We start from the raw sequence: 57,671 nt of genomic DNA on the forward strand, positions 1-57,671 counted from the left end.
CCGAAACCCCTATCTGCGTATGCAGGTAGGGGTTTTGTTTTGCCTGCGAGAAAGTGCTCTCGGCTGCACCTACGTCCGACCGTCGTTTTGGCCGTCAAGGACAACCACTTGGGAAATTACCCTTAAAGTGGCTGCGCCGTTTTTGGTATGGTGCAGCTCGTTTTTTAATGGACTGATGTCACGCGCAGGGAATGGCGTTTAATCCGGTCAAAGAGTTGCTGCAGAAATGCCCGAACCGATCCCGATCAAGGACCATGAAACAGAAACACGCCTGGTAAACAAAAGGCTGTTGGCCTGCGCGCTGTTCGTGGTTGCCATCACCTGCGCGCTGGTTGTACGCCTATACGTCCTGCAAGTAGTCGAGTTTGACTATCACTCGACGATCTCTGAAAACAACCGGGTGCATGTCCTGCCCATTACCCCGACTCGCGGTCTGATCTACGACCGCAACGGCGTACTGCTGGCCGATAATCGGCCAAGCTACAACCTGATCATTACCCGTGAACGCGCAACCGATGTGAAAGGCGAGCTGGACTCGGTGGTCAGTCTGTTGCACTTGCCTGCTGAAGATCGCACGCTGTTTGACAAGGCGATGAAGCAGGGGCGCCATCCCTTTGTTCCGGTCACCTTGTTTTACGAACTGACCGAAGAACAGATTGCGATACTGGCGGTGAACGAGTTCCGCCTGCCGGGAATCGACGTTGAGCCGCAGTTCGTGCGCAACTACCCGCTGGGCGCGCATTTCGCCCACTCGATCGGTTATGTCGGGCGCATCAACGAGAAAGAATCCAAGGCACTGGACACAGTCGAGTACCGCGGTACCCAGTCGATCGGCAAGACCGGCATCGAAAAATTCTACGAGTCCGAGCTGCACGGTCATGTCGGCTATGAAGAGGTTGAAACCAACGCTCAGGGTCGGGTGCTGCGAGTGCTCAAGCACACTGATCCGATTCCTGGAAAAAACATCGTGCTCAGCCTCGATGTAAAGCTTCAGGAAGCGGCAGAAGAGGCGCTGGGCGACCGTCGCGGTTCAGTGGTTGCTCTCGATCCGGCCACCGGTGAAGTGCTGGCAATGGTCAGCAAACCGAGTTTTGACCCGAACCTGTTCGTCACCGGCATCAGCTTCAAGGAATACGCGGCGCTGCACGATTCCATTGACCGCCCACTGTTCAACCGGGTCTTGCGCGGGTTGTATGCGCCGGGCTCGACGATCAAGCCGGAAGTGGCGATTGCCGGGCTCGACACTGGTGTGGTCACGGCGTCTACCAGGGTCTTCGATCCGGGTTACTACCAACTGCCGGACTTCGATCATAAATACCGTAACTGGAATCACAGCGGCGACGGTTGGGTCGACATGGACGCAGCGATCATGCGCTCCAATGACACCTATTTTTACGACCTGGCGCACAAACTCGGCATTGATCGTCTGCACGATTACATGGCGATGTTCGGCCTTGGCGAAAAAGTCTCGCTGGACATGTTCGAAGAGTCCGCCGGGCTGATGCCGTCCCAGGCATGGAAGCGCGCTACTCGCCGTCAGCCGTGGTTCCCCGGTGAAACGGTGATCCTCGGGATTGGCCAGGGTTATATGCAAGTGACACCGCTACAACTGGCTCAGGCGACGGCACTGATCGCCAACAAAGGCGTGTGGAACCGTCCGCATCTGGCCAAGACGATCGATGGCCTGCCACCGGTGGATGAGCATCCGATGCCGAACATCCTGCTGAAGAATCCACACGACTGGGAGCAGGTCAACCATGGTATGCAGATGGTTATGCACGATCCGCGCGGGATTGCCCGTGCGGCGGCCGTGGGGGCGCAATACCGGATTGCAGGCAAGAGCGGCACCGCACAAGTGGTGGCAATCAAACAGGGCGAGCGCTACGACCGCTTGAAGACCCGCGAGCGTAACCGCGACAACGCCTTGTTTGTCGGTTTCGCCCCAGCCGAGCATCCGAAAATCGTGATCTCGGTGATGATCGAGAACGGTGAGGCCGGCGGTCGTGTTGCCGGCCCTGTGGTGCGACAGATCATGGATGCATGGCTGCTGGACAAGGACGGTCACCTGAAGCCGCAATACGCGAGCCCGAGCAAACCACCCAGCGATCCTCACGTTTGACGCGCTGAAAGCTACAGCACCTGCTCATGCCTGCTGAGCAGGTGCTGGAAGCTTTCCAGGAACACAGTCTCGGCCTGAGTCATTTTCTGCTCACGATTCCTGAGCGGCCGAATATCCAGATCCACCACACCCTCCTCAGGCGGCAAACGCCACAGCAACCCCTGCTCGACATCTCGCCGCACCAGGTGAACGGGTAAACAGCCGATCCCAAACCCTGCGCAGATCAATCGGTGAATCTCTTCGAAGCTGGTCGATGATGCGACGATCTTGCCGGTAAAACCTTGCTGGTCGCGAAACAGTGTCAGCGGTGAAAGATTGCCGCCCAACTGGTCGCTGGTGAAACTGACGACGTGCTCGCTGGCGAGTTGTTCCAGCCTCAGATTCGTCTGCCCGAACAATCGGTGGCGTTGGCCGCAGAAGTACCCATAACGTTCGCTAAACAGCACCCGTTGCTCCAGCCGTGGCTGCGGCAGCCGGGATAAACCAACACCGACCGTCGCAGTCTTTTGCAGCAGAGCACTGATGATGTTCGAACTGCCCATCACCTCGACTTCCAGTTCGACATTCGGATGGCTCTCATGGACGTCCGCCAGGGACTTATCGTAATGCGGGGACTGGATTCTGCTGATGGTCAGGATCCGCACCTTGCCCACCACGTCATCGTGAGGACTCTCGATCACCAGCCCCATTTGATCGCATGCGCGCCTCGGATTTGGTGCGTATCGACCAGCAGGGCCGAATTGTCGATCCGGCGTATGCGGATCATCGAGTCAACACTGCGGGCTTCGTGATTCATTCCGCGATCCACATGGCGCGCCCCGATCTGAACTGCGTGATCCACACCCACACGGCGGCGGGCATGGCGGTGGCTGCGCAGAAGCGAGGACTGCTACCGATCACTCAACATGCGCTGAAGTTCTACGGCAAGCTGGCTTATCACACCTATGAAGGCATCGCTTTGTCGCTGGACGAGCGCGAGCGGTTGATTGCCGACCTGGGACTGCACAAGGCGATGATCCTGCGCAATCACGGACTGTTGGTGGGCGGTGCCAGTGTGGCTCACGCGTTCCAGGAAATTTACTTCCTGGAGCGTGCCTGCCAGGCGCAGGTACAGGCATTGGCGGGTGGGTGTGAGCTGAACTTTCCGTCGCCGGAGGTCTGTGTTCACACGGCTGAACAGTTCGAGCAGGACGATGCCGAGAACATCATCGAGCTGGCCTGGTCGGCGGCATTGACCCTGATCGAATCACAACGCGAATCCTATTGCTCATGAACACCGAGTCAGGCGCTCTACGGCACTCTGAGCCGGGAAGATATTTCCCCATGACGTGCGTGCTTCGTCGCATGTCTGGAAGTGACCCGGCCAGAGACTGGGCAGACGGATCAGGAGCGCTTGATGACTCTTGTAAAAGCAATAACACCACAACTGCAACATGAAGCCCGGTTGGCCTGGGAGAAGCTTCACCTTGAAGGCAAAGTCCCGAACGGGGTTTGCGCGCTGAAATCGACGCCGCGATGCCGGCCATCGATTACCTGGCCGGGACCTTCAACGACGTATCGATCTTTGATGCCGAGAGCCTGAAACAGATCGGCAGCATCAAAATGCCGGGCGGCGACATGGCGATCACCACGGCGCAGGTGTTTGTCCGCTAAAGCTCCTACGGGGGGTGGTGTTGACTGCGATTTTTTCGTTCAAGGCACCGGGCAACTCAGGTCGCCTTCCTGGCACTCGAGGTAAGTCTTGAAGGCCTCGACACGTTTTAGCGTCAACCCGGCCATGCAGTTGCTATAGATCATCGGGTAGGCGCTGCCGCCCGCCACCCCGGACGCCGAGAACTCGCACTCGGCATCGCGGAACGTCACCCAGGCACGCTGTGCACCGACCAGCCGTTTTTTGCTCTCGACGTTGTCCTTCAGGCGGTCATTGATCTGCTTGTAGAGGGCGTTGAGCTGGGTGTCGGCCTTCTTGTAATCCTTGGCAGCACACTCGTTCATCGTGCGTTGGTCGGCGGCATTCGTGCAGTCGTCGGCATGGGCGAAGGGCGCCAGCAGCAGCGGCGCAAGTGCCAGTAAAAAACGTGGAGGCATGGAAAGCTCGTGTGGGTCTTCGAGGAGTTGAGCGGCTGATTGAAGTGCAATCGCTACGCGTGTGCAACCCGTGGCGGTGGCTACTCGGCAGACTTGGTCATTCCTTCATAAGCTAGCCATGGCACATCGTGAGATGTCCAAATGTGCGCCTGCGGCGTCATTTGCGGATCATCATCGAGCGTCGCCACCCGCACAATCACATGCGGCTGAGCCAAGCGCTCGGCTACCAGGTGCGAGCCGCACTGCGAGCAGAAGTGCCGCAGCTTGCCAGGCGAGGACTCGAAGGATGACAACTTGTCCAAACCTTTGATCCAGCGAAAATGCTCCCGCATGACCCCGGCCGTTGAGGCGAACGCCGCCGCATGCGCCTTGCGACAGGTATGGCAATGGCAGTGGCTGATCGGCATGTCGAGGCTGTCGAGTTCATAGGTGATGGTCTTGCACAGGCAACTGCCGTGGAGTGTTTTCATGCTGATTCATCCTTTGAAAAGTGGTGCTTTGCGTAGAGTATTTCTTTTAGGGCGATCGGATAAGTCCGAGACGTGCCGACTAAAAAGTTCCAGTGACAGGAACAGATGCCGGGTTTGGTCTACGCTGCGAAACTGGAAATCATCATCCAGCACTGCGACAAGGAGGTCTGCATGCGCCCTATGGCATGTGCGCCAATTATTCTGGCGTTCACTTCTACCTTTGCGTTATCGGCGATAGCCGCACAACCCGTCCTCGATCCGATCGAGACCCTGAATCGAATCAACCGCAACTACAACACGCTGAATAACGACTGCAAGGAAATCGATTCCGGGGCTGCGCGCGGTCATTATTATTGCAGCGGCGTGACGCTGCGCATGGTCAATGACGGGCCCTTCAATCCCTGGGATTACAGCCCTTATGCGATCAAGATCGGTGGGACCTCTTACTCCTGGATTCGCAAGGACCTGAGCACCAGCATTCTGATTCATCCCGCCGGTTTCATCATGCGCACCCCAACGGATGCGGCGGCGTTGAACCGGCCGGTCAAGGAGCAGGGTTGGACCTGCATCTATGCTTTCGATGGCGGCACCGGACCGGAACGCAAGTGGTATGGCTGCGGCTTCTTTGACAGTAAGGAGCCACCCAGAAACGCCCAGGGCACGCTGAACAACAAGAATGCCCAGTGGGCTTACGGCACCTGTGCCGAAGCCGGGGTCACCACCGCAGAAAAGTGGAGCCAGCGATACACCGGGCTGTTCAAGGGCCCCATCCAGTCCAGCCAGTGTTCCTGGAATGCCGAAAAACCCAGTGATTGGAATGCCATGATCCGGGTGCATGAGTCCCGTGCAACCACCACCATGAAGGACCCGTTTTCGATCAAGACCCAAGTCAACGAGTTCATGCTCAAAAACGCTTCCGCCACCAACGATGGCAGCGAGAACATGAAGTACATCGACGCCTTCATCTACAACGTCAACAGCACGCAAAACTTCGCCACCCGAGGCGACCAGGCGCCGCCCAAGCCGGAAGACGGTCTGAAGAGTGCGCGCAACTTCCAGAAAAAGTTGAATGATCAAGGCTACCCAGTACCGATTCTGCGCCTGGACTTCACCAAGCCCCCAGAGCAGCGCTTCAGCTACGTGGCCGCCGATCAGGTGATCGCACTGAACGCCAACGCCCCCGTTGACCCGGTCGCCAGCACACCGCCCCGTCAGTACATCGCGTCGGCCAACTGGGTCAAACGCTACGACCCCGGCACTCGCAAGGATGAATGGACCTTGAGCGTCGTGCCCACCGCCGAGGGGCGGGCGCTGCCGAGTAATCAATTGAGCGCGTTGTACGACGAACTGTTCGCCATGAAGGGCAGCGACCAGAACTGGCGTGAAGAAGAAAAGTCTGCCGGCAGCATGCGTCAGCAACTGAACTGTGTGCTGGTCAATTACCGCAGCAAGACGCCGTGGAACCTGGAGCCTTTCAGGCCCACTGTTTCAGACAGTGAAGCGAAAGCGGCCGGTTGCAACCCGGTCCCGCGCTGAACGAGAAGGACATGACGGCCAGCACTGGCCGTCCCGTTTCAACCACCACGAGGGATCTCTATGAAAGGAATCAAAGCACCCGTTGCCAGCGCAGTCGCCATCGCTGGCCTGTCATTTTTTTCCACGGCCCATGCCGATTTGGGCAGCGACACGGTCACCCGTCTCAACCAACTCTATAACGACACCCGGCAAGATTGCGGCGGGCCATCCAAACCGGCGTTTCTGTGTTCGGGTGTGCTGTTTCGGGCGACCTGGCCTTCGACCGATTACCAGTTCTACAGCATCAGCCCGAAAAGCCAGGCGAGTGGCGGGGTATCCGCCTCGTATCTGCGCAAGGATTCGAAGTTCCGCAAGCTGGCCTATGGGCTCAAGAGCGGCTTCATTTTCGACACCATCTTCGGTAACCCCAAGGACCATCAGGATTACGCCGTGGTGTGTTCGTTCCCGATCGATGCAGCCACCGATGATCGCGGGCAACAAGGTTGCACCGACTCGCGGCGAACCCCCGGCAACGTGGAAAAATTCTGTCACGAACAAGGCGTGGCCACTGCCGAGCAATGGGCTGCCAATTACCAGCAGAACAGGGGGGATCATTCACGCCAATGCTCATTCGACGTACGTGATGAACGCAACAGTGCCTCGGGCCCGGCCTTCTACCAAAGCATCCGCGCGATGAGCAAGATTGCTGCCGAATCGTTCGGCACCCAGAACGAACTGCGCTTGGCCAAGTGGGAAGAGAGTCCGCCGAAATCTCCATCGATCCTTGCACTGTTCTATACCGAAGACAGCGGCCTGGAGGGCGCCCGGCTTAATCAGATCCAATGGTACAAGGCGGTGCAGCAGCACTTGCCGGTCATCAACATGAAATTGCCGCAAACCCCTCAACAAGACGCAGCCTTTGTCTACGACAGTAAAAAGCAGGTGATCTACCCCACGACTGAAAAGAACGGCTGTGATCGCTACGTACAAAGCGCAAGCTGGGTTGAGCGTGACGACCCGGGCTTTGGCAAGAAGGTCATGACCCTAGAAGTGACGCCGACCGATTGCGGCAGAAAGGTACAGGACGGCCAGACCAACAACTTCTTCAACGAACTGGCTGCCGATCACTACCTGGACGCGAACTGGAAAGACAACCCGGACAACCGTGACAGCAACATCGGCAGCATGCGCCGTCAGTTGGTCTGCCATTTCAACATTGCCCGCAACAAGCCTGAGTGGAACCTGGAACCTTCCAGACCTTACACCTCCAATGAAGACTCCATCGCCAAGGGTTGCAACAACACCTGATACGCAGACAGGCGGTGAAGATCGACCACAATGGCGATTGCGCAACCTGAAGGCTGCGCAATCGCCATTGGGGCCTGGTGTTGATCACAGGAGGTGACGCATGAACCCGGCGGCAAAACCTAGCGGCCGGATCAGTCGTGCGTGTGGTGGGTGTTTGATGCCTGTAACAATGCGTCGGCTGTCGCTTCAATCTCATCGTGCATGTGCAGCTTCGCAAGCCAACTCCTGGGGATTCCTTTTACACCGTAAAAAGCTCCGGCCAACTGCCCGACAATGGCAGCGGTTGTGTCAGCATCATCACCCAGGTTGGCGGCTTGCAGAATGGCGTCTTCGAAGCTGTCGGTGTGATGAAAACACCACAGCGCCGCCTCTAACGAGGCAACGCAGTAGCCTGTACCCACGATCTCGGATTTTGGTTTGGCGAGATAGTTGCCACCGGAAATCGCGGCGACTTTTGGTTCTGAAAAGTGTGTGTGGCTCAGGCGCTGCAAATCCGACTTTGTCGCGCCCTGCAATGCTTCGCAAATCAATTCAGCGAACAACTGGCAGCATTCGATGGCTTCAGGCGCAGCGTGAGTGGTTCGAGAGCTATCGCTGGAAAACGTCCTGACATGGCCTATAGCAGGGAAGTAAAACAGCACCACCGGTGCCAATCGCATCAGCGAACCGTTACCTGCGCTGAACGGATCGGTCGATCCGGCAAATGGATTGCCGGTTTCCTGATAATGAGTCAGGGCTTCGCGCACGGTCATGCCGATATCAAAGCAGTCGCCAGTCGAGCTCAGGTAACCCCATTGCCACCAATTGAGATAACGCCCCATCTGGTCGAAGGCGTCAAATCCATTTTTTGTGAGCAGGCTTTCGGCCAGGCACAGGGCCATCGACGTGTCATCGGTCCACTGGCCCGGCTTCAGATTGAACGGGCCGCCACCCACCATGTCGGTGAGCGCCGGGAACGCCCCGCGCGGTTTGAACTCTACGCTTGTACCGACTGCGTCGCCGCAAGCCAGCCCCAGCAGGCAGCCGCGATAACGCTCCGAAAGGGTAGGCAACATGAAGCATCCTTGTTTTGGGCCAGTTCCCTGGCGACGTTAGCATTTCCAGGCGTCATGACAGAAAGGTAAAGCCTGTCCGAATGTTTCATGCAACCAGAAAGTTGCGCATTCCGCCATCCGGGCCTAGTGTTCATCAAAGGAGGTGACCTATGCACTCATCAGATCGCATCGAAAGAAAGATCCTGCTCAAGGCTCCACGCTCCACCGTCTGGCGCGCCCTGGCCAATGCCGAATCCTTCGGCAAGTGGTTTGGTGTCGCGCTCGAAGGCAAACGCTTTGTTGCCGGTGAGCGAACCCGGGGGCAAATCACTTATCCGGGCTATGAACATCTGGTCTGGGACGTGCAGGTGGCGCGGGTCGAGCCCGAGCGGGTGTTTGCGTTCCGTTGGCATCCGTATCCGGTGGACCCGACCGTGGACTATGCGTCGGAGCCCACCACCCTGGTGCTGTTCGAGCTCGAGGACATGAAGGACTGCACGTTGCTGAAGGTTGTCGAGTCCGGTTTCGATAACATTCCGGCAGAACGCCGTCTGAAAGCCTTCCGCATGAACAGTCGCGGTTGGGATGATCAAATGACCAACATCGAGACGTACCTTGCCACCCCCTGACGCCTTAACGCTGGATATGCCGTCGGCCACTACTGCGCTGGGCCGCTCGGCACTGACCTTCGCCGCACTCGGCGACGAAACCCGGCTGCGGTTGCTCGACGTGTTGTGCGGCGGCGGGGCGATGTCGATCGCGCAGCTGACAGCCGGCACCGACATCAGCCGCCAGGCCGTGACCAAACACTTGCAGGTGCTGGCTGACGCCGGCCTGGTGCGTGACACCAAGCGGGGGCGTGAACGCCGGTGGGTATTCGAGCCGACGCAACTGGACGAGGCCCGCCGCTCGCTGGAAGTGATCAGCCAGCAGTGGGACCACGCGTTGGTGAATCTGAAATCCTTTGTCGAACAATGAATTGCGAGCCGTATCTGACGCACTGCTCGCGACTCGGAGGCTTGAGGCTTGAGGCTTGAGGTGCCTAAGGGTTTTCGGAAGTGCTGCAATGGCGAATGTCTTACACGAAGTAGTAGCTATGTCTCCTGTTTCAGATTGGATCCGAAGCGTAATCTACACCCATCAACTGAAGCGCAGGACGCGCTCAGGGTCATGGATGATCGACCATTTGCAAGGATCGCAGCGACAGGATGTCGTCATGGTCTTGAAAACCCGCTTCGGCGGGTTTTTTTTGCCTGCGGGAAATGGCCGTTTGTAGCTTGACCTGACGCATAGCCAATGGCTTACGCACGGCAGATGGTATGTCGTCTTTTGCGCCTGTGGTTTTCGGCCTATTCTGACTCCATCAACTGCAGCGCAGGACGCGCTCAGGGTCATGGATGACCGACCATTTGCAAGGAATGCAGCGACAGGATGTCGTCATGGTCTTGGAAAACCCGCTTCGGCGGGTTTTTTTATGAGCGCTGTAAAAGTCCGTATCAGAACATCGCCGGGCTCGGCACTTTGCGGCAGCGCTTCAAATTCGGTCGATGAGCCCGGACCAGAATGTCACACGCGGTCTGAGTCGTTGAACTAGCGGCGTAAATCCAGAAAAAACCGGTAATAGGAACATGAATCTCCAGTTGCGAATACAGGTATGTGCCTACCAAATCAGGTAGGTTTACACCGCTTCTGTTCCGGGTAGAGTCTGTCATCACAAGACGGGGACAACTCCGACTCTAACACCACTCCTTATTTATTCCGTGCCTGCAAAGGGGCGGAAGGATTTGCGTTTTCGAGTGGGCGTGTACCGGCTTATTAAAGTCAACTAATAAAGTGTGCAGTCAGCGCGTTATTTCTCGTGTGGGTATTTCAGTTTTACGGTCATGACAGGCTCAATCCGGCAGCAATGGAGTGCGGTGTGCCTGTCTTCAGTTTTTTAGTTGGCTGTTTATAAAAAACATAACTGTCACATTACTTGAAAAAGGTGGCGGTACTTTCGATGTGCTCAGGGTTTGGATCAAGAAGGTCAGTGGGCTTATGAAAAGAGTGTTGGTGGTGCGCTATTCCCAAAGCGGGCAGTTGACTTCAGTGATTGAAAGTCTCATTGCGCCGCTGCGCGATGATCAAGAAGTCAGTCTTCAAGAAGTTATATTAAAACCGGCTACGGCTTATCCTTTTCCCTGGCCGGTCACGCGCTTCTTCGATGTGTTTCCCGAAACCGTTCAACTTGCACCTCCTGTCATAGAACCCTTGGGCCTTGAATATGAAGAGCCTTTCGATCTGGTCATTCTGGCTTATCAGGTGTGGTACCTGTCGCCGTCGCCGCTGATAACGGCGTTTTTGAAAAGTGTCGAGGGCAAGCGGCTGCTGGCGGGTCGCCCGGTGGTCACGGTCATTGCCTGCCGGAACATGTGGTTGATGGCCCAGGAAGCGGTCAAGGGCCTGCTGCTGGAAGCGGGCGCACACCTGCGCGACAACGTGGTGTTTACGGACCGCGCCAATACTTTTGCGACGTTGATCACCACCCCGCGCTGGATGTTTACCGGGCGGCGTGAGTCCTTTCTCGGGTTGCCCAGGGCGGGGGTCAGTGACGTCGATATTCAAGGAGCTTCGCGATTTGGCGTGGCACTACGCAATGCACTTTATAACGATCAGGAAACACAGGATGCACCCATGCTCAACGGTTTGGGGGCTGCTGTTGTCAATCCTGGACTGATTCTCAGCGAGCGCGCGGCTTATCGGGGGTTTAGGTTCTGGTCTGGACTTATCTGCCGATACGGTCAATACGGACGTTGGCTAAGAACGTTGTTGTTGGGCGTGTTTATCGTCTACTTGATGCTCGTCATCATGACTGTTTTACCGATATCGCTGGTGTTACGTCGTTTGCTTAGTCCCTTGATCCGGGCGCGCCTGGATCAATTGAAACACTATTATGAACAGCCGTCCGGCTCGCAACTAAACCTTAAAACTGAAAGAGTGAAGCGCTATGAATGATTCGTTTGCCTATATCACTAAGACGTCCACGTTCATGCCGGGTGAGGCGGTGGATAACGATACTATGGAAAGCATCCTCGGTTATGTGGGCGGGCGTCCTTCGAGGTCGCGGCAAGTGGTGCTGCGCAATAATGGTATTAAACAGCGTTACTACGTACTTGACCGGGAAACCGGTATTGCAAAGTTTACCAACGCCGACATCACCGCCTTGGCGGTCAAAGGCCTGGTGGGTGATGACTTTGCGCTGGATAACATCGAGTGCTTGTCGACCGGCACCAGCTTGCCTGACCAACTCATGCCTAACCATGGCGTCATGGTGCATGGCGTATTGGGCAATAAACCCTGTGAAGTGGTATCCACGGCGGGTATCTGCCTGGCGGGTCTGACGGCCCTGAAATACGCGTATCTGTCGGTACTCTCGGGGTCCACAAAAAATGCGGTTGCAACCGCTTCCGAGGTTCCTTCACCGGTGCTGCATGCGCGCAATTTCGACAGTGAAAATGAAGCGTTGGTCGCCCAGTTGGCGGCGCGGCCAGAGATCGCGTTCGAGAAAGACTTCCTGCGCTGGATGCTGTCAGACGGTGCCGGTGCGTTCCTCATCGAAAACAAACCACGGGCCAGCGGCACTTCGCTGCGAATCGATTGGATCGACATCTTCTCCTACGCCGATCAGCTCCCGACCTGCATGTACGCCGGCGCGGAAAAAACCGACGGCGATGAACTGACGGGCTGGAAACAGCTGAGCCCGGCGCAATGGGGCGAGCGCTCGACGTTCGCGATCAAGCAGGACGTGCGTCTGTTGAATGAAAACGTGGTGAATTACACCCTTGGCAAACCGCTGCGCCAAGTCATGGTCAAGCGCAACCTCTCCTCGGAGGCCATTGACTGGTTCTTGCCGCACATGTCTTCGGAATACTTCCGTAAACCGATAGCGCAATGCCTGGAAGACAACGAGCTGGCGATTCCTCAGGAGCGTTGGTTCACCAATCTGGCGGAGCGGGGCAACACCGGGGCGGCCTCGATCTACATCATGGTCCATGAGCTGATCGAGTCCGGGCGCCTGAGCAAAGGTCAGAAAATTCTGTGCTTCGTCCCGGAAAGCGGGCGGTTCTCAGGTGGTTTCATGCACCTCACAGTGATGTAAAAGAATCCAACGGATCACTTGATTCAACACGCCAGGGAATGGATATGGATACGATCGAACAACGTGTAAAAAAAGTGGTGGCTCGGGAATTGGGCGTTGACGAAGCGCGCGTTCAGAACACGAGCACTTTTGGCGAAGACCTGGAAGCGGACTCGCTGGCGAGGGTCGAACTGGTACTGGCGCTTGAAGCCGAGTTCGATATCACAATCCCGGATGACCAGGCCGATGGGCTGCAAAGCGTTCAGCTGAGCATCGATTACATCCGCCAGGCGTGTGAAAGCGCCGCCATGGCCTAAACGTTAAGAAGAGGAGGTGACCAACGTCTGGTTGGCTGGCCAGATAAGCGACGTCGGTTCACCTCTTCCTTCAATGCAGGCCGTAATTCAAACCCGATCCAGACGCGCTGCCGCACGCTGGGTTATCTCGGTACGAAGCTTCAGCGATGGCGCGGAGCGGCGATTGGCTTCTTCCAGAACCTCACGCGGCGCGGTATCGGGGCTGCCCGAATTGAAGGGCGGTGCGGGCGCGTATTCGAGTTGCAACTGCACCAGTTGCGCAGTGTCATTGCCATACAACTCAGCGGCCAGGGTCAGGGCAAAATCTATACCGGCAGTTATTCCGCCACCGGTCAGCAGATTGCCGTCGCGTACCACCCGATCCCGAACCGGGATGGCGCCCAATAGACTCAGCAATTCATGATAGGCCCAGTGGGTCGTCGCCCGTTTTCCCTTGAGCAATCCCGCCGCACCGAGTACCAATGCGCCGGTACACACCGAGGTCACGTAGCGTGCCTGGGCGGCGTATTTGCGAATGAACGCCAGGGTTTGCGGATCTTCCATCAACGGCCCGACGCCGCTGCCTCCGGGGATGCAAATCACATCCAGGTCGGGGCAGTCATCGAACGTAGTGGTCGGCGTCAGGACCAGGCCGGTGCTTGCCGTCACGGGGACCAGGTCCTTCCAGATCAAATGCACCTTTACGTCCGGCAGCGAGGCCAACACATCGTAAGGTCCGGTCAGGTCCAGTTGCTGCACCTGTGGAAACAACAGAAAACCGATCTGCAACGTCATGACGCTATCTCCTTGGTCTGCGTGTTCACACCTTTATTGGGTGGACGGTTTGACTGTAGGCTCGTAGGATTTGGCGCATACGCCAATCAGCCCTCGAATTACGCCAATCATGCCGAACTCACCGAAAACCGTTCATGTGCTGGCCTTCGCCAATGTGCAATTGCTCGACGTCACCGGGCCATTGCAGGTGTTTGCCTCGGCCAATGACATGGCCGCGCAGCGAGGATTACCGCCGCCCTATGCGCCGACGGTGATTGCTGGTGGCGGCGGGGCGGTGATGTCCTCGGCCGGCTTGGCGCTGTTGGCCGAACCGTTGCCGAGCGAGTCTTCCGATACGCTGATCATCGCGGGCGGCTGGGGTGTTTACACGGCGGCCGAAGACGCTGTGCTGGTGGATTGGGTGCGTCAACAGGCTGCGGTTTCCCGGCGTGTGGCGTCGGTGTGTACTGGGGCGTTTTTACTGGCCGCCAGCGGCTGGCTCGACGGTCGTCGCGTGGTCACCCACTGGACCCGCTGCGATCAGCTGGCGCAAAAGCACCCGCAACTGCGGGTCGAGCCCAACCCGATCTTTATCAACGACGGCCCGGTCTGGACCTCGGCCGGGGTTACGGCCGGCATCGACCTGGCGTTGGCGCTGGTGGAAGCAGATCTTGGGCGCGGAATTGCCCTGGAAGTCGCCCGGCAACTGGTGGTGTTCCTCAAGCGCCCGGGTGGCCAGTCGCAGTTCAGCGTGACCCTGGACCTGCAACAGCACGGCAACCGCTTTGATGAGTTGCACGCCTGGATCGCCGAAAACCTCAGCGTGGACCTCGGCATCCCGGCGCTGGCGCTGCAAGCGGGTATGAGCGAGCGCAGCTTCATCCGGCACTATCGCGTCGACACTGGCCAGACCCCTGCGCGGGCGATCGAACTGATCCGCGTCGAAACCGCACGACGATTGCTGAGTGACACCGGAGTGCCGATCAAACGGATTGCCGTGCAATGCGGGTTCGGCAGCGAAGAAACCCTGCGCCGCAGTTTCCTGCGGGCCATGGGCGTGACCCCGCAGGCGTATCGCGAACGGTTTTCGCGCGAAGACTCCTGTGCTACAGAGGTCTTCGAGATTTAAGGCTTGCGCTTACTTCACCAACGTCAACTCACCATCGCAATACCGCACTTCACGGCCTAACCACGCCAGATCGACCTGGGGCAGCACTGCTGAGGGTTTACGCAGTTCACGCAGCAAGGTCGAGCCGTGGGACAAGCGTCCACCCATGCGTGCGATCACTGCCCGCGCGGTCTGGTAGTGCGCGTGTCGTCCGGGGTCCAGGGTGTCTTCAAGCAGAATGTCGTCACCCAGAATGCCCTGGACCTGCCCCGGATAGATCATGAATCCCGTGGCCTGCTCGGTGCCTTCACGACCGTCCTGCCAGAAGCTGCCGTCACGCGTGCGAATGTCCGGATGGGGTCCGAACCAGTGCGCCCGATCCGCCATCGGCATGGCATGGTGCAGGCGAAAGAACAGCCGCATCAGGTTGTCGCGATACCACTCGCGCACTTGCAGGTAGTAACCGCGCAATCCTGGCGCACCCGCTGAATGAGCCAGGTGGATGGCCCGGGACCATCGCGGGAATGCCTGCAACGGCAGCTTGGTCGGTGCCGGGCGTGGCGTCGCCGGATCGGTTTCCCATGGCAGTCGATGTGGGCAGTGCTCAAGGTCGTCATACGCTGTCGGTGGGCGCCCCAGCAGATCGCCACCACTGCTGGCCAACGCCGTGGCGATACACAGGTTTCCCTGCACCACAAACACATAGAACCGGGTGAACCAGTCGGCAAGTTGCTGGCCGTCGGCGCTTTGCGCTATCAGGTCTGTCAGCTCCTGGTCGAAGCGCTGCAATCGTCTTTCCAGCGTCAGCAAATGCCCGCGAGCGATGCGTTGCATACGCAGCAATAACGGCAGCGAACGCAATAGACGCAGAGGCCGCCAAGGCAGATCCGGCGTTGCGCCACCGACTTCACCGGCGTAGCTGCTGGCGGAGATCCCCCAGTCCGCGAGGCGGGCGAGAAACAGGTCGTTGTTGATATAGGAGGCGCCGCCGAACACCGCAGTGAACGGCTCGTTATCCTGCAAAACGCGTGAATCCCAGCGCGCCATGATCGCCGGAATACTGGCCGCTGCACGCCGTTGGGCGTACTCCACCAGACGGCTGGGTTGTGGCGGCAGGATCTCGGCGATGTTGGCGGCGGTCAAGTGTCGACGCCAGCCGTAATCGCTGATCGGCCGGTATTGCAGCAACCACAGTTGCGTACCGTCCCAGGCCCATTCGACGTCGCCGGGCACATAGTGGAAGACCCGCAACACGTTCTGTAAAAAGCGCCACAGCAAGTCTGCGGTCAAGCCGTGGGATGGCTTGAATGTGTCGCTGCTCCAGGAGGCGCCGAGCCGCGAAACAATCGCCCGCTGCGGACTCACCTGGCCGTCGGCCAGTGACTCGAGGTGACCCTCGACCCATTCCAGTTCGACCGATAGATGACGTACAAAGGCAATCCCGGACAGCAGGGGAGTGATGAAACGTTGCACCACCACTTCCTCGACCCCGGACGAACTCAACTCGGCAATCCGCGCAGGCACGCTGTGCGTCGGTTCACGCAGGAACGTGGTGCTCAAACCGGCGTTCGCCGCATCGGCCTGATCCTCTCCATAGCTGGAAGAGCGCACCGCCCAAGTGGCGTTCGGTTGGCTGGCGAGAAACGCCGGCAAGCGTGAATCGTTGCAGTCATTGAGTGACAGCGCAGGGGGAACTGCTTGCCCGGCCAGTGTTGCCAGGCGTAAACGCCCGCCCTTGGTGTGCGCGACGAATCCGCGCTCACCCGACTCCAGCCACGCCGCGAACTCGGCCGGTGAGTCGATCCATGGGTAATGGCCCCATCCGGGTTTCAGGCTGATGGTCAAATCGGCGCGGGCCAGAATCGCCGACCATGCGGCGGCTTGCTCGATGCCCAGTACTTTGTCCTGATCGCCCCAGACCAGCTCGACCGGATCGTTGATCCACTCCAGCAAAGGCAACGCGGTGTCTGCCCGCACCAGATCCCAGTGCGGTACAAAAGCGCGGCAGCGTGCATAACCGGCACCCATGCGGCGGTACTGCGCGGGCGTCCAGGTCAGGCTGGAAAACTTGTGTGCAAACAGCGTTGGCTTGTTCGCCAGCAACCAGTGGATGGTCTTGCGAATGGGCAGTGGTGACATCAATGCCGGCAGGCGGCGTTGCCACAAAAATGCCCCCACCGGCGCCAGCAATACACTCCTGCAAAAATGCCCCGGTTGCCGTTGCAGCGCATGCAATACCAGCAACGCATTCACGCCGACTGCCATGATCGCGCTGCCTTTGATGGTCGCCGTCAGCAACGCCTGAGCATAGGCGGCGAGGTCTTCGCAGGGGGCTTGAGGGTTGCTCCCGAAACCCGGCAGTTCCAGCGGCACCACCTGATAGCGCTGAAAGTACGGCAGCGCATCATCCCACCAATCGGCGGCGCTGCCGTTGCCGGCCAGCAGGTACAGAAGGGGCTTGCTCATGGACACTCCTCAGGCCAGGTCGCGCAGGGCAGCGTCGAGGGTCGGGTAACGGAACGTATAGCCAGCCTCCGTCAGGCGACCTGGCATCACACGTTGACCGTCGAAAAACAACTGCGCCATTTCGCCAGCCAGGGCGCGTACCGGGGCCGCCGGGATGTGGAGCCACACCGGGCGCTTCAGGACTTTACCGACGCTGTCGGCGAACACCGCCTGACTCACCGCATCCGGTGCCACCAGGTTGTAGGTGCCGCTCAGGCTGTTGTCGTCGAATGCACGGGCGATCACTTGAATCACATCATCGCGGTGCACCCAGCTCATGATCTGCTGGCCATCGCCCATGCGCCCACCGAAACCCAAACGGAATGGAATCAGCAACGGCAACAACGCGCCGCCCGGGCCGAACACCACACCCAGACGCATGACCACCTGACGCACGCCGAGTTCGCTGGCCGGTTGTGCGGCGACCTCCCAGCGTGCGCATAGCTCAGCCATGAAACCCTCGCCCTTGGTGGCACTTTCATCAAGGCTTTCACTGGCGTCACGCACGCCGTAAAACCCGATGGCTGAGGCCTGAACCCACAGCGCCGGTTTATGTCGGGCATTCTTCAGCCAGGTCATCAACGCTTCAGTGGTGTTGACCCGACTGGCCAGCAATTGCGCCTGACGCTTGGCACTCCAGCGCGGACCGGCAACCGGCGCGCCAGCCAGATTGATCACGACATCGAAGGTTTCGCTGTAGCCAAGTTTGCTCAGCGAACGCAGGCAGCGAGCACGGCCGTCAAACAGGTAAGCGGCTTTCAACGGATCGCGGGCCAGCACACTGACGGTGTGGCCGGCGTCGAGCAGTTGATTGACCAGGGTTTCACCGATAAACCCGGTGCCACCGGTGACCAGTACACGCTTATAGGCAAGCCCCGCGAACGGGTTAGCCGGTTTGCCTTCGCGCTGCATGCGGAGCGCCGCCAATCCATCGCGAATACCTGAAGCGGTGACGCCGATCGCAAACAGCGTCAGCAACCAACCGCGCCAGCCGAAATCGATAGGGCTCAGGGCGGTAGGCAACGTTGCCCATTGCGCCAGTTGCACACCGTATAACGCGAAAAACGCACCGCCATTGACCGCCAGTACCGTGTGCATGATGCGCTCGATGGCCGGCAACTTGCGGCTGCGATCCTCGACCACGAAGTCCCACAGTGTCAGGCCGATCTCCAGCGCGAAGAGCAGCGCAATGACAATTGCCCACGTGCCCTGGAAGGCCAGGTGCGCCATGCCCAGAAACAGGATGCCGTAGAAACATGAACGCAACGCGTGGATCGACAGCTCCAGCCGTGCGCTGTGGCGATAGGGCAGGGCGACGGTCAGTTCGTGGTGATACAGGGTATCCAGTGCACCCAGAACCGCTTGGGCGATCAGCAGCGTGAGCGCCCAGTCCAGCAAGGAAAAATCAGCCATGGTCGGATTCACTCAATACATTGACAGGGGAGAGGGGGCGGCGGTCATGGCGATACAACCAGAACAGGGGCGGCAGCAGGGTGAGCAGCGCAAAGCTGTCGATCCACAGGTGTGACCAGACGTTGGCCTGAATCGAAATCAGCATGTCCTGAGGGGCCCAGAGCACGATCCCGGCAATTAACCAGCCCCACGCCATAGGGCTTTCAAGGCGATTGCCGATGTGCACCAGCGCCAGCATGTACAGCGAATAACTTTGCAGGGTGGCGCCGAACAACGCCAGCCACCAGATCTGTTGTGCGCGGGCGGCAGCAGGCGCGGCGTCAACCCAGAAGGCTTGTTCGAGGGTTTGCAGATAGCCATCGAGCAAACCCGAGTGGCCAGCCCAGGTCAGCATGACGCTGACGAGCAGATGCGCCATGGCGGCGGCATACAGCCAACCCACCAGCGTGCGCCGGAGGGTAGAAGAGGTGGGCAACATTCCTTGTCCTGATCGCGTCCTTTGGGGCGGCAAGTGTAACGATGTTTTGCCCGGCTTACTGCTGATAAGCGAGGCGTGGCAAACGGGGCACTTTAGGGCAAGGTCGTGAATCAGGATGATTGGCCCACTTGTGGGCGGGCCATTAGGTCGGCGCCTAGGCTTCCATTTCCGACGGCTGGTTGAAATATTTCGAGCGATCAGGGGTGAATGTCACGAGCATTTTGGTGCGGGAGCAGGTTATCGATCGTTCCTGAGTCAAGTCGATGTCCAGGTCTTCACCGCGCAGGCCTTGCCATTGGGCGAGATATTTGAGGGAGCCGAATTTGTCGCGCTTCTTCAGGCTGCGGCTGACGCCACCTTTCCAGCCGAGTACCGGGAGTTCACCGGCCAGGCAGCGTTTTGAAAGATCGGGGAATTTAGCGGCACGTTCGCGGCCGATTTCCCAACACTTGATCAGGCCTTTGTCGTCGGCTTCCCAGAGTTGATCCCGGGTCAGGCCCGAGCGGGGAGGTGCTTTGATGCTGCAGTGGATGCGATGGCTCATTCTGGTTCCTTGAATGCGGGTTTTTGTTGAACAGCTCCGCTGTACCCGTTGAGGGGGCGATGTTATGAGGCCGGTGACTGGCTTGCAACCGCATATTTCAGGATGTGGGATCCCCCCAGGCTGCGATCTTTTGGGGCTTTCATCATTAAACGCGTTTCGTCAGGCAGACCGCGTCATTGTTCATCGCGGGCAAGCCACGCTCCTACAGAAGTGGTGTTGGCCGGGGAGTTCTCCGACAGGGTTTTAAGGTTGCGGTTGGGAAGGGCGCGGGGCTAGCCTTTGTTGGTCGCTGCCAATTCAGCGGCCAGGTTTGGTCACCTGTTCAATGTCAGGCGCATGAGCGCCAACCTAAGCATGTCGGCGCTTTTTTTTGCACTTGCCGTTATGCTTCGCGGTGGGCTGTGCGCGGGGCACTTTCGAGTGCGCCGGGTGCCTGACTTCCCGGTTGACCAACCTGCGTACCGCCCACCACCCATCGTTTGGTCACGATATTGGTGAGCTTCATGAATGTCAGGAGTTTTACCCATGGTCAAAATCACCCCCAACCCTCCCGAAAACCCTAGCGTTTCCCCGTACGATTCCCACGACCCCAGCAAGCTGCATGAAGCCGCCGAGCGTGCGCTGGATTACCACTTGCCGCCATTCACCCCGCCACCAAAACTCGATACCCGGCCGGGCAAAATGTTTATGGTCATTCCCGATGTCGATAACGAAACCCTGCTGGCCCATGCCAGCGAAACCCTGGCATCGGTGAACGTCTTGGCCAGCGATCTGGCCTTCGAACTGGAAGGCTCGCGGCGTCATGTGGCGCTGGCGATTCAGCAGATGGTGGTGCTGGGCGAGTTATTGGTGAACCGGGCGCTGGATAATTTCGATCCGTACGACTCGGACGCTTAGCGGTCCGCCTGTAGCGAGGGGGCTTTGCGTTGTGCGCCCTAAAAGATCGCGGCCTGCGGCAGCTCGGATTTGCGAACGGATTCGACTTCTCCGCGGAGCTGCCGCAGGCTGCGATCTTTTCTCGTGACGGTATGGACGAAGCGACAGTGCTCAGCGGTGGCTGTGCGCGAGTTCTTTCCACCTGCGGACCCCGGCCGGCCCAACCTGCTCGAAGATCCGGCGAAACCAGACGCTGAAGGCTTCAGGGGTTGTTGCGATCTGTCCCGGAATCTCGGAGAGCTTCTGCCATTGCCAGCTTTGGGCTTCTTCGGGATTGGCAATCGGTGCCGTTCGGCAGATGCCGGCGAACACGTGGTCGTACTCATGCTCGATGAGCTGGTTCGACACACGTTCGTGGTAGAGCAGGGTGGAGACCGGCGTCAGTTTGCAGGTGAGCCCCATTTCTTCGCGAAGTCGGCGTTTGGCTGCGGCGCGGGTCCGTTCACCCTGGCGCGGATGTCCGCAGCAGGCGTTGGTCCAAAGACCTTGAGAGTGGTATTTGCCCAAGGCGCGTTGTTGCAACAGCACACGGCCGTTGCCATCGAAAATGAAGATCGAGAAGGCTCGGTGTAAAAGCCCCTGTTGATGGACCTGCAACTTCGGTGCAAAGCCGATTTCACGATCATCTGGATCGACAAGTATCAAGATTTCTTCCATGGGCAAATTCCATTTTGTCTTCGCTACTGGGCGTTGTTGTGGGTTTTGCTACTTTTCGGCATTGCTCGTGTTTGTGTGTTGATCAGGGAGCTTATAGGGTGGAGTCTGTTGATTTAGTTGGTCGGTTGGGACTGGAGTGAAAAGTTTATGATGCAGCGTCTATTGATTATCGATTCGACCGATTCCAGGTTGGACAGTACGTTAGAGGCGGTTGCGTGTAGTCATGAAATACTCGTTGTGTTTTCGCTTAGTGCACATCGCAACATGGAAAGACTGTTTGCGCAGTGCTTGAGGTTCGAGCCGAAGTTAGTCATTGTCAGTGAGCCGCATCAAGCACACCAGCACCTTATGGCTGCCAGTAACTCTTCTCCCCACTCAACTTCCGCTCGAGAAAACTCGCTGCGCTGATCAGTGCCAAATGGGTCAGCGCTTGCGGCGTGTTGCCCAGGTGTCTTGCGTGGCTGTCGAACCCTTCGGCGTAGAGCCCGAGCGGGTTGGCGTAGCGCAGCAGTTGTTCGAACTCCAGGTGCGCTTTTTCGACCATACCGGCGCGGGCCAGGCACTCGACGTACCAGAACGAGCAGGCGGCGAAGGCGCCCTCGGTGCCGGCGAGGCCATCGATCTGGCTGTCGTTGTGGTAGCGGTACACCATGCCGTCGCGCACCAGGGTTTTCTGGATCGCTTGCAGGGTCGACAGCCAGCGCGGGTCCTTGGCGCTGACGAAACGCACCAGCGGCATCAGCAGCATCGATCCGTCGAGTGCGGTGCCGCCGATGTGCTGGACGAAATGCCTATGTTCGTCGCTCCAGAAGTTGCTCCAGATATCGGCGTAGATCGCTTGGCGGGTCTGATCCCAGCGGGCGAACGGGGCGGGCAGCGAGCGTTTCGACGCGAGGCGGATGGCCCGGTCCAGCGCCACCCAGCACATCAGCCGTGAATGCAGGAAGTGATGCTGCTCGCCACGCATTTCCCAGATGCCGACATCCTCTTGCTGCCAGCTATCGCAAACCTGATCGACCACCTTGATGGCATGTTGCCAACTCTCATGGGAAATGGCTTCGCCGTACTTGTTGACCAGGTACACCGCGTCCATCAACTCGCCGAAAATATCCAGCTGAGCCTGCTCGTAGGCCTGATTGCCGATACGCACCGGTTTGGCGTTGCCGTGACCGGACAAGTGCGCGAGTTCGATTTCCGGCAGCTCCTGACGACCGTCGATGGCATACAGGACGTTGAGCTTCATCGCTTTGCCCTGGCAGTCGCTCATCCGGCCGTGCAACCAGCGCATGTAGGCGTTGGCTTCATCGACAAAGCCCAGGCGCATGAAGGCATAGACGGTGAAGGAGGCATCGCGGATCCAGGTGTAGCGGTAGTCCCAGTTGCGCGCGCCGCCGGGTATTTCCGGCAGGCCGAAGGTGGCGGCGGCGAGGATCGCGCCGTGTTTGCGTGAGGTCAGCAGTTTCAGCGCCAGTGCCGAGCGGTTGACCATTTCGCGCCAGCGTCCGCGGTAATTGGATTGACCGATCCAGTCGCGCCAGAACTTCAGCGTGCGTTGCAGGCACAGGTCGCTGTTTTCGTCCTTGAAACGTGGGTCGTCGAGGGCGCCGAGGAGGAATTCGGCGCTCTGTCCCTGTATGAGGCTGAACGTGGCAACGGCGGCGTCTTGTACAACCAGCATCGGTTGATTGGCGCGCAGGCGTAAACCTGGCTGGTGAGCGGCGTCGAAGCAGATGTCTGCGCCGTCGGCCCGCGCCGTGGTTTGTGCTCGGGCGTAGTCATGGCGCACCGCGCAATTCAGGTGCAATGTCGCCTGGCCACTGACCACCCGCACGCGACGGATCAACAGGGGTAGGGCGTCGTCGCTGTCGCCGACGGGTAGCAGGTCGGTGATTTCCACCACGGCTTGTTCACTCAGCCAGCGGGTTTGCAGCACGTTGGTGTCGGGCAGGTAGATTTGCTCGCGTCGGGCATCGGGCAGGTCGGGTGCCAGTTGGAAAATCCCCGCGTCCGGGGTGTCCAGCAACGAGCAGAAGATCGACGGGCTGTCGAATTCCGGCCAGCAGAAAAAGTCCACGCTGCCCTTGTCGTTGACCAACGCTGCGCTGCGCATGTCCCCGATGATGCCGTGGGCGTCGATAGCACTTTGTCGCTCGTTGTAATGATCAGCCATTGCTGCGTCACTCCGGATAGAGACATATGCCGCCATCGATGAACAGTGTGCTGCTGACGAGATGTGCCTATCACTCAGCTTTCGACGGGCGGGCTTATCAGGTGACTGGCGCAAGGTGGCTTGAGTTCATGTTTGGCGGGCTTATTTGTGGTTTTTTTACTACCTGGACGCTTTGTGGCAAGTTGCACGCCTCAGCAGAGGATGGAACCGGATGGCAAATCCCTATCAAGCGCTATTCAACGCCCCCGGCAGCCGCGCCTTCGTGCTGGCGGGCATGGTCGCGCGCATGCCGATCTCGATGACCGGCATCGGCCTGATCACCATGCTTTCGCAATTGCAGGGCGGTTACGCGTTGGCCGGATCGGTGGCGGCGACCTTCGCCTTGGCCACGGCATTTTGCGCGCCGCAGGTGTCGCGCATGGTCGACCGTTTTGGTCAGGGCCGGGTGCTGCCGGTTTCGGCCTTGGTCGGCGGTTGCGCGTTGTTGCTGCTGTTGCTCTGTACACGATTGCAAGCGCCGAACTGGACACTGTTTGTGTTCGCCGCGCTGGCCGGTTGCATGCCGAACATGTCGGCGATGGTCCGGGCGCGCTGGACCGAGCTGTATCGTGGTCAACCGCAGTTGCAAACCGCCTATGCGCTGGAGTCGGTGCTGGATGAGGTGTGTTTTATCGTCGGGCCGCCGCTGTCGGTGGGGCTGTGCGTGGTGGTGTTTCCCGAGGCTGGGCCGTTGGTGGCGTTGCTGATGTTGGCGATTGGGGTGAGCGCGTTTGTGTTGCAGCGCAGCACCGAGCCGTCGGTGCATCCTCATGACGCCGATCAACCGGGCTCGGTTATTGGCTCGGGGGATATACGCCTGTTGATGCTGTTGATGGGCGCTATGGGCGCCATCGTCGGGGTGGTGGACGTGGTCAGCGTGGCCTTCGCCCAACAGCAAGGCCAACCGGCAGCGGCAAGCATTGTGCTGTCGGTGTATGCCATCGGTTCGTGCCTCGCCGGGTTGGCCTTTGGCGCGTTGAAACTCAGCACGCCGTTGCCTAGGTTGTTTCTGTATGGCGGGTTGGCGACGGCGCTGACCACGCTGCCATTGCTGTGGGCGGGGAATATTCTCGGGTTGTCGCTGACGGTGTTTGTTGCCGGGCTGTCTTTTGCGCCGACACTGATTGTCGCCATGGGCCTGGTGGAGCGCATCGTGCCGCCGGCCAAACTCACGGAAGGCCTGACCTGGCTGATCACCGGTCTGAGCATCGGCGTGGCGATCGGCGCAGCCGGTTCCGGCTGGCTGGTGGATGCTTTCGGCGCACGCAGCGGTTTCTGGCTGTCGATTGCGGCGGGGGCCGTGGTGCTGGGTTCGGCAGTGCAAGGCTATCGACGATTGACCTGCTAGGCCCCGAAAACACCTAACCTGAACCCTTCCTGAAGAACTTCCGATTTCATCCAGCGAAAATTGTTTCAAGGTTTACGCGCTTAAAAGTGCGGCGTAAGCTGCGCGCGTTTTCATCAATAGCGGAGACCCACGTGGGTACTTGTTCGAGTGACAGTAGTCGGCCGGTTACGGTAACCGGCATATTCTCGGCAAGATAACGCGCAGTTTCCTGTGCTGTTGTCTCGCCGCAAAGCGAGCAGCGGCATCCCGATCGTGGCCAGTCCCGGCCCGAGTCCCGACGTCCTCTCAACGACACTGAACAGCGTGTGATGCCGACCTTTGCGTTGTCATTGCAGCCTATCGACGCGCCTGTCTTTTTGACGGGCGGGCCGGATCCGCTTTGCCCGTTTGATGGCAAGGCGTGAGGTCGGCCGTACCTGCTCGTGGGTTTCCCGGCTGATCCTTGGGGGAACCGCCATGAAACTCACTCTGTTGAAAGAGTTCTTCGCAGGCTTCCTGCGGACCCGACACTTCGCCCGGCACTTCCGCCGACTGGCGCTGCTGGAAAGCTTCACCGACACGCCGGTCAACCGTGAGGTGCCGCCCACTCTGGCGCAAACCCTGGTGGCGGCCGCCAACAGCGACACCGGCAGCCTGCTGGAAAAACTCGGCAGCCACAGTGACGGTCTGAGCGACAGCGAGGCCGAGGCGCTGCGTGAGCAGTTCGGCCTCAACGAAGTCGAGCACGAGCAGCCGCTGCCGTGGTGGACCCACCTGTGGCACTGCTACAAAAACCCCTTCAACCTGCTGTTGACCTTGCTGGCCGTGATCTCGTGGCTGACCGACGACCTGAAGGCTGCCACGGTGATTTTCTCGATGGTGGTGCTCTCGACCCTGTTGCGCTTCTGGCAAGAGGCCAAGTCGAACAAGGCCGCCGATGCGCTCAAGGCGATGGTGAGTAACACCGCGACCGTGATGCGCCGTGACTTCAGCGCTGAACCCGCGACGGTGTTTGGCAAACTCTATGGCGCGGCAGCCCGGGTCAAAGGTGCGCAGCGCATCGAACTGCCGATCAAGCAACTGGTGCCGGGCGACCTGATCGTGCTCTCGGCCGGCGACATGATTCCCGCCGATTGTCGGGTGCTCAGCGCCAAGGACCTGTTCGTCAGCCAGGCGGCGATGACCGGTGAATCGATGCCGGTGGAAAAATTCCCGCGCCAGCAGGACAACGACACCAGCAACCCGCTGGACCTCGATAACATTCTGTTCATGGGCACCAACGTGGTGTCGGGTGCGGCCACGGCGGTGATTCTGACCACCGGCAATAACACCTATTTTGGTGCGCTGGCCCAACGTGTCGGCGCCACGGATCGCGTGCCGACCTCCTTCCAGACCGGCGTCAACAAAGTCAGCTGGCTGTTGATTCGTTTCATGTTCGTGATGGCCCCACTGGTGCTGTTCATCAACGGTTTCACCAAGGGTGACTGGATGCAGGCGCTGCTGTTCGCGCTGTCCATTGCCGTGGGCCTGACCCCGGAAATGCTGCCGATGATCGTTACCTCGACCCTGGCCAAGGGCGCGGTGTTTCTGTCACGCAAAAAAGTCATCGTCAAACGCCTCGACGCAATCCAGAACTTCGGCGCCATGGACGTGCTGTGCACCGACAAGACCGGCACCCTGACCCAGGACAAGATCTTCCTGGCGCGGCATGTCGACGTCTGGGGTGAAGAGTCCGAAGACGTGCTGGAAATGGCGTATCTGAACAGCTACTACCAGACCGGGCTGAAAAATCTGCTGGATGTGGCGGTGCTCGAACACGTTGAGGTCTATCGCGAGTTACAGGTTGGTACTGCGTTCCAAAAGGTCGATGAAATCCCGTTTGACTTCAATCGCCGGCGCATGTCGGTGGTGGTGGCCGAGCAGCATCAGCCCCATCTGCTGATCTGCAAAGGCGCGGTGGAAGAAGTGTTGGCAGTGTGCAAGCGCGTGCGTCACGGCGAGGCCGAGGAAGCGCTGACCGATGAACTGCTGGCACGGATTCGTCAGGTCACGGCCGAGCTCAACGAAGAAGGTTTGCGCGTTGTGGCGGTGGCCGCGCGCTCAATGCCGGCCGGTCGCGACACTTATAGCCTGGGCGATGAACAGGCACTGACGCTGATCGGTTACGTAGCGTTCCTCGATCCACCGAAAGAAAGCACCGCGCCTGCGCTCAAAGCCCTGGCTGCCCACGGTGTCGCGGTCAAAGTGCTGACCGGCGACAACGAACTGGTGACCGCAAAAATCTGCCGCGAAGTGGGCCTGGAGCAGCAAGGCCTGTTGATGGGCAACGACATCGAGCGCATGAGCGACGCCGAGTTGGCGGTGGCGGTAGAGACCACCAATGTCTTCGCCAAACTGACGCCGACGCACAAGGAACGCATCGTTCGTCTGCTCAAGGCCAATGGGCACGTGGTCGGTTTCATGGGTGATGGCATCAATGACGCGCCGGCGTTGCGTACCGCTGACATCGGTATTTCGGTGGACAGTGCGGTGGACATCGCCAAGGAAGCGGCCGACATCATCCTGTTGGAAAAGAGCCTGATGGTGCTGGAGGAGGGCGTGCTGGAAGGCCGTCGGACCTTCGCCAACATGCTCAAGTACATCAAAATGACCGCCAGCTCGAACTTCGGCAACGTGTTCTCGGTGTTGGTGGCCAGTGCGTTTATCCCGTTCCTGCCGATGCTGCCGATGCACCTGCTGGTACAGAACCTGCTGTATGACATTTCGCAGATCGCCATCCCGTTCGATAACGTCGATGACGAGATGCTGAAAAAGCCACAACGCTGGCAGCCGGCCGATGTCGGACGCTTCATGATCTTCTTTGGCCCGATCAGTTCGGTGTTTGACCTGCTGACGTTCGCCTTGATGTGGTATGTGTTCGATGCCAACACCCCGGACCATCAAACCCTGTTCCAGTCGGGCTGGTTCGTGGTCGGGCTGCTGACCCAGACGCTGATCGTGCACATGATCCGCACGCCGAAGATTCCGTTCCTGCAAAGCCGTGCGGCCATGCCGTTGCTGGTGATGACCGGGATCATCATGCTGGTGGGGATCTTTCTGCCAATGGGGCCGCTGGCGCATTACTTCAAACTTCAGGCGTTGCCATCGCTGTACTTTGTGTTCCTGCCGGTGATCCTGCTGGCGTACATGGCACTGACCCAGGCAGTAAAAGGCTTCTATATCCGCCGGTTTGGCTGGCAATAAGCTGCCAGGACCGCAGCCGATAAGCGGCACCCGTGCGCCGTGCTGGCGGCGGGTGTCATCGGTATCACAGCAAAAAAATTAAAAGTAGATGGAACTGTTGCTTTCAGAAAGGTCCTACAGAAACCCCGCGGCATTGCCCTTAGTCTCAGGCGCTCTTGATAAGGGTGGGCGAAAACGGCCGCACCGTCATTGTAGGGTCAATCAACCATGCCGAATAAATCGTTACGTATCCTGATCGCCGATGAGCAGCATTTTCATCGGATGAAAATCGAGCGCAAGCTGAATCAGCTCGGTTACTACCGAATTGCCCCCGTGCACTCCCTTGCAGAGATGCTCAGCGTTGTCGAATACGGCTGTGAGCCGTTTGATCTGGTGATCATCAATGCAACCTTGTGTACCGGGACCGGCCTGGACCTGGTTGCCTTCTGCCAGGACAACCAGCAGATCTGTCATACATTGATCTACGATGCCCAGAAAGCCGGCCTGCCCGCGTTGTTCGCCGTCCAGCAGCACAACGTGCGGATCAGCCAGGCGCGCGTACCGGACCAGGAAACCCTTGAAGGGCTGATGAGTCGCGTCGATATACCAGCTCACGGTTCCCGGCGTGGACACGCCCGGCAGCAGGGTGGTTTGCGCGCCTGAGCCACACGACCGTTGGTCTGAACTGTCAACTTTGACAGGTAGTTCCGCTCCGTTTCTTGTGCAACAGTCGTTGCGCAGCCGTTGTGTCAGCCTTGGCAAATGCCGTGGGCGGCACGCCGGGGTTTTTTGGGCGTTTCTACAGGAGTTGCCATGAGTTCAGCGCTGATCGTGGACGATCACCCGGTTGTTGTGGCCGCCGTCAAAATGCTGCTTGGGGCACTCAGGGATTCCGGCGACAGGGTGATGTTTCAGACCATTCTGGAGTCATCCGATGGTGCGGAGGCGCTGCAAACGATCCTCGCCCAGTCACCTGACCTGGTGGTGCTGGATCTGAATATTCCCAAGCTTGGCGGGCTGGAATTGCTGAGTCGTCTGCAGCGCGATCAATCACCTTCTCGGGTTGTGGTCTTCACGTCCTATGAGCCCAGGTTTTATGTCGACCGCTGCGTGAGAGCTGGAGGTTTGGGCTTCGTCTCGAAAACCAATGACCTGCAAGAGTTGCGTAAAGCCGTTCAGGCGTTGATGTCCGGTTACACCTATTTCCCTCGGCTGGACAGCAGCTCAGTGAGCCAGGACCCGCTGCAACTCAACGAACTGCAGATGATCGAGAAACTCTCCGATCGTGAACTGACCATCTTTCGGTATCTGGCGCTTGGTTTAAGTAACAAGGAGATCGCCGAGGTCATGTTCCTCAGTCATAAGACCGTCAGTACCTACAAAACCCGGTTGATCGCAAAGATCAACGTGCAGTCCCTGGTTTATCTGCGGGAATTCGCCAAACGTAATCAGCTGATCTGAATGCACATGAGCGTGCGAGCCTGGCTGGTGGCGGTGATGTTGTTCAGTTCATTCTGGTCGCTGGACAGCTTCGCCGCAAAACCACAGCTGCTGAAACTGCAAGGGCGTTCGGCCGTCGACGGTTACCAGGTCGAACTGGAAGAGGCCGACTGGCGCTGGCTGCGCGAGCAGGGCAGCTTGCGGCTGGGCGCTTCGGCGCCGGATTACGCGCCGTTCGAGGTCACCATCAGCGACACGTACCTGGAAGGCATCACCGCCGATTTTGCGGTCCTGCTCAGCCAGCTACTGCATATCCCGGTCGAGGTGAAACGCTACCGGTCCCGAGGCGAGGTGATTGCCGCGTTGAAGCAGGGCAATGTCGATCTGCTGGGCACCGCCAACGACTTTGAAGCGGCCGATCCGCAGCTGTTGATGTCGCGTAGCTATGCCGAAGACGCACCGGCCCTGGTCACCCGCACGGGCGATAGCGCCAGGCTGACAGCCGACCTTGCGGGTCAGCGGGTGGCGATGCTCGACCATTACTTGCGACCCGAAGCGGTCGAGGCGGTTTATCCCAAGGCACACTTGCAACTGTACGACTCGACATTGAGTGCCATCGGCACGGTGGCCTTCGGCGGCGCCGATGTCTACCTGGGAGACTCCATCAGTGCCAGCTACCTGATCAATAACAGTTACCTGAACAATGTGCAGCTGGCGGGATTTGCCCGGCTGGATGTCAACGCATTCGGTTTTTCAGTGAGTGCGGATAACCCTCGATTACGACGGATTATCGATACCGCGCTGGCGGTGATTCCCGTGCAGGAACGCATGATCATCCAGCGCCGCTGGAACGTCGGCAGCAGTTTCAGCGGTGCGCAACGCTTGCAATTGAGTGACAGCGAACAGCGCTGGCTGGATAGCCACCCATCGGTCAGGGTCGGGGTCATCGACAATTTTGCGCCGTTGTCCTTTTATGACGACAAAGGAGAGTTCAGAGGCCTCAGTGCCCAGGTCCTGGACCGGATCAGCCTGCATACCGGGCTGAAGGTCGAGTTCGTGCGCGGCCATTCGTTGTATCAGCAAATAGAGCAGGTCAAGCAAGGCGGGATCGACTTGCTGGCAGTCATTACCCCGAGTACCGAGCGCCAGGCAGAACTGCGTTTCACCCGACCGTATCTGATCAATCCCTTTGTCCTGGTCAGTGCAGGCGGCACCGGGGCCCCTGCGACGCTGGGTGACCTGGCCGGTAAGCGATTGGCGATCTATAGCGATCATGCGCTGCGCGAGTTCATTCTGGCGCGCGTTCCCGGCGTGCGCTTCGTTGATGTGCAAACGCCCGCCCAAGGCATGGAACTGGTCGTCAAGGGGCAAGCCGATGCGGCAGTGAGCTCATTGATCATGGCGCGCTATCTGATTGCTCGGGAGTACCGTCACGCGCTGGATATCACCAGTACGGTCGGCACTGAACCTGCGCACATCAGCTTCGCGACCAACCGTGGAGCCCTTGAGCTCTACTCGATTCTGAATAAAGCCCTGTTAAGCATTCCCCCGGAAGAAATGGACGAGTTGGCCAATCGCTGGCGCAATGAACTGCCGGTGGATGACAGCTACTGGTCGCGCCACCGCACGTCCATTCTTCAGGGTTTTTTGGCTGCAGGACTGTTGTTGCTGCTGGCGCTGGGCTGGATTGCCTACCAGCGCAGCCTGATCCGCAAGCGCCAGCAATTGCTGCAACAGGTGCGGCAAGCCAGGGACGCGGCAGACGATGCCAACCGTGCCAAAACTACCTTCCTGGCAACCATGAGCCATGAAATCCGCACGCCAATGAACGCTGTGATCGGCATGCTCGAACTGGCGATGTTGCGTGCTGAAGAGGGCGTCACGGACCGTCTTTCGATTGAGGTGGCGTGGAATGCAGCGCAACAGTTGCTGGAGTTGATCGGCGACATTCTGGACATCGCGCGGATCGAGTCGGGGCATTTGTCCCTGACCCCGGAACGCGCGAATCTGTTGGTGCTGGTCGAGTCAGTGAGCAAGGTGTTCGAAGGTCTGGCGCGGCAAAAGAACCTGCTTTGGCAGGTCGAACTGGACGCCCATAGTGACTGCGATGTGGTGATCGACCCGATGCGTTTCAAGCAAATCGTTTCCAACCTGCTGAGTAACGCGATCAAGTTCACCCACACCGGACAGATCAGCCTGACGCTGCGGTCAGAGCCGGGTGCCGTTCACGGGTACCTGGCGATCAGCCTGCGTATCAAGGACAGCGGGATTGGCATCAGCGAGTTTGACCAGCAGCGATTGTTCAGTCCGTTTGTACAGGCCAGCAATAGCCCGCAGGATGGCCGCAGTGGCTCCGGGCTGGGCTTGCTCATCAGCCGTTCGCTGTGCGAGATGATGGGGGGGCGATTGCAATTGAGCAGCAAGCTGGGCGCTGGCACGCAAATCGACGTCAGCCTCGATGTACTGGCATTGCAGCCGCTGGCCGCGTCGCCGGTCGAGACTGCAGCGCCGGAGCGGGGGCACTCGTTAAACATTCTGGTGGTTGACGACTACCCGGCCAATCGCCTGTTGCTGGTACAACAACTGAGCCGTCTTGGGCACCGTGTGTCTGATGCCCAGGACGGTGAGCAGGGGCTTGAGTGTTGGCGTGAGGATACGTTCGACGTAGTGATCACCGATTGCTATATGCCGAACCGCAGCGGCTACGAGTTGACCATGGCGATTCGTGACGAGGAGCAGGCCAATGGGGACGTGCCTTGCCTGATTCTCGGTTTCACCGCCAATGCCCAGCCCGAAGAAAAGATCCGCTGCATGGAAGCCGGGATGGACGATTGCCTGTTCAAGCCCATCGGCCTGAAAGACCTGAGTGCCCGTCTGGCCGGTGTGACACCGGACACCAACACGCGACAACCGCTCGAAACGTTGCCGGTCAGCGCTGCCGAAATCGATCTTGGCAGCCTTGAACAACTGGCCGGCCCAGACCGTAGCCTGATCAATAAATTACTGACTGAGCTGGCCGCCAGTAACGCCGAGGACCTGGCACGGTTACAGGGCTTTTACCGCCAACGTGACCGCATGGGCTTGCGGGAGTTGGCCCATCGGATCAAGGGCGGCGCGCAAATGGTCAAGGCCCGGCGCCTGGTCCACTGTTGCGAACAGCTGGAAGCTGCCTGCGGCGAGCGCGATAACAACGTGTTGAGCCAGGCGGTGCAGGCCTTGCAAGACGCCATGGAGCGTTTAGCTCTGCACCTGGAGCAACGCTGAGCGGTTCTGCTCAATCCCAGTCGGGAGCGATACCTTTCGGGCTGGTCAGGCGCTGGCCGCGTTCGAGTCCGGCGATCAGCGCCATGTCCGCAGCGCTTAACGTCAGGTCGCGGGCCGCGAGGTTGCTGTCGAGGTTGGCGCGTTGGGTCGAAGACGGAATCACCGCGTAACCCAGCTGCATGGCCCAGGCCAGCGTGACTTGTGCCGGGGTCGCCTGATGTCGCTCGGCGATCTGTTGGATGACCGGGTCCTTCAGGACTTCGCCGTAGGCCAGGGTCATGTAGGAGGTGATCTGAATACCCTGGCTCTGGGCGAACTCGACCACTGTGCGGTTTTGCAGGTAAGGGTGCAGCTCGATCTGATTGGTCGCGATGTTGTCTGCGCCGACCGCGTCGATAGCTTGCTGCATGAGGTCGACGGTGAAGTTCGACACACCGATCTGCCGGGTCAGGCCCAGCGCTTTGGCTTCCAGCAGGGCGCCCATGAATTCGTGCACCGGCACCTGGTTTTCCGGGGACGGCCAGTGGATCAGTGTCAGGTCCAGGTAATCGGTTTTCAGTTTGCGCAGGCTTTCTTTCAAGCTGGCGATCAGTTGGTCCTTGGCGAAATTGGCGATCCAGATCTTGCTGGTGATGAACAACTCTTCGCGGGCAATGCCGCTGGCGGCGATGGCCTGGCCGACGTCGGCTTCGTTGTCGTAGATCTGCGCGGTATCGATCACCCGGTAACCGAGTTCAAGGCCAGTGCTCACCGAATCGATGACCACCTGGCCTTGCAAGCGAAACGTACCGAGGCCGAAGGCTGGAACAGACATGTGTGACTCCAAGGGTTGTGACAGGAATGGCCGCGAGTATCCCGGTCTGCATCCTTGAGAAAAACCGCTGTATCGGCAAAGCACTTTTTACTGAAAGTCACGAATCATGGAAGCAGTTGCATGCTTCCAGGCAACGGTCCGGTCGGATTACCGCAACCAGATGACCCACTACAACACCCTGACCAACAGCATGGCGTACACGGATTCTGTATACGCCACTCACTAACTGTGGGAGCGAGCTCGCTCGCGATAGCGGTCTGACAGTCACTGCATAAGTGCCTGTTCTACCGTCATCGCGAGCAAGCTCGCTCCCACATTGGTTTTGTGGTGGTGTGCGGGTAGCGTTCACCTCGCAATCAAACACTCCTACACTGTGCCAATCTGTGCGATCTTCACGCCATTGGTCTTGCTGGAGTTGCTTGATGTTGTCACTGCTCACCGATCACCCGCTGTTTTGCGCCCTGGCGCTGATTTTGCTCGACATCCTGCTGTGGCGGTTGGTCAGTGTCAGTCACTGGCAGTTGGTCGTGCGGGTGGTGATTTTTGCGTTGTTCAGCGCTGTGCTGTTCAACGAAGGCATGAACCCGATGGACGTGGCGCCCTGGCCGGAGAACGTGCCGTTGCACCTGGCCGCGACCGGATTGCAGATCGGTTGGTGGCTGTTTGGCGCGCGAACCCTGACGGTATTGCTCGGCACGGTGATGATGCAACGGGTCGGGCATACCGGCCGGCTGTTGCAGGATTTGCTCGGCGCGGTGATTTTCCTGATCGCGATCATTGCCGCCCTGGCGTATGTGCTCGATCTGCCGGTCAAAGGCGTGCTGGCGACTTCCGGCGCCCTGGCGATCATCGTCGGCCTGGCATTGCAGAGCACCCTCAGCGACGTATTTTCCGGCATCGTGCTCAACACCACCAAACCCTATCAACTGGATGACTGGATCTCCATCGACGGCACCGAAGGCCGGGTCACCGACATCGACTGGCGGGCCACGCGGCTGCAAACCTCACAGGGCAGCATGGCGGTGATCCCCAACTCGCTGGCGGCCAAGGCCAAGATCATCAACTTCAGCCGGCCGAGTGACATATTTGGTATTGCGATCAGCCTGCAACTCAGCCCCCATGCACGCCCGCATACGGTGATCGAAGCGTTGGAGCGAGCGATGCAGGGTTGCAGGCCACTGCTCAGCAAACCGGCGCCGAGCGTCTCATTGAAAAGCTCCACCGCAAGCGGCGTGGAATACGAAATCATCGGTTTCGTATCGTCTATGGGGCAAAAACGCGAGGTGCGTAATCTGCTGTTCGATCTGGCATTCCGGCATTTGCGCGCATCGGGCGTCAGCCTGTTGTCGACGGAAGAAACGTCGACACCGCTGAACCTTTCGCGACCACGGGCGTTGCTGGAAGCTTCGAGTATTTTCTCGACCTTGCGTCAGGAAGAAAAAGACACCTTCAGCCAGAACATGAAGCTCATCACCTTCCGCGCCGGGGAAATGATTCTGCCCGCCGGCGAGGTCAGTGATCACTTGTTCATCATCGAGTCAGGTGTGGTGTCGGTGGCCTTGAGCCGTGGCGGCAACAAGTTCGAAGCTGGGCGCATGGGGCCGAGCGAGGTGATCGGCGAAGCCGGGATTCTCTCGGATAAATCGGTGCCGGCGGACTTTACGGCCAAGACCTTCTGCACCCTGTACCGGATCGAAAAGGAATACCTCAAACCCTGTCTCGACGCCCGCCACGACATCAATCAGGCGATGCAGGCGCTGCTGGATTTCCGCTTGCACACCGCACAAACCCTGACTCAGGAAGTGCCGAAGGTGGTGGAGAAGAAGGGCTTTCTGCAGTGGTTGCGTAGCCGGGCTTAGCCCGTGACGACGCCTTCACATGATCGTTCCCACGCGGGAGCGTGGGAACGATCAGCGTGTTGGCGTGCTACTGCGGTGAATCAGGTGGATCGAGGTGATCCAGCGCTCGATTCACCGCCAACTCGGCCGGAGAAACGGTCGCGCCAAAAGACGGGCAGGTCAGTCATTGGCTACCTCAACTTCTGAATAATTGGCTATTTGTGCCAATGACCGGTGGCGCTAACGTAGGGCGCATCCCCACTTGCTACGGAGCTGACCATGCAATCTCGCGTCGATTTCTACACCGCCTCACCGGATGCCCTCAAAGCCATGATGGCCCTGGAAAACGCGGTGTCGAAACTGCCCCTGGAAAAATCGCTGATCGAGCTGGTCAAACTGCGTGCTTCGCAAATCAACGGCTGTGCCTTCTGCGTCGACATGCACACCGCCGATGCGCGCAAAGGTGGCGAGACCGAGCGCCGCTTGTACGCGGTGTCGGTGTGGCGCGAAGCGCCGTTCTTCACCCCGCGCGAACGGGCCGCCCTGGCCTGGACCGAATCGATGACCCTGATCAGCCAGACCCACGCCCCGGACGCCGACTACGAGCTGCTGGCCAGCGCGTTCAGCCCCAGCGAAATGGTCGACCTCACCGTGGCAATCTCCACCATCAATAGCTGGAACCGCCTGGCCGTGGGCTTCCGCAAGCTGCCGCAGGCATAAGCAACCGGCCCGGGCAGGGCACCGGCTGCACAGGCCGCCCTGCCGCCCTGCCGCCAAGGGAAATTGTGTTATATCCTGCGCGCCCGAAACGGACCGATAGCGAACAGGACGACGCATGCTCAAATGGATAGGCAAGGTATTGGGTGGGGCCAGCGCAACGCCGGCCGCAGCGGCGAGCAACGTGCCGGGCAATGTCTGGCTGCAGCGCCTGCAGACCTACCTCGAACCCCTTGACCACTTGCCCGATAACGGCGGCCGCGCCGGCCTGGCCGAGGCGATCCTGACCTATGTGCGCCAGGGCGATGGGCCGCAGGTCCTGGCCGAACTGGGCCAGCGCTACGCCGTCGCCAACTACCTCCACATATTGAGCGGGCACGAGTGCCGGGGCGGCAGCCTCGGGCCGCAGCTGTATCACGATCTGACCGATGTCGACCCGGCCCGGCTGTTGCGCTGGGCGCGGGTGCTGCAAGCCTGTCCGGCACGCCGCTTCGGCATCACCATGGCCGACGGCAGCCATTGGCCGGAGCTGCTCCTGACCCACAGCGTCGAGCTGTTGCGCGACCCGCAGACCGACGAAACCCGCATCGTCCAGCGCATCAGCGCACCCTTGATGGAAACCCTGCTGCTGGAGGCGCACTTGCCGCCCTCGGCACTGCTGACCGCGTGTTTCAGCGGCTCGAATGACGCCTACCGTCATGGCTACGGCATCTACCTGGCGCCCTATATGGACGGCTATTCGCAGTGGGTGCTGCGCCATGTCGAGGCGCTGCGGCCGTTGCTGCTGGCGGGGGACATGTACCTCAAGCACCAGGTCCTGAACCTGATGAGCGACCTCGATCCGCCGGTCATGACCGCCATGGCCGGTGAGCTGTGTGAAATGGCCTGTGGCGGCAATCGCGAAGTGCGTGAACAGGCGGCTCCGCTGCTGCTCAAGTGCCAGCGCGGCGCCCTGCAACCCCTGACCCTGATGATCCAGGGCGGCAAGCCCGAGCAGCGCGCCCATGCCCTGCGCCTGCTGTGGGCCCTGGCCAACCAGTTGGTTGACCTGCCCCTGCGCGCCGAGGCCAAGGCCCTGGCCGAAGCCGACCGTGCGGCCTCGGTGCGCGGCCTGCTCGCTGAGTGGGACGCCGAGCCTGCCCACGAGCAGGGGCCGGTCCGCTACAGCGGCCCGGTGATTGACTGGGCGGTGGTGCTGACCCCTGAACGCCTGGAAGTCGTCGACCAACTGTGGGCCGACCTCAATCAGCTGATTGACCGGCATAACGAGAGCAACATCGAGTACTACGCCGCCCACCCGGAGAAAAAAACCGCCGGCAAGCCGGAGCTGTGGCCCAACTACAGCGTCGCAGCCCTGAACCAGCTCAAGGCGTTTTTGGCCTCGACCGAGGTGGTGCCGCCGGCGTCCCGTGATCTGCCGCAAGACCATAGCGAGTACTTTTCCCGCTCGGCGATGCAGGCCTTCGCCGACAGCGATGAGTTGACGGGGGTGATGGCGTTCAAGGTCCTGGATTTCTGCAACGCTCTGGACAGTGGCGAGGGCCGCCTGAGCCACATCAGCTGTCGCGCGTTGGAGCAAGCCTATCAACAGGACGACTCGCTGAGCCTGATGGCCCTGGCGCAGATGCTCGAGGACCGTGGCCGCAACGGCGACAGCCTGCTGCAGGATTGCTTCAATGGCGGGTTCGCCGAGGGTTGGGATGCCGACGCGGTGGTGCCGTATTTTGCCCTGCACCAGGGCTGGCTGGAGCAGGCGCTGGCGGCCCTGGAGGTGTATCACACCGACGCGTTGTATGCCGCGGTGGTCAAGATGGCACCGCCGCCCGCATCGTTGATCAACCGCCTGTTCGAGATCGCCCTAGGCTCCAACCAGGGTGAGCGGGCCCTGGCCCAGCGCGCCCTGGAACAGCTGCCGGGCAAGGAGGCGCACCTGATTGCCGCCCTCGGCTCGGGCAAGTCCGAGGTCCGGCTGCTGGCCACCAAATGGCTCGGCAACCTGGGCCACCAGCCGGCGATCCCGGCCCTGGAACAGGCCCTGAAAAAGGACAAGAACGACGGCGTGCGCACCGCCATGATCGAAGCTCTGGAGCAAATGGGCCAGCCGGTGGAGCAGTACCTGGACCGCGAGCAATGGGTCATCGACACCAGCAGGGCCATGGCCAAGGGCGCGCCCAAGGACCTGGCATGGTTCCCGTGGGACGCCTTGCCCGAATTGCGCTGGGCCGATACTCAGGAGCCGGTTCCGGCCCTGGCGGCCCAGGGGCTGCTGGCCCAGGCGGTCAAGCTCAAGTCGGCGCAGCCGGGGGCGTTGCTGCGGCGCTTCTGCGGGATGTTCGAGGCCCGCGGCCGCGAGCGTTTCGGCCAGTTCGTGCTGGACACCTGGCTGGCCGAAGACACCCGGCCGATCCCGCTGGAGCAGGCCCAGCAGTTGGCCGAGCGGCATGCAACGAGCACCCTGTTTTTCATCCAGCGCTACCCGGACGACTACAAGGACAGCCCGCACCTGGGCAAGAGCCTGGACGAGCTGAGCGCGAGCTTCCTGCCGCGTTTCATGCGCCAGCCCCAAGGCTCGGCGGCGGCCAGCAAAGGCTTGCTGGCGGTGGTGGCGGCCTGCGCCGGGGCTGATGCAGCGGCGCCGGCCGGGCGTTACCTCAAGGAGTTCTATGGCACCCGCGCGTCCCAGGGCAAGGCGCTGATCGCCATGCTGGCCTGGATCGAGCACCCGTCCGCGACCCAGTTGTTGCTGTCCATTGCCAGTCGCTTCCGCACCGCAGGCTTTCAGGAAGAAGCCATCCTGCAAGCCAAGGCCCTGGCCGAACGCAACCACTGGACTCTGGCCCAGCTGGCGGACCGCACCTTGCCTTCGGCCGGCTTCGACGAGCACGGCCTGCTGGAGCTGAGTTACGGCGAACGGTTGTTCAGCGCGCGCTTGCTGGCCGACTTCAAGATCGAGCTGTACAACCCCGACGGCAAGAAAATCGCCGCCTTGCCCGACCCGCGCCAGGACGACGACGCCGACGAAGCCAAGGAGGCGAAGAAGCAGTTCGCCAGTGCCAAGAAGTCCCTGGCCAGCATCGTCAAGCAGCAGACTGAGCGCCTCTACGAAGCCCTGTGCACCGGCCGCGAGTGGCCGTACGCCGACTGGCAGCGTTACCTCAACCAGCACCCGATCATGCGCCGGCTGTTGCCGCGCCTGGTCTGGGTGCAGGTCGAGGGGGACCGGGTACTGGCCAGCTTCCGCCCGCTGGACGATGGCAGCCTGACCGATTGCGAGGACAACCCGCTGACCCTGGCCGACGGCGCCCAGGTGCGCCTGGCTCATGACTCGCTGCTGGGCGCCGAGGAACTGCTCCAGTGGCAGCAGCACCTGGTGGACTACGAAGTGACGCCGCTGTTCCAGCAGTTGGGCAAGGGCGTCTATCAGTTGCCCGAAGGGCAGGGCGACGCCCATTCCATCGAGGACTTCAAGGGCCACCTGCTGGAAGCCTTCGCCCTGCGCGGCCGCGCGCTGAAGCTTGGCTATACCCGGGGCGCGACCGAGGATGCCGGCTGGTTCTACACCTATGAAAAGTCCTTTGTCAGCCTCGGGCTGTCGGCCGATATCCGCTTTACCGGCAACCCGCTGCCGGAGAGCAACCGCACCGTGGCCCTGGTCGACCTGACGTTCTACCGCGGCCGCTACAGCATGCCCCTGGCCGAGGTGCCGACGATTCTGCTCTCGGAGTGCTACCACGACCTGCGCTCGATCGCCGCCCAGGGCACAGGGTTCGACCCGGACTGGGAAAAGAAAAGTGAATACTGAAAGCCTGGCACGCCACCTTAAAGGACCACGCCCATGACCCCTGCGCCTGGCGCAATGCTCAAGGCTCCGGCCGAACAGGCCCACGCCGCTGAACTGGTGCGCCTGCAACAGCACGACAGCGGCCCGCGCCCCATCGGCTGGCGCCTGTCACCGCGCGCGGTGCGCGGGTTTATCCTCGGCGACGGGGCGTTGCAGGTGCGGCGCAAGTTCTATGGCGACGATGCCCTGATCGACCGCTGCATCGTGACCCTGATGAGCAACCGTGGGTTGATGCTGGTGGGCGAGCCGGGGACCGCCAAGTCGATGCTCTCCGAGCTGCTGGCGGCGGCGATCTGCGGCCAGTCGTTGTGCACGGTGCAGGGCACGGCCGGGACCACCGAGGAACAGATCCGTTATTCGTGGAACTACGCCTTGCTGCTGGCCGAAGGCCCGACCCAGCGCGCCCTGGTGCGCGGCCCGATGTATGAGGCGATGCGCAGCGGCAGCCTGTGCCGGATCGAAGAAATCACCCGCATGCAGCCCGAGATCCAGGACAGCCTGATCAGCCTGCTCTCGGACAAAGTGCTGCACGTGCCCGAACTCAAGGGCGAGGAGGCCACGGTGTTTGCCGCGCCGGGGTTCAATATCCTGGCCACCGCCAACCTGCGTGACCGGGGCGTGCATGAGATGTCCAGCGCCCTCAAGCGCCGCTTCAACTTCGAAACCGTGCGCCCCATCGGCGACCGGCGCCTGGAAACCCAGCTGGTGCGCGAGCAGACCGAAGCCTTGTTGCAACAGGCCCAGGTCAAGGTCGACTTCAGCCCTGACGTGCTCGAACTGCTGGTGACCGCGTTCAACGACCTGCGCTATGGTGCCACCGCCGAAGGCACGGTGCTGGAGAAGCCCAGCGCGGTGATGTCGGCCGCCGAAGCGGTGGCAGTGGGGTACGCCGCCAGCCTGGATGCCCACTACTTCGGCAACGGCGTGGTCGGCGGCGAGCATATTGCCCGGCAACTGATCGGCACCGTGCTCAAGGACAACCCCGAGGACGGCGGCAAGCTGCGCCACTATTTCGACGTGGTGGTGCGCCAGCGGGCCCAGCGCCAACCGCAATGGCAGCGGGTGCTCGAGGCGCGGCGTGAGCTTGATCGCTGATGCGTCCCTGGCCGGCACCGGGCTAGACAGCGCCAGCCTGCGCGGCTTGGGCCAGAGCCTGGCCAGCGATGAGTTGATTGTGTTTGCCGTGCGCCACCACAGCCCCGGTTGCGCCTGGCAATTGCAGCAACTGTTCGCCAGCCATCCGCCGAGCGTGGTGCTGGTGGAAGGGCCGCGGTCCTTCGACCCGTTGCTGCCGCTGCTGGTACACCCCGAAGCGCAGATGCCCCTGGCGATCTATACCTACGCCGTGGGCGGCGCGGCGGCGGATTCGCGGCGCGCGGCCTATTACCCGTTCTGTGACTATTCGCCGGAGCTGGTGGCCCTGCGCGCCGCAGCGGCCCAGGGCATTCCCGCACGCTTTATCGACCTCGACTTTGCCGAGCAATGCGCCCTGGAGGCGTCGCCGCCCGAGGTGGAACTCCGCCAGGATTCGCTGCTCGACGAGGGTCATTACCGGCGCAGCGAACACCTGCAACGCCTGGCCAGCCAGCTGGGCTGCCGCGACCACGAAGAACTCTGGGAGCACCTGTTCGAGGTGCCGGCTACCCAGGGCGATTGGCCCGAGCATCTGACTCGGGTCGCGGCCTATTGCCAACTGGCGCGCCTGGATTGCAGCCACGACGAGCTGCACGCCGACGGCACCCTGGCCCGTGAGGCGGAAATGGCCTGGCATATCCAGCAGGCCCTGGCCGCCCGGCGTCCGGGAGAGGGGCCGGTGCTGGTGGTGGTCGGTGGCTTGCACGCGGTGGCGCTGCCGGGCTTGCTGGCGACCGGGGTCGAGCGGCCGGCCATCAGCCGCGCCGGGCTGACCGATGAAGCCAGCGCGCTGATCCGCTACAGCTTCGACCGCCTGGAGCGCCTCAATGGCTACGCCGCCGGCATGACCGCGCCGGCCTGGCACCAGCGGCTATGGCATGCCCAGCTCAAGCACCCGCAACGCAGCGCGCAGGCCCCGGCTCGGCCTCGGCAGGCAGCGGCCCTGGAGCTGTTGTTCGAGGTCGCGGAAAAACTCCGCGAGCAGGACGTGGAGCTGCCTTTGCCGACCCTCACCGCCGCCTACGAACAGATGCTGCGCCTGACCACCCTGCGCGGGCGCGATGCGCCGATCCGGGTGGATGTCGACGACGCCATCCTCAGTTGTTTTATCCAGGGCGATGCCGACGCCGACGGCGTCCGGGTGCGGCAAGTGGCCCGCGCCTGTTTCACCGGCCAGGCCCTGGGCCGGGTGCCGCCCGGGGCCGGCACGCCGCCGTTGGTCAAGGACGTGGAGTACCGTGCCCGGCGCCAGCGCCTGAAGCTGCACGACTCGCAGCCGCGCCGGGTGGTGCTGGACCTGTACCGGCGCGCCGAACACCGGCGCAGCAGCCAGTTGCTGCATGGCCTGCTGTTGTTGGGCATCCCCTTTGCCTGGCGCACCGGCGGCCCGGATTTTGTCGGCGGCCACGGTTTGCATCTGCTCCAGGAACACTGGGAGTACGCCTGGACGGCCAGCACCGAAGGTGCGCTGGTGGAAGCGTCGGTGTATGGCGCGACCCTGCCCCAGGCGGTGGCCAATCGCTTCGCCCAGCGCCTGGGGCAACAGGCAGGCGACGGCGTGGCCGATGCCCGGGGCGCGGCGGCGCTGTTGGTGCAGGCCTGTGTGCTGGGGCTGCATGAGCAGTTGGCCACGCCCTTGCAGCGCTTGGCGGAAGCCATTGGCGCCGACCCGGTATTCGCCTCGCTGGTGGCGGCCACGGCCAGCCTGTCGCTGCTGCTGGAGTCCCGCGAGCCGTTGCAGGCCGCGCACCTGCCGGGCTTGCCGGGGTTGCTGCGCAGTGCCTATCAGCGCGCCACCTACCTCGGCGCCCAGGGCGTGAGCGAGGCCGAGGCCACGGGCCATGTGGCCTGCCTGGTGCAGTTGCGCGAATTGCTGGCCGGGGCCGCGGGTGCGGAGCTGGATCAGGCGTTGTACTGGGCCCTGGTCAGCCAGTTGCACCAGCAGCCCAACCTGCTGTTGCGGGGTGCCTGTGCCGGCTTGCTGTACCTGGCCGGGCGCTTGTCCGAAGCACAACTGGCCACTGAACTGGCCGGGCACCTGCATGGCCTGCGTCAACCCCAGGAAGCCGTGGCCTACCTGCGCGGCTTACTGTCCACCGCCCGCGAGAGCGCCTGGCAGATCCCCAGTCTGCTAGAGGTGCTGGACCAATTGCTCAACCAGTGGGGCGAGGCGCAGTTTGTCGCCTGCCTGCCGGAGCTGCGCCTGGCCTTTGCCGAAATGACCCCGCGTGAAACCGACCGTATCGCAACCCGAGTCGCCCAGTTGCATGGCGCCGATGATCTGGGCCGGCTACGCCATGCAACGCTGCATGCCGATCAGGTCCAGGCCAACCTGCGCCTGTCGCAAAGCCTGGCCCTGGTGTTGCAGGGCGACGGCCTCGACCCCTGGATGACGCCATGACCCCCCTCGAACGCTGGCGCCTGGTGCTGGGCAAATACGCCGATAAACCTCTGCGTGACGCCGCCGGCGGTGCCGGGCTGGAAGGCCAGGCGGCGCGCATGGACGTGGCACTGGAATACCTCTACGGCCGTGAATACCAGGGCCGGGGCCTGCGCGAAGACGCTCGCGCCGGTTCCCTCGACCCGACCCAATTGACCCTGGTGACCTGGCTGGGTGAGGTGCGCGAGCTGTTCCCGGTGGACACCGTGGAGGTGATCGAGCAGCACGCCCTGGACCGCTACGGCCTGACCGAGCTGGTCACCGACCCCCAGGCCCTGGAGCGCCTGGAACCCAATCAACAGCTGCTGCGCACCTTGCTCGCCCTGCGCGGGCACTTGCAGGGCGATGTGCTGGTGATGGTGCGGCGCATCATTCGCCAGGTGGTGGAAGAGATTCGCAAGCGGCTGGAGCCGCAGGTGCGCCAGGTGCTGTCCGGGCGCCTCTACCGCCAGCGCCATTCCCCCATGGCCGTGGCCCGCAATTTCGATGCCCTGGGCACCCTGCGGCGCAACCTCAAGCACTACGATGTCGAACGCCAGCAGCTGGTGGTGGAGAAGCTGTTTTTTTTCCAGCGCAACAGCCGGCGCCTGCCGTGGGACATCATCCTTTGCGTGGACCAGAGCGGGAGCATGGCCGACTCGGTGATCCACAGCGCGGTGATGGCCGGGATTCTCGCCGGGCTGCCGGCGCTGCGGGTCAAGGTGGTGGTGTTCGACACCGACGTGGTCGACCTCAGCGAGCACGCAGGCGACCCGGTGGAAACCCTGATGCGCGTGCAACTGGGGGGCGGCACCGATATCGGCAAGGCCCTGCGCTATTGCAGCCAGTTGCTGGAAAACCCCCAGCGCACGGTGCTGGTGCTGGTCAGTGATTTCTATGAAGGGGCATCGCCCAATGAGCTGCTGCGCACCGTCAAGCAACTGGCCGAGGCTCGGGTGACCCTGCTCGGGCTGGCCGCTCTCGACGAACAGGCCAACCCCGATTACGACCGGCAGATGGCCACCAGCCTTGCCGCCAGCGGCATGCAGATCGCCGCCCTGAGCCCGCAGCGCCTGGCCCACTGGCTGCTCAAGGTGATCTCATGAGCCTGCGCCCGGCGCTGCTGGCGCAACTGCTGAGTTTTGACGACGAAGCCTTTGTTGCCCTGGCCAATCGCGGCCTGTTGCGCCGCGCCTATAAAGATTTGGAAAGCAACCCGCCACGGCTGCTGGAGGAGGGCACGGAGCACTTGCTGCTGGAGTGCGGCCCTTATCAACTGCGCTTTGATCAGCGCGGGCCGGCCTTTGCCCAGTGCAGTTGCCCGGCCAGCGGCGTGTGCCAGCACATCCTGGCCTGCGCCCTGGGCTTGCGCGAGATTTTGCCCGAGCAGGGCCCGCCGCTGGCGCCTGGAGCCGAGCCAGAACCCGCGCCGGATCAGCGTCAGGCGCTGTTGAACAGCTTGCTCGCGCTGCCCCATGCCGAGTTGCTCAAGCATGGGGGCAAGCCGGGTTATCGCTGGGCCTGGCAGTTCGTCATGGACCTGGATCTGGAGCAGCAGCTGCACCTGAGTGGCGAGCACAACCTGACCCTGACCCTGGGCACGCCACCCCTGACCCTGCGCTATATGGGCGGCCCCCTGGGCGGCATGCTCGCCGACCAGCGCAGCGGCGCCCTGGAGAAGTACCAGGTAGCGGCGGTGCTGGCGCTGCGCCGCCTGCAAGGGTTGGAGCTGATCGCGCCCGACCCCCTGGGCGGCGCCAATGCCGAGTCGAGCCCGACCCTGCGGGAGGCCACGCGCAGCCGTTTGCGCCAGGGCGCGCGGCAGTTGCTGGAAGAGTCGGTGGCGGTGGGCCTGACCCATTTGTCCCAGGCCATGCAGCAGCGCTACGTGACCCTGGCGGTGTGGGCCCAGGGCGCCGATTACCCGCGCCTGGCCCTGTCGCTGCGGCGCTTGGCGGATCAGGTGCAACTGCTGCTGGAGCGGGCGGCCGGGGCCGATGGCCAGCGCCTGTTCGATGAACTGAGCCGCTGTTATGCCTTGCTCCAGGCCTTGGCCAGCGCCGCGCAACGTGGCGAAGAGCCGGCGCGCCTGCTGGGCCAGGCGCGCAGCCAGTACACGCCGTCGACGGCCCTGGAACTGTGGGGGCTGGGCGCCAATGCCTGGCGCTCGGCGTCCGGTTACCAGGGCTTGAGCCTGGTGTTCTGGAGCCCGGCGCAGCAGGGTTTTTTGTCCTGCACCGAGGCCCGGCCCGAGCGGCAACGCGGCTTCAACCCGTTGCTGCGCTACCGCAATCCGGGCCCCTGGAGCGGTCTGCTGTCGCCGGCCCATGCCAGCGGCCGGCGGCTGTCGTTGATGGGCGCCCAGGTCAATGGCGACGGGCGCCTGTCGGTGGCCGAGTCGGTACAGGCCGCAGTGCTCGAGCCATTGACCGCGGCGCAGTGGCAGCAACTGCCGGCCGCAGCGGATTGGAGCGCCTTGCTCCTGGCGCGTTCGGCCCAGCGCCGCAGCCTGCTGACCCCGGCGCGGCCGATGAACGACTGGGCGTTGTTGCAGCCGACCGCCGTGGGGACAGTGCAGTTCGACAGCACACGCCAGACCCTGGTCTGGCCGCTGCACGACCATCAGGGCGCGACCCTGTGGGTCGAATTGCGCTATTCGGCCTACACCCGGCACGCCATCGGCCGGATCGAGCAAGTGGCTGGCGAACCCTGGATCGAGGGTTCACAACTGGTGGCGCGGGTCTATGAACACGCGGGCAGGCTGATTGCCGAGCCCTTGAGCCTGATTCGAGCCGATGCCGCCCCAGGCCAGCCGTTGCTCGATGCGCTGCATTTCGATCTGGCACCTGCCACTGCGACGCCGCTGGCGGCTGTGGATGAGACACTGGACGCGCCGGTGCAGGAGGTGTTGCTGCCGAGCTGCCACCTGCTGCCGGAGTTCGCCGGCTGGTTGTGCCAGCAGGCCGAGCGCGGGGTGGACCCGCAAGTGGCGTCGGGTGTCGACCAGGCCTTGCAGCAGCGCGGCCTGACCCTGCGCGCGGCGGGCTACAGCGCCTTTGAACGCATGGCGCCGGAGGCCGGGGTGCCGGCGCGGCTGATCATTGCCCACTACCTGTGCCTGCAATACCAGCACTTGCAGGCCGCCGGTGGCGACATTCCAGCCAGTTGAAACGCCTCAGTGATCGGCCACGGGCGCCGTGGGCGGTGCCACCTTGCGCATCAGTGGCACCATGGCGGTGGCGACGATAAAGCACAGCATGATCATCAAAAACGCATCGCCATAGGTTTGCGTCTGCGCTTCGCGGTAGGTCAGCAGCCACAGTTGGTGCAGGCTGGCCGTCACGCCCGCGTCGCCGTTCTGACCCAGGGCGGCGAAGTTGCTGCCGACCTGTGACAGCCACTGGTTCATCGCTTCATTGCTGCTGTTCAGGTGCTCGGCCAGTCGTGTGAAGTGCAGGTTGGTGCGGTCATTGAGGATTGTTGCGCAGGCTGCGATGCCGATCGCGCCACCGAGGTTGCGCATCAGGTTGAACAACCCCGAAGCATGCTTCAACCGCGCCGGGGCCAACCCGCCCAGGGTCAGCGTCACCGCCGGTGGTACCGCCAATTGCTGGGCAATTCCGCGCAAGGCTTGCGGCAGTATCAATTCCCTGGCGCCCCAGTCATGGGTGATCGGGCTGAAGTCCCACATCGACAACGCGAACAGCCCAAGGCCGGCCATCATGATCCAGCGCAGGTCGACGCGGTTGGCCAGAAAGGCATACAGCGGAATCGCCATGATCTGGAACACCCCGGTGGAAAACACCGCCAGACCAATGTCCAGTGCGCCATACCCGCGTACCCGACCGAGAAACAGCGGCGTCAGGTAAATGGTCGCGAACAGGCCAATCCCGGTAACGAATGAAAAGAAGCAGCCGAGGGCAAAGTTGCGGTCTTTCAGCGCCCGCAGATCAACGATCGGGTTGGCCACGTGCAAGCTCCGGCCAATGAACGCCAGGCCCGCCAATCCCGAGATCCACGCGGTGATCAGAATCGTCTGGTCGCTGAACCAGTTCCAGCGCGGACCTTCTTCCAGGGTGTACTCCAGGCACCCGAGAAACAGCGCCATGAACAGCATGCTCAGGTAATCCGCACCCTTGAGCAGGGACAATTCCGGCTGGTCGATTTTCACCAGCATCGGTACCGCGACGGCGACGAAAACCCCCGGCACCAGGTTGATGTAGAACAGCCAGTGCCAGGACGACACGTCGGTGATCCAGCCGCCAATCACCGGCCCCAGGGTCGGCGCCAATGAGGCCACCGCACCGATGGTCGCGGCGGCGATGACCCGTTGTTTGCCGCTGAAGAAAAAGAACGCGGTGGTGAACACCAGCGGGATCATCGAGCCGCCAAGAAAACCTTGCAGGGCCCGGAAGGCGATCATGCTCTGGATGTTCCACGCCGCGCCGCAGAGCAGGCTGGCGAGGGTGAAACCGACTGCCGAAGCGCAGAACAGCCAGCGGGTGGAAAATACCCGCGACAACCAACCGGACAGCGGAATCACGATAATTTCGGCGATCAGGTAGCTGGTCTGCACCCAGGCGGTTTCGTCGGTGCCGGCCGAAAGTCCGCCGCCGATGTCACGCAGCGAGGCCGAAACAATCTGGATATCCAGCAGCGCGATGAACATGCCGATGCACATCGTGGCGAAGGCAAACACTTTGGTCGCCGTCGCCATGTTCGCGGCATTGAATGGTTGAGCCTGGGCGGTGAGGGCGCGGCTCATGGTGCGTTGGCCTGGGTTATGGCAACGGTCGTTTCCCTGGGCGCGGTTTTGGTATCAACCGATGCGGTCACCGACAACCCCGGACGTAATTGGCCGAGTACGCCGTCGGCCGGATCCAGGAGGATGCGCACCGGCACCCGCTGGACGATTTTGGTGAAGTTGCCGGTGGCATTTTCTGGCGGCAACACACTGAACTGCGCACCAGTGGCCGGCGCCAGGCTGTCCAGATGACCATGGAATTCGCGGCCCGAAAGCACGTCGGCGTGAATGCTCACGCGCTGCCCCGGCACCATGTGCGCCAGCTGATCTTCCTTGAAGTTGGCATCGACCCACAGTCCGCTGGCCGGTACCACCGAGAGCAATTGCGAACCGGCCTGGGCGTAAGCGCCGACCCGCGCCCGGCGGTTGCCGATCACCCCGTCGACCGGTGCGCGCAGTTCGGTGTAGCCGAGGTTCAGCTGGGCCAGATCCCGTTCGGCGCGCGCCTGCATCAACGCAGCCTTGGCTTGTTGCTTGCGGGTAGCGATCACGTCCAGCTGCCGTTGCGTTGCGAGCAACTCGGCCTGTGCCCGGGCACTCTGCGCTTGAGCCGTCTTGAAGGTGGCATCGGCGCGTTGCGCACTTTCCACCGACACCGCATTACTGCCGACCAGTTTTTTGTAGCGGGCATTGTCATCCCGCGAACGGGCAGTTTCCGCGCCTGCGGCGTCGATCCCGGCACGCGCCTGGCCGATCACCGCGTGTTGCAATTGCTCGGTGGCGTCGAGGTTGGCCAGCAGGGCTTCTTCCGCTGCCACGGCCCCTTCGGCTTTGTCCAGGCTGGCGCGGTAGTCGCGTGAATCGAGGCGTACCAGCAGGTCGCCAGCCTTGACGCGCTGGTTGTCGGTTACCAGCACTTCTTCGACGTAACCGGCGACCTTCGGCCCGATGACGGTCACGTCGCCACCGATGTAGGCGTCGTCGGTTTCTTCGATGAAGCGGCCACTGGTCCACCAGTGCGAACCGTAGAGGGCGATCAACACCAGAGCGACAACGCCCGCAGCTGTCAGCAGTAAACGTTTGAGCAAAGGAGGGCGCACAGGTTTCACAGCAAGGGAAGGATCTACGGCGTTCAGGCTGGTCATGGCAATACCCTATGGGATATCAGTCGTTATTACGGACGTAATATGACGCTAGTAATATTTTCTTGCAATTGAATTTTCCGGCCACTCGTCGGTTGCCGATGACTATTTGAAATACGCGCCAGGCGTCTTGCCGGTCATGGCCTTGAAAAAGGCGATGAACACGCTGTCGCTGGCAAAGCCCAGTTCAAAAGCGCTGTAGCTGATGTTGCGGCCGGTCGCGAGCAGTTCGATGGCGCGCATCAGTCGCCACTGCTGTCGCCATTGCTGATACCCCATGCCGGTTTCCCGCTGGAAAATCCGCCCGATGGTTTTGCTGCTGGCGCCGACCATCGTCACCAGTACCTGCAATGGCGGTGGCAGTTGATCGGGGGCGTTCAGCAAGGGTGCCAGGCGTCTGTCCTGAGGCAAGGGCAGCAACATCGGCTGGTGGATGGCTTCGCGGATTTCACTCAGGCACAGCCCCAGCAAATGCATGAACTTGCCGTGACGCCAGTCGGTGTTGAAAGGGGCCATGGCAATCGGCTCCAACACCGCATGCAGCAACGGGCTGACTTCGATCACGCAGACGTGATGGGGTAATTGAGTCGAGAGTTGTGGTGTCAGGTAAATGGACCGGTAATCAACGCTGTGTTGCATCACCGCACGATGTCTCACCCTGGGCGCAATCCACGCCGCGCGCGAGGGGGGTAGCAGGCAGAGTTGCCCGGCCAGAGTGATCCGGGTGCAGCCCTGGCGGGTGAACAGCAATTGCCCGCGCTCATGCTGGTGCAGCCCCGAGTCGTGGTCGCCCAGGTTTGCGGCAATGCCGATGACATCGGCCTCATGAGCGTCCGGGTCGAAGGGTGTCTGTGCTTCAAGCCAGGCCATGAAGTTGTCCGATTTCAGTGGTTTATTGTCCGGATCAGGATAATACGTCAGTGACGGCTTCTTAAACTCATCGCCAGTCTTTCAGGTGAGCAAGCCGTGATGAATTCAAACAACCTGTTGCGCTTGGCCATTGCCTTGCTGATGTTCGGGCAGATAGCACAAACCCTCTACAGTCCGGCGCTGGCCGATATCGGTCAGGCATTCCGGGTGACGCCTGCCGCTGCCGCACAGCTTCTGTCGGTGTATTTCCTGGCGTTCGCCGCTGGCGTCGTGGTGTGGGGACGGGCCTGTGATCACATCGGTCGACGACCGTCGATGCTTGGTGGTCTGGCGTTATATGCCTTGGCCACGGTGATGGCGCTGAGTGTCAGTACCTTCAGTAGTCTGCTGGTGGCGCAAGCGCTAGCGGCCTTCGGTGCTGCAGTCGGTTCGGTGGTGACGCAAACCCTGTTGCGCGACCGCTTCAATGGTCCGGATCTGGCCCGAGTGTTTTCGGTGGTGGGCATGGCCCTGGCCATCAGTCCGGCGTTGGGCCTGTTTGTCGGGGCGAATCTGGTCAGCGGGTTTGGTTATCGAGGCGTGTTGGTTTGTCTGCTGACGCTGGCATTGATCCTGTTCGGCTGGAGTGCCTGGAGCTTACCGGAAACCCGATCGGCCAACGTCTCGACACCCCCGTTGTTCGGGACCTTGCGGCAGATGCTGCAAGACCTGGCGATCTGGCGAGCGGCGTTGTTAGTGGCGGTGTTCAACATCGCGCTGTTCAGCTATTACAGCCTGGGGCCCTTCGAGTTTCAGCGATTGGGACTGGGCCCTGAGTTGTTCGGCTATAGCGGTGTGGTTCTAGCACTGGGATCAGGCCTGGGGGCGGGGTTGAACAAACACTTGCTCAAACGCGGCGTGAAGGGCACGCAATTGATCGTCATCGCGGCCATCGCGGCATTGCTCGGCGCGCTGGGGGTCCAGGGATTGCGCGAAAGTGTCTGGTTCATCGCGCCGATGCTGCTGGTGGTTCTGGCATTCGGGATGGCGATTCCGAACATTCTCGGCTCAGCGTTGACCGGTTATGGCGATCGGCTGGGCACCGCCGGTGCGTTGTTTGGCTTGATGTATTACCTGCTGATCGGCGCTGGACTGATGCTCGCGGCGTGGAGCCAGGCCTTGGGTTGGACGCTGTTGATCTGTGCTGTGCTGGCGGTGTTCTTGAGCGGATGTAGGCGGCGCACGGCTTGATCGGCGAAAACTGTAGCGATGTTTAATTATTAAATACTGCGTAGGCAGTGCCTTGCATTTGTGTAGTCCGGGTCTGACTATCACGCTTATTGATAGCGTGGCATTAGGCCGGTTAATCGAATGCAAGGATGTTGAGTGCCGTTTTCGCTTTCCGTTGTCCCGCGTTTTTCCACCCCGTTCTTTCCACGTTTGTTGGCCGCGCTGCTGAGCCTGAGTCTGAACATTGCTCCGCTCCACGCCGCAGAACCCTCGGCCCCCCGCCAGGAAGTCCTGCGCCAGCAACAGCAGCAACAACTCGACCTGCAACAACTGCAACTGGAACAACGCCGCCGGCAATTGGAGCGCGGAAGCTTTGGCCCGGCGCCGGTTACCCCGGCGTTGCCCGCACAGGTCACTGCCGATGAACGTTGCTGGCCGCTGAGCGGGACGCGCATTGGCGGCGTCACCTTATTAAACAGTCGCGAGCTGAATGAACGGCTCAAACCGCAAATTGCTGCATGCATGGGTGTTGGCCAGATCAATCATCTGCTGGCGACTATTACTCGCTTGTATGTGGAGGCTGGATACATCGCCAGTCGGCCGTACCTGGTCAGCGCTCCGGCGGCCGGCCAGTCGCTGGATATCCGGGTCGATGAAGGTTATGTCGAGTCCATCGAGCTGCAGGATCAGAGCTTGCCGGTCTCACTGGGCGGGGCTTTTCCCGATATGCTCGGCAAGCCGCTGAACCTGCGTGATCTGGAACAGGGCCTGGATCAGTTGAACCGCTTGCGTTCGCTCGATCTGACGGCCGACGTCGCCCCCGGCAGCCAGCCCGGCGCCTCGCGAATCATCTTGCGTTCACGCAGCAGCATCGCCTCGCGCTGGGCATTGGGGCTGGGCCTGGACAACCTCGGCAGCGCCAGCACTGGACGTGATCGCGACACGTTGAGCCTGAGTCTGGACAGCCCGTTGCAGCTCAACGACCTGCTCAGCGTCAATCTCAGCGACAGCCTCAACCATGGCCCGCGCTACAGCCGTAACGCCAGCCTGTATTACGCGATTCCTTACGGTTACTGGACGTACAGCCTGTTCGCCAGCCATGCCGAATACCGCGCACCGTACAAATTGCCCCAAAGCACGTTCTATGGCAGCGGTCGAACCGATCAGGTGAGCCTGCGTGCCGACCGTGTGCTGTGGCGCGATCAGGGCCATCAGCTCAGCGCCAACCTGCAACTGGCGCACAAGGACGTCGACAGTTATTTCGCAAGTACTCGATTGGACATTCAAAGCCCGACCCTGACCGTGGCCGAAGCCGGGTTGAACCTGTTCTGGCTCAACAGCGCGGTGTGGAACCTCGACATCAACTATGCCCAGGGGCTGCGTTGGTTGGGAGCGGACGATGATGCCCAGCGTCAGAACAGCAACCTGCCCAAGGCGCAGTTTCGCAAATACCGGGCGAACCTCAGCCAGTGGCGCGATGGCCAGTTCACCGGGCAAGCCTGGCAGTGGCAGAGCCAGCTCTCGCTGCAATACAGCCCCAATCCGCTTCCCGCCATCGAACAACTGCTGGGCACCGATGATTCCGCTGTCCGCGGCTACCGCGAAAACAGCGCATCCGGCGCCAGCGGGGCGATCTGGCGCAACACCTTGCGCTTGCCGCTCAACAGCGGCTTGCCCGTGCAAATCACCCCGCGTTTTGGCCTGGACAACGGATGGCTCAAGACCGACCACGGTGCTCCAGGCCAACGGCTGAGCGGTGCCAGTGCCGGGCTCAACCTGAGCTGGAAAAACCTGCAAGTCGACATCGATTACCAGCGCAGCCTCAATACCCCCACCAGATTTGCCCGTGAGCCAGACGTCTGGCTGATGCGCCTGGGCCTGCAGCTATGAAAACCGCCACCCCCGACAGCCTGAAACAGCCGATGTATCTGAGCGCGACAGCAGCGGCGTACTCCCCAACGCGCAACTGGATTCAGCTAATTTATTGAGAGGTTCTCATGCCGATAGAAAAGTTCGCGTTTCATCTTTCTCCTCGGGGCAAACTGCGTTGGGCGATTGCCAGCCTGTTCCTCGCGGCCCAGCTGCCTCAGGCGTTTGCCGGTGGCTTGACGGTCGCGCCGGGTCCGGGCGGCACCCCGCAGCTGCAAAATCAGGCCGGTGTGCCGATCGTCAATATCGTTGCGCCCAATGGCGCCGGTTTGTCGCATAACCAGTTTCTCGATTACAACGTCGACCGTCAGGGGCTGGTGCTGAACAACGCGCTGCAAGCCGGGCAGTCGCAACTCGCCGGGCAATTGGCTGCCAACCCGCAGTTTCAGGGTCAGGCTGCGAGCGTGATCCTTAACGAAGTGATCAGCCGTAACGCCTCGGCCCTCAATGGCGCGCAGGAGATTTTCGGGCGCTCGGCCGACTACGTGCTGGCCAACCCGAACGGTATCTCGGTCAATGGCGGCAGCTTCATCAACACCCCGAATGCCAACCTGGTGGTCGGTCGTCCCGAGCTGAACGACGGTAAATTGCAAGGGCTCAACACCCGTGACGCCACCGGCAATTTGCAGATCCAGGGCCAGGGCCTGACGAACCGCGAAGGCAGCATCAACCTGATCGCCCCGCGCATCGACAGCCAGGGCCGCATCGATGCGCGCGACCAATTGAACCTGACTGCCGGCCGCAATCAGCTGGATTACGCGAGCGGCCAGGTGCGCAACGTCGACCCGGCCGGCAACACTCAAGATTCGCGCATCGATGCCAGCCTGTTCGGCGCCATGCAAGCCGGGCGCATCAACATTGTCAGCACCGCCGAAGGCGCCGGTGTGCGGGTCGGCCCGGTCCAGGTTGAAGGCCGTGACGGGGTGAAGATTCAATCCGCGGGTGACTTGCAGATCAGCGGCCAGGCGCTGCCCAACAGCCTCGACGTTACCCGCAGCGCGGTACGCAGCAGCCAGGGTGATGTCGCGTTGCGCAGTGACAAGGACCTGACGTTGGCGGCGGCAGATGTCAGTGGCCGCAACGTCAAACTCGACGCCGGGCGCAACCTGACGCTGAGCAGTGTCGAAACGCGCAAGCTGCAGGAAAAACGTGAGAGCTGGGACAACAAAACCATCGGCATCACCTGGGAAACCTACGACCGGACCCAGACCGACAGCGACTCGCGCCAGCACGGCAGCCAGGTCGTGGCCAGTCACACTGCCGAACTCAAGGCCGGCGCCAGGACCGAACTCAAGGCCGCCAAGGTCGAGGCCGGCGATACCCTGAAGGTCGACAGCGGTGCTGATCTGCTTCTCACGGCAGCGACTGAAACCCGCACCCAGACCGATCAGGGCAAGCACCGCAAACACCTGTGGAAAGCCGATTGGGACAACCGCAGCGAAGAGCAGCGCAGTGTCACCAGCCAATTGAAGGCCGGCAAAAACATTGCCATCAGCAGCGGCGAGTTGCTGTCCTCCCAAGGCGCGGAGCTGATCAGCAAGGGTGACATTAACCTCGCTGGCAAACAGGTCGAGATCGGCAGCGCCAGCCGTACGCAAAGCAGCACCAGGAACGGTTACTCGGGCGATCTGGTCGGTGGCGGGTTCTTCGGCAAGACCGGCGATGCCGATCAGGGCAAGACCCTGAATCAGGGCAGCAAGATCAACGCCGACGGCAAGTTGATCGTCAAGGCTGACGACGTGCGCATCAGCGGCAGCCAGGTGCGTGGCCGGACCGAGGCCAGTGTCATCAGCGACAAAGGCTCGTTGACCATCGATGGCGTACAGAACACCTCGCACAGCAACAGCCATGACAAGGACAGCAAATTCTTTGGCATTGCCAAGGATGAAAACCGCCAGAACCTCAAGGGCAGCACCACCGTCAGCAGTCAGCTGAGCTCCGACAGTAACCTTGCGCTCAAGAGCGCCAAGGACATTGATGTGGTCGGCGCCACAGTCTCGGCCGGTGGTTCGCTGAGTGCGGACGCGACGGGCAAGTTGACAGTCAGCTCGGCGCAGAACACTTCCGACAGCAGCACCTCGAGCCAGAACCGTGGTTTCGACGCCTACGCCAAGGAGAATGCGCCGGGTGCCGGTCAGTACCGCGCCGGCATTCACTATGAAGACAAGCAACAAACCACCACTGCCAACGACACCCGTCAACAGGGCTCGAGCCTGACCGGCGCCAACGTCGAACTGGCGGCGGGCGGCGACCTGATCCTCAAAGGCGCCAAGGTCAAAGCCAGTGCCGGGGATGTCAGCCTCCGTGGGCAGAACGTTACGCTGTTGGCTGAACACGACAGCACCTCCAGCACCACAGACACCACTCGCAACGCTGGCGGTTTCTACTACACCGGTGGTCTGGATCGCGCCGGTAGCGGCGTCGATTTCGCCCACGGCAGCAGTCAGGACAACATCGCCAAAACCACAGCGCGCACCACCGGTGTCGAGAGCAGCGGCAAGCTGCAGATCAACGCCGGCAACGGTACGCTGACCACCCAGGGCGCGCAGGTTGCCGCCGGTTCGACGCTTCAGGTCACAGCGGGGCGGGTCGACAATCAGGCTGCCAATAACACTGACAGCAGTTCCCACAAAGAGAACAACTGGTCGGTCGATGTCGGTGCCAACGTCGAGTACAAAGGCATTGCCCGTCCCATCGCCAAAGCCATTGAAGGCGTGGCCCAGAGCAAGGTTCAGCAACCGGGCTTGCTGGATAACCTCACGCAGCCGAATGTCGGCATCGATGTCGAGGTCGGTCATTCGAACAAAAGCCGCACCGAGCAAAACAGCAGCGCGGTCGTCAGCCAGTTCAAAGGCGGGGCTGTTGATGTTCAGGTGGCCGGTGAATTGAAGGATCAGGGCAGCCAATACCGTGCAACCGACGGCGCGTTGACGATCAAGGCTGACAGTCAGGTCGCGACGGCCGCCGCCAACACTCACAGCAGCAGCGAGCAATCGGTGGATGCCAAAGTGGGTGTTCGCGTCTACACCACCACCGGCGAAGACGTGAACGTTCGCGGCAGCGGGGCGGGCGGTAGCAGTCAGACTTCCGAGACCAGCTCCAAAGCCGTGGTTGGCAGCTACGCCGGCAATTCGGGCGTGAAAATTGATTTGCACAGTGACGGCCAGTACGAAGGCAGTCAGTTCGACGGTGGGCAAGGCGGTGTGGCGATCAAGACCGGCGGCGATCTGGCGCTGAATCAGGCCAATGACCATCAGAGCGGCAACACCTCCAGCCTGCGTGGCGATGGCTCGCTGACGGTCGGCACCAACCCCGGCGCCGAAGGCAGCAACGTCAATCTGGGCGCCGGTTTCCAACTCGATCACAAGGCCAACCAGACCGACGATAGCCAGGCCCGGGTCGCGAGCATTCAGGGCAAAGGTCCGGTGCAACTGAGCAGCGGTGGCGATCAAGTGCTGCAAGGCACCACCATCGGCACGGTGGTGAACAAGGCGGCTGACATTTCGCTGAACGCCGGCGGCAAGCTTGATCTGCAAGCCGCAACGCAGACTCACAGCGCCAATGGCAGCAATCTGGGTGGTGGCCTCAATCTCGGCGGCGGTAAAAGCAGCACTGAGCAAAGCAGTGGCCTGAACGGCAACCTGAGTGCCAATTTCAACATCGGCCGGGTTGGCGAAAACAGCCAAAGCCTGAAGGGTGGCAGCCTGAACAGTCAGGGCCCGGTGCTGCTGAGCAGCGGCTCCAGCGCTGCTGACGCGATCCACCTGCAAGGCACTCAGGTCAATGCGCCAAGTGTGACCCTTGATGCACAACGAGGCGGGATCTATCAGGCGTCGGCGCAATCGACTCAGGCCATCAACAACTGGGGGCTGACCCTCGGCGCTGGCGGTAATGCGAGCAAGTCCACACCGTCGGCGACTAACGATCAGGACGTGACCAAGAGCGGCCACGGCTTTGACGCGCGGGCGAAAATCGACGTCGACAACCGCACCGGCACCACCCAGAAAAATAGCCACATCCAGGCCGACAGCGTGGTGCTGAACAGCGCAGGCGACATCCGGTTGGCCGGTGCCCGCATCGATGCCAAACAGGTCAGCGGCCAGGTCGGCGGTGATCTTACGGTCGAAAGCCGTCAAGACCATGAGAGCGGCGTCAAGGTTGGTATCGATCTGCGTTTGAACGCGGAGAAG

40 protein-coding genes and 3 pseudogenes (1 of these 43 running past the window's edge) are annotated in these 57,671 nt (G+C 61.1%); 28 read left to right on the forward strand and 15 right to left on the reverse strand.

Translation table 11 applies throughout. The features are described from left to right. The first annotated feature begins 226 nt into the window (after positions 1–226). A complete protein-coding gene (gene mrdA / locus FPT12_RS19455; RefSeq protein WP_145018704.1) occupies positions 227–2,119 on the forward strand; it encodes a penicillin-binding protein 2 in 1,893 nt (630 codons plus the stop codon). 11 nt (positions 2,120–2,130) lie between these two features. On the opposite strand, the pseudogene FPT12_RS19460 reads toward mrdA, so the two are convergent. Then, positions 2,131–2,811 (reverse strand): annotated as a pseudogene (locus FPT12_RS19460) (substrate-binding domain-containing protein); the annotation flags it as partial. Between FPT12_RS19460 and FPT12_RS19465 the strand changes: the two are divergent. Then, positions 2,802–3,392: pseudogene (locus FPT12_RS19465) on the forward strand (class II aldolase/adducin family protein); the annotation flags it as partial. The pseudogenes FPT12_RS19460 and FPT12_RS19465 sit on opposite strands and share 10 nt — an antisense overlap. A 257-nt stretch (positions 3,393–3,649) precedes the next feature. Further along, positions 3,650–3,772, forward strand: a pseudogene (locus tag FPT12_RS19470) (quinohemoprotein amine dehydrogenase subunit beta); the annotation flags it as partial. 39 nt (positions 3,773–3,811) lie between these two features. Here FPT12_RS19470 and FPT12_RS19475 read toward each other — a convergent pair. Both FPT12_RS19475 and FPT12_RS19480 read right to left on the reverse strand, forming a co-directional pair. After that, the gene (locus tag FPT12_RS19475) at positions 3,812–4,207 is read right to left on the reverse strand and encodes a lysozyme inhibitor LprI family protein (protein ID WP_145018707.1); all 396 of its coding nucleotides are present in this window, start codon (positions 4,205–4,207) and stop codon (positions 3,812–3,814) included. Positions 4,208–4,287: 80 nt separating this feature from the next. Next, the gene (locus FPT12_RS19480; protein WP_145018710.1) at positions 4,288–4,677 is read right to left on the reverse strand and encodes a GFA family protein; all 390 of its coding nucleotides are present in this window, start codon (positions 4,675–4,677) and stop codon (positions 4,288–4,290) included. A 171-nt stretch (positions 4,678–4,848) separates the two neighbouring features. On the opposite strand from FPT12_RS19480, the gene FPT12_RS19485 reads away from it, so the two are divergent. Then, positions 4,849–6,213 carry a DUF2599 domain-containing protein gene (locus tag FPT12_RS19485; RefSeq protein ID WP_145018713.1) on the forward strand — a complete coding sequence of 455 codons (1,365 nt, stop codon included), beginning with the start codon at positions 4,849–4,851 and terminating at the stop codon, positions 6,211–6,213. A gap of 60 nt (positions 6,214–6,273) precedes the next feature. Next, a complete protein-coding gene (locus FPT12_RS19490; RefSeq protein WP_145018716.1) occupies positions 6,274–7,500 on the forward strand; it encodes a DUF2599 domain-containing protein in 1,227 nt (408 codons plus the stop codon). A 131-nt stretch (positions 7,501–7,631) separates the two neighbouring features. Here the strand turns inward: FPT12_RS19490 and FPT12_RS19495 are convergent, their stop codons facing one another. Further along, positions 7,632–8,555 (reverse strand): ADP-ribosylglycohydrolase family protein, encoded by a 924-nt coding sequence (locus FPT12_RS19495; protein ID WP_145018719.1) that lies wholly within the window; start codon positions 8,553–8,555, stop codon positions 7,632–7,634. 149 nt (positions 8,556–8,704) lie between these two features. Here FPT12_RS19495 and FPT12_RS19500 point away from each other — a divergent pair, with 149 nt between their 5' ends. The 5 genes from FPT12_RS19500 (at position 8,705) to acpP (ending at position 12,968) form a co-directional block, all read left to right on the forward strand. Continuing rightward, entirely contained in the window at positions 8,705–9,163 is a 459-nt protein-coding gene (locus FPT12_RS19500) for an SRPBCC family protein (protein WP_145018722.1), read from the forward strand. Next, entirely contained in the window at positions 9,150–9,512 is a 363-nt protein-coding gene (locus FPT12_RS19505) for a helix-turn-helix transcriptional regulator (RefSeq protein ID WP_256676816.1), read from the forward strand. Before FPT12_RS19500 ends, FPT12_RS19505 begins: the two co-directional genes overlap by 14 nt. 1,059 nt (positions 9,513–10,571) lie before the next feature. Continuing rightward, the gene (locus FPT12_RS19510; RefSeq protein WP_145018725.1) at positions 10,572–11,528 is read left to right on the forward strand and encodes a dialkylrecorsinol condensing enzyme; all 957 of its coding nucleotides are present in this window, start codon (positions 10,572–10,574) and stop codon (positions 11,526–11,528) included. Further along, entirely contained in the window at positions 11,521–12,672 is a 1,152-nt protein-coding gene (gene darB, locus FPT12_RS19515; RefSeq protein ID WP_145018728.1) for a beta-ketoacyl synthase DarB, read from the forward strand. The genes FPT12_RS19510 and darB overlap by 8 nt, the downstream gene beginning before the upstream one ends. Before the next feature lie 44 nt (positions 12,673–12,716). After that, the gene (acpP, locus tag FPT12_RS19520) at positions 12,717–12,968 is read left to right on the forward strand and encodes an acyl carrier protein (RefSeq protein ID WP_306108842.1); all 252 of its coding nucleotides are present in this window, start codon (positions 12,717–12,719) and stop codon (positions 12,966–12,968) included. A gap of 87 nt (positions 12,969–13,055) precedes the next feature. Here the strand turns inward: acpP and inhA are convergent, their stop codons facing one another. After that, entirely contained in the window at positions 13,056–13,742 is a 687-nt protein-coding gene (gene inhA, locus FPT12_RS19525; RefSeq protein WP_145018731.1) for an isonitrile hydratase, read from the reverse strand. A 109-nt stretch (positions 13,743–13,851) separates the two neighbouring features. Between inhA and FPT12_RS19530 the strand changes: the two genes are divergently transcribed. Further along, positions 13,852–14,850, forward strand: coding sequence for a GlxA family transcriptional regulator (locus FPT12_RS19530; protein WP_145018734.1), 999 nt, complete (start codon positions 13,852–13,854; stop codon positions 14,848–14,850). A gap of 9 nt (positions 14,851–14,859) precedes the next feature. On the opposite strand, the gene FPT12_RS19535 is transcribed toward FPT12_RS19530, so the two are convergent. The 4 genes from FPT12_RS19535 to FPT12_RS19550 all read right to left on the reverse strand — a co-directional run bounded on the left by FPT12_RS19535 (position 14,860) and on the right by FPT12_RS19550 (position 19,769). Continuing rightward, positions 14,860–17,295: an alpha/beta fold hydrolase gene (locus FPT12_RS19535; RefSeq protein WP_145018737.1), complete on the reverse strand. Its 2,436-nt coding sequence runs from the start codon at positions 17,293–17,295 to the stop codon at positions 14,860–14,862. 9 nt (positions 17,296–17,304) lie between these two features. Continuing rightward, a complete protein-coding gene (locus FPT12_RS19540; protein ID WP_145018739.1) occupies positions 17,305–18,747 on the reverse strand; it encodes a TIGR01777 family oxidoreductase in 1,443 nt (480 codons plus the stop codon). Next, on the reverse strand, positions 18,740–19,225 hold the full coding sequence (locus FPT12_RS19545) for a cell division protein (protein WP_145018742.1): 486 nt from the start codon (positions 19,223–19,225) through the stop codon (positions 18,740–18,742). The genes FPT12_RS19540 and FPT12_RS19545 overlap by 8 nt, the downstream gene beginning before the upstream one ends. Positions 19,226–19,379: 154 nt before the next feature. Further along, positions 19,380–19,769 carry a hypothetical protein gene (locus FPT12_RS19550; protein ID WP_145018745.1) on the reverse strand — a complete coding sequence of 130 codons (390 nt, stop codon included), beginning with the start codon at positions 19,767–19,769 and terminating at the stop codon, positions 19,380–19,382. 525 nt (positions 19,770–20,294) lie between these two features. Here FPT12_RS19550 and FPT12_RS19555 point away from each other — a divergent pair. Then, positions 20,295–20,666, forward strand: a complete 372-nt coding sequence (locus FPT12_RS19555; protein ID WP_145018748.1) for a DUF6124 family protein — start codon at positions 20,295–20,297, stop codon at positions 20,664–20,666. Positions 20,667–20,816: 150 nt separating this feature from the next. Here FPT12_RS19555 and idi read toward each other — a convergent pair whose 3' ends face one another. Next, complete coding sequence (gene idi / locus FPT12_RS19560) at positions 20,817–21,362, reverse strand: isopentenyl-diphosphate Delta-isomerase (RefSeq protein ID WP_145018751.1); 546 nt, start codon at positions 21,360–21,362, stop codon at positions 20,817–20,819. Between the two features lie 150 nt (positions 21,363–21,512). Between idi and FPT12_RS28395 the strand changes: the two genes are divergently transcribed. Further along, the gene (locus FPT12_RS28395) at positions 21,513–21,770 is read left to right on the forward strand and encodes a hypothetical protein (protein WP_371922596.1); all 258 of its coding nucleotides are present in this window, start codon (positions 21,513–21,515) and stop codon (positions 21,768–21,770) included. Here FPT12_RS28395 and FPT12_RS19570 read toward each other — a convergent pair. Further along, entirely contained in the window at positions 21,709–23,532 is a 1,824-nt protein-coding gene (locus FPT12_RS19570; protein ID WP_145018757.1) for a glycoside hydrolase family 15 protein, read from the reverse strand. The two genes, FPT12_RS28395 and FPT12_RS19570, sit on opposite strands and share 62 nt — an antisense overlap. Positions 23,533–23,743: 211 nt before the next feature. Between FPT12_RS19570 and FPT12_RS19575 the strand changes: the two genes are divergently transcribed. The 5 genes from FPT12_RS19575 to FPT12_RS19595 all read left to right on the forward strand — a co-directional run bounded on the left by FPT12_RS19575 (position 23,744) and on the right by FPT12_RS19595 (position 32,824). Further along, complete coding sequence (locus FPT12_RS19575; RefSeq protein ID WP_145018760.1) at positions 23,744–24,919, forward strand: MFS transporter; 1,176 nt, start codon at positions 23,744–23,746, stop codon at positions 24,917–24,919. 456 nt (positions 24,920–25,375) lie between these two features. Continuing rightward, positions 25,376–28,141 carry a magnesium-translocating P-type ATPase gene (gene mgtA / locus FPT12_RS19580; protein WP_145018763.1) on the forward strand — a complete coding sequence of 922 codons (2,766 nt, stop codon included), beginning with the start codon at positions 25,376–25,378 and terminating at the stop codon, positions 28,139–28,141. 207 nt (positions 28,142–28,348) lie between these two features. Continuing rightward, entirely contained in the window at positions 28,349–28,783 is a 435-nt protein-coding gene (locus FPT12_RS19585; protein WP_145018766.1) for a response regulator, read from the forward strand. A gap of 150 nt (positions 28,784–28,933) precedes the next feature. After that, on the forward strand, positions 28,934–29,581 hold the full coding sequence (locus FPT12_RS19590; protein ID WP_145018769.1) for a response regulator transcription factor: 648 nt from the start codon (positions 28,934–28,936) through the stop codon (positions 29,579–29,581). Next, on the forward strand, positions 29,582–32,824 hold the full coding sequence (locus FPT12_RS19595) for a transporter substrate-binding domain-containing protein (protein WP_145018772.1): 3,243 nt from the start codon (positions 29,582–29,584) through the stop codon (positions 32,822–32,824). It begins immediately after the preceding gene. A 10-nt stretch (positions 32,825–32,834) separates the two neighbouring features. Here the strand turns inward: FPT12_RS19595 and dkgB are convergent, their stop codons facing one another. Then, the gene (gene dkgB / locus FPT12_RS19600) at positions 32,835–33,638 is read right to left on the reverse strand and encodes a 2,5-didehydrogluconate reductase DkgB (protein WP_145018775.1); all 804 of its coding nucleotides are present in this window, start codon (positions 33,636–33,638) and stop codon (positions 32,835–32,837) included. A gap of 422 nt (positions 33,639–34,060) precedes the next feature. Here dkgB and FPT12_RS19605 point away from each other — a divergent pair, with 422 nt between their 5' ends. From FPT12_RS19605 to FPT12_RS19635, 7 genes are all read left to right on the forward strand, one after another. Further along, on the forward strand, positions 34,061–35,497 hold the full coding sequence (locus tag FPT12_RS19605) for a mechanosensitive ion channel family protein (protein WP_145018778.1): 1,437 nt from the start codon (positions 34,061–34,063) through the stop codon (positions 35,495–35,497). 258 nt (positions 35,498–35,755) lie between these two features. Then, positions 35,756–36,196, forward strand: a complete 441-nt coding sequence (locus FPT12_RS19610) for a carboxymuconolactone decarboxylase family protein (RefSeq protein ID WP_145018782.1) — start codon at positions 35,756–35,758, stop codon at positions 36,194–36,196. A 115-nt stretch (positions 36,197–36,311) separates the two neighbouring features. Continuing rightward, the gene (locus FPT12_RS19615) at positions 36,312–39,995 is read left to right on the forward strand and encodes a DUF4132 domain-containing protein (protein ID WP_145018784.1); all 3,684 of its coding nucleotides are present in this window, start codon (positions 36,312–36,314) and stop codon (positions 39,993–39,995) included. A gap of 33 nt (positions 39,996–40,028) precedes the next feature. After that, a complete protein-coding gene (locus tag FPT12_RS19620) occupies positions 40,029–41,129 on the forward strand; it encodes an AAA family ATPase (RefSeq protein WP_145018787.1) in 1,101 nt (366 codons plus the stop codon). Beyond that, on the forward strand, positions 41,113–43,569 hold the full coding sequence (locus FPT12_RS19625) for a DUF5682 family protein (protein WP_145018790.1): 2,457 nt from the start codon (positions 41,113–41,115) through the stop codon (positions 43,567–43,569). Before FPT12_RS19620 ends, FPT12_RS19625 begins: the two co-directional genes overlap by 17 nt. Next, positions 43,566–44,693, forward strand: coding sequence for a VWA domain-containing protein (locus tag FPT12_RS19630; RefSeq protein ID WP_145018793.1), 1,128 nt, complete (start codon positions 43,566–43,568; stop codon positions 44,691–44,693). Before FPT12_RS19625 ends, FPT12_RS19630 begins: the two co-directional genes overlap by 4 nt. Further along, a complete protein-coding gene (locus FPT12_RS19635; RefSeq protein ID WP_145018796.1) occupies positions 44,690–46,756 on the forward strand; it encodes a hypothetical protein in 2,067 nt (688 codons plus the stop codon). Before FPT12_RS19630 ends, FPT12_RS19635 begins: the two co-directional genes overlap by 4 nt. Before the next feature lie 6 nt (positions 46,757–46,762). Here FPT12_RS19635 and FPT12_RS19640 read toward each other — a convergent pair whose 3' ends face one another. The 3 genes from FPT12_RS19640 to FPT12_RS19650 all read right to left on the reverse strand — a co-directional run bounded on the left by FPT12_RS19640 (position 46,763) and on the right by FPT12_RS19650 (position 50,343). Continuing rightward, entirely contained in the window at positions 46,763–48,352 is a 1,590-nt protein-coding gene (locus FPT12_RS19640) for a DHA2 family efflux MFS transporter permease subunit (RefSeq protein WP_145018799.1), read from the reverse strand. After that, the gene (locus tag FPT12_RS19645; protein WP_145018804.1) at positions 48,349–49,476 is read right to left on the reverse strand and encodes an HlyD family secretion protein; all 1,128 of its coding nucleotides are present in this window, start codon (positions 49,474–49,476) and stop codon (positions 48,349–48,351) included. The genes FPT12_RS19640 and FPT12_RS19645 overlap by 4 nt, the downstream gene beginning before the upstream one ends. A 102-nt stretch (positions 49,477–49,578) precedes the next feature. After that, on the reverse strand, positions 49,579–50,343 hold the full coding sequence (locus FPT12_RS19650; protein ID WP_145018807.1) for a helix-turn-helix transcriptional regulator: 765 nt from the start codon (positions 50,341–50,343) through the stop codon (positions 49,579–49,581). 99 nt (positions 50,344–50,442) lie between these two features. Between FPT12_RS19650 and FPT12_RS19655 the strand changes: the two genes are divergently transcribed. The 3 genes from FPT12_RS19655 to FPT12_RS19665 form a co-directional block, all read left to right on the forward strand. Beyond that, positions 50,443–51,573 carry an MFS transporter gene (locus tag FPT12_RS19655; protein ID WP_145018810.1) on the forward strand — a complete coding sequence of 377 codons (1,131 nt, stop codon included), beginning with the start codon at positions 50,443–50,445 and terminating at the stop codon, positions 51,571–51,573. 135 nt (positions 51,574–51,708) lie between these two features. Beyond that, a complete protein-coding gene (locus FPT12_RS19660; RefSeq protein ID WP_145018813.1) occupies positions 51,709–53,442 on the forward strand; it encodes a ShlB/FhaC/HecB family hemolysin secretion/activation protein in 1,734 nt (577 codons plus the stop codon). 107 nt (positions 53,443–53,549) lie between these two features. Further along, positions 53,550–57,671 carry the 5' portion of a hemagglutinin repeat-containing protein gene (locus tag FPT12_RS19665; RefSeq protein ID WP_145018816.1) on the forward strand. The gene runs 657 nt beyond the window's last position, so 4,122 of the gene's 4,779 nt are visible here — the first part of the coding sequence; it begins with the start codon at positions 53,550–53,552; its stop codon lies off the right edge, out of view.

Source organism: Pseudomonas sp. H3(2019) (assembly GCF_007713465.1).
GTDB lineage: Bacteria > Pseudomonadota > Gammaproteobacteria > Pseudomonadales > Pseudomonadaceae > Aquipseudomonas.

Excerpts from the sequence above, each read along its gene's own strand:
- mrdA (WP_145018704.1), top strand. The coding sequence starts at position 227 with ATGCCCGAACCGATCCCGATCAAGGACCATGAAACAGAAACACGCCTG.
- FPT12_RS19475 (WP_145018707.1), bottom strand. The coding sequence starts at position 4,207 with ATGCCTCCACGTTTTTTACTGGCACTTGCGCCGCTGCTGCTGGCGCCC.
- FPT12_RS19480 (WP_145018710.1), bottom strand. The coding sequence starts at position 4,677 with ATGAAAACACTCCACGGCAGTTGCCTGTGCAAGACCATCACCTATGAA.
- FPT12_RS19485 (WP_145018713.1), top strand. The coding sequence starts at position 4,849 with ATGCGCCCTATGGCATGTGCGCCAATTATTCTGGCGTTCACTTCTACC.
- FPT12_RS19490 (WP_145018716.1), top strand. The coding sequence starts at position 6,274 with ATGAAAGGAATCAAAGCACCCGTTGCCAGCGCAGTCGCCATCGCTGGC.
- FPT12_RS19495 (WP_145018719.1), bottom strand. The coding sequence starts at position 8,555 with ATGTTGCCTACCCTTTCGGAGCGTTATCGCGGCTGCCTGCTGGGGCTG.
- FPT12_RS19500 (WP_145018722.1), top strand. The coding sequence starts at position 8,705 with ATGCACTCATCAGATCGCATCGAAAGAAAGATCCTGCTCAAGGCTCCA.
- FPT12_RS19510 (WP_145018725.1), top strand. The coding sequence starts at position 10,572 with ATGAAAAGAGTGTTGGTGGTGCGCTATTCCCAAAGCGGGCAGTTGACT.
- darB (WP_145018728.1), top strand. The coding sequence starts at position 11,521 with ATGAATGATTCGTTTGCCTATATCACTAAGACGTCCACGTTCATGCCG.
- acpP (WP_306108842.1), top strand. The coding sequence starts at position 12,717 with ATGGATACGATCGAACAACGTGTAAAAAAAGTGGTGGCTCGGGAATTG.
- inhA (WP_145018731.1), bottom strand. The coding sequence starts at position 13,742 with ATGACGTTGCAGATCGGTTTTCTGTTGTTTCCACAGGTGCAGCAACTG.
- FPT12_RS19530 (WP_145018734.1), top strand. The coding sequence starts at position 13,852 with ATGCCGAACTCACCGAAAACCGTTCATGTGCTGGCCTTCGCCAATGTG.
- FPT12_RS19535 (WP_145018737.1), bottom strand. The coding sequence starts at position 17,295 with ATGAGCAAGCCCCTTCTGTACCTGCTGGCCGGCAACGGCAGCGCCGCC.
- FPT12_RS19540 (WP_145018739.1), bottom strand. The coding sequence starts at position 18,747 with ATGGCTGATTTTTCCTTGCTGGACTGGGCGCTCACGCTGCTGATCGCC.
- FPT12_RS19545 (WP_145018742.1), bottom strand. The coding sequence starts at position 19,225 with ATGTTGCCCACCTCTTCTACCCTCCGGCGCACGCTGGTGGGTTGGCTG.
- FPT12_RS19550 (WP_145018745.1), bottom strand. The coding sequence starts at position 19,769 with ATGAGCCATCGCATCCACTGCAGCATCAAAGCACCTCCCCGCTCGGGC.
- FPT12_RS19555 (WP_145018748.1), top strand. The coding sequence starts at position 20,295 with ATGGTCAAAATCACCCCCAACCCTCCCGAAAACCCTAGCGTTTCCCCG.
- idi (WP_145018751.1), bottom strand. The coding sequence starts at position 21,362 with ATGGAAGAAATCTTGATACTTGTCGATCCAGATGATCGTGAAATCGGC.
- FPT12_RS28395 (WP_371922596.1), top strand. The coding sequence starts at position 21,513 with ATGCAGCGTCTATTGATTATCGATTCGACCGATTCCAGGTTGGACAGT.
- FPT12_RS19570 (WP_145018757.1), bottom strand. The coding sequence starts at position 23,532 with ATGGCTGATCATTACAACGAGCGACAAAGTGCTATCGACGCCCACGGC.
- FPT12_RS19575 (WP_145018760.1), top strand. The coding sequence starts at position 23,744 with ATGGCAAATCCCTATCAAGCGCTATTCAACGCCCCCGGCAGCCGCGCC.
- mgtA (WP_145018763.1), top strand. The coding sequence starts at position 25,376 with ATGAAACTCACTCTGTTGAAAGAGTTCTTCGCAGGCTTCCTGCGGACC.
- FPT12_RS19585 (WP_145018766.1), top strand. The coding sequence starts at position 28,349 with ATGCCGAATAAATCGTTACGTATCCTGATCGCCGATGAGCAGCATTTT.
- FPT12_RS19590 (WP_145018769.1), top strand. The coding sequence starts at position 28,934 with ATGAGTTCAGCGCTGATCGTGGACGATCACCCGGTTGTTGTGGCCGCC.
- FPT12_RS19595 (WP_145018772.1), top strand. The coding sequence starts at position 29,582 with ATGCACATGAGCGTGCGAGCCTGGCTGGTGGCGGTGATGTTGTTCAGT.
- dkgB (WP_145018775.1), bottom strand. The coding sequence starts at position 33,638 with ATGTCTGTTCCAGCCTTCGGCCTCGGTACGTTTCGCTTGCAAGGCCAG.
- FPT12_RS19605 (WP_145018778.1), top strand. The coding sequence starts at position 34,061 with ATGTTGTCACTGCTCACCGATCACCCGCTGTTTTGCGCCCTGGCGCTG.
- FPT12_RS19610 (WP_145018782.1), top strand. The coding sequence starts at position 35,756 with ATGCAATCTCGCGTCGATTTCTACACCGCCTCACCGGATGCCCTCAAA.
- FPT12_RS19615 (WP_145018784.1), top strand. The coding sequence starts at position 36,312 with ATGCTCAAATGGATAGGCAAGGTATTGGGTGGGGCCAGCGCAACGCCG.
- FPT12_RS19620 (WP_145018787.1), top strand. The coding sequence starts at position 40,029 with ATGACCCCTGCGCCTGGCGCAATGCTCAAGGCTCCGGCCGAACAGGCC.
- FPT12_RS19630 (WP_145018793.1), top strand. The coding sequence starts at position 43,566 with ATGACCCCCCTCGAACGCTGGCGCCTGGTGCTGGGCAAATACGCCGAT.
- FPT12_RS19635 (WP_145018796.1), top strand. The coding sequence starts at position 44,690 with ATGAGCCTGCGCCCGGCGCTGCTGGCGCAACTGCTGAGTTTTGACGAC.
- FPT12_RS19640 (WP_145018799.1), bottom strand. The coding sequence starts at position 48,352 with ATGAGCCGCGCCCTCACCGCCCAGGCTCAACCATTCAATGCCGCGAAC.
- FPT12_RS19645 (WP_145018804.1), bottom strand. The coding sequence starts at position 49,476 with ATGACCAGCCTGAACGCCGTAGATCCTTCCCTTGCTGTGAAACCTGTG.
- FPT12_RS19650 (WP_145018807.1), bottom strand. The coding sequence starts at position 50,343 with ATGGCCTGGCTTGAAGCACAGACACCCTTCGACCCGGACGCTCATGAG.
- FPT12_RS19655 (WP_145018810.1), top strand. The coding sequence starts at position 50,443 with ATGAATTCAAACAACCTGTTGCGCTTGGCCATTGCCTTGCTGATGTTC.